The organism is Bacillus infantis NRRL B-14911 (assembly GCF_000473245.1).
GTDB lineage: Bacteria > Bacillota > Bacilli > Bacillales > Cytobacillaceae > Bacillus_AB > Bacillus_AB infantis.
Window position 1 is genome coordinate 4,237,400 of record NC_022524.1, and the last position, 57,671, is coordinate 4,295,070.

Annotated in this window: 49 protein-coding genes (2 of these 49 running past the window's edge); 2 read left to right on the plus strand and 47 right to left on the minus strand. The window is 44.3% G+C overall.

The window, feature by feature from the left end:
* The 4 genes from N288_RS21145 to N288_RS21160 form a co-directional block, all read right to left on the minus strand.
* Positions 1–1,921, minus strand: the 5' portion of a protein-coding gene (locus N288_RS21145; RefSeq protein ID WP_009792829.1) for a PTS fructose transporter subunit IIABC. The gene continues 20 nt to the left of window position 1, outside the view; 1,921 of the gene's 1,941 nt are visible here — the first part of the coding sequence; its start codon is at positions 1,919–1,921; its stop codon lies off the left edge, out of view.
* Positions 1,922–2,071: 150 nt separating this feature from the next.
* Positions 2,072–3,994 carry a BglG family transcription antiterminator gene (locus tag N288_RS21150; protein ID WP_022544445.1) on the minus strand — a complete coding sequence of 641 codons (1,923 nt, stop codon included), beginning with the start codon at positions 3,992–3,994 and terminating at the stop codon, positions 2,072–2,074.
* A gap of 252 nt (positions 3,995–4,246) precedes the next feature.
* Positions 4,247–5,194, minus strand: a complete 948-nt coding sequence (gene manA / locus N288_RS21155; protein ID WP_009792827.1) for a mannose-6-phosphate isomerase, class I — start codon at positions 5,192–5,194, stop codon at positions 4,247–4,249.
* A gap of 268 nt (positions 5,195–5,462) precedes the next feature.
* Positions 5,463–5,957: a hypothetical protein gene (locus N288_RS21160; RefSeq protein WP_232217704.1), complete on the minus strand. Its 495-nt coding sequence runs from the start codon at positions 5,955–5,957 to the stop codon at positions 5,463–5,465.
* A gap of 414 nt (positions 5,958–6,371) precedes the next feature.
* On the opposite strand from N288_RS21160, the gene N288_RS21165 reads away from it, so the two are divergent.
* On the plus strand, positions 6,372–7,682 hold the full coding sequence (locus tag N288_RS21165; RefSeq protein ID WP_009792825.1) for an HRDC domain-containing protein: 1,311 nt from the start codon (positions 6,372–6,374) through the stop codon (positions 7,680–7,682).
* Between the two features lie 173 nt (positions 7,683–7,855).
* Positions 7,856–8,740, plus strand: coding sequence for a GAF domain-containing protein (locus tag N288_RS21170; protein WP_009792824.1), 885 nt, complete (start codon positions 7,856–7,858; stop codon positions 8,738–8,740).
* 98 nt (positions 8,741–8,838) lie between these two features.
* Here N288_RS21170 and N288_RS21175 read toward each other — a convergent pair whose 3' ends face one another.
* The 43 genes from N288_RS21175 to N288_RS21390 all read right to left on the minus strand — a co-directional run.
* Positions 8,839–9,975 carry a S1C family serine protease gene (locus tag N288_RS21175; RefSeq protein WP_009792823.1) on the minus strand — a complete coding sequence of 379 codons (1,137 nt, stop codon included), beginning with the start codon at positions 9,973–9,975 and terminating at the stop codon, positions 8,839–8,841.
* A 12-nt stretch (positions 9,976–9,987) separates the two neighbouring features.
* A complete protein-coding gene (locus N288_RS21180; protein ID WP_009792822.1) occupies positions 9,988–11,259 on the minus strand; it encodes an FxLYD domain-containing protein in 1,272 nt (423 codons plus the stop codon).
* 185 nt (positions 11,260–11,444) lie between these two features.
* A complete protein-coding gene (locus N288_RS21185; RefSeq protein WP_009792821.1) occupies positions 11,445–12,632 on the minus strand; it encodes a DUF2812 domain-containing protein in 1,188 nt (395 codons plus the stop codon).
* Positions 12,625–12,945, minus strand: a complete 321-nt coding sequence (locus tag N288_RS21190) for a PadR family transcriptional regulator (protein WP_035402003.1) — start codon at positions 12,943–12,945, stop codon at positions 12,625–12,627. Before N288_RS21190 ends, N288_RS21185 begins: the two co-directional genes overlap by 8 nt.
* A gap of 263 nt (positions 12,946–13,208) precedes the next feature.
* A complete protein-coding gene (locus N288_RS21195) occupies positions 13,209–14,084 on the minus strand; it encodes an ROK family protein (RefSeq protein ID WP_009792819.1) in 876 nt (291 codons plus the stop codon).
* Positions 14,085–14,183: 99 nt separating this feature from the next.
* Positions 14,184–15,623, minus strand: coding sequence for a glycoside hydrolase family 1 protein (locus tag N288_RS21200; protein WP_009792818.1), 1,440 nt, complete (start codon positions 15,621–15,623; stop codon positions 14,184–14,186).
* A 23-nt stretch (positions 15,624–15,646) separates the two neighbouring features.
* The gene (locus N288_RS21205) at positions 15,647–17,182 is read right to left on the minus strand and encodes a response regulator transcription factor (RefSeq protein WP_022544447.1); all 1,536 of its coding nucleotides are present in this window, start codon (positions 17,180–17,182) and stop codon (positions 15,647–15,649) included.
* 1 nt (position 17,183) lies between these two features.
* Positions 17,184–18,944, minus strand: coding sequence for a sensor histidine kinase (locus tag N288_RS21210; protein ID WP_009792816.1), 1,761 nt, complete (start codon positions 18,942–18,944; stop codon positions 17,184–17,186).
* 31 nt (positions 18,945–18,975) lie between these two features.
* Positions 18,976–19,851, minus strand: coding sequence for a carbohydrate ABC transporter permease (locus tag N288_RS21215; RefSeq protein ID WP_009792815.1), 876 nt, complete (start codon positions 19,849–19,851; stop codon positions 18,976–18,978).
* Positions 19,852–19,866: 15 nt separating this feature from the next.
* A complete protein-coding gene (locus N288_RS21220) occupies positions 19,867–20,742 on the minus strand; it encodes a carbohydrate ABC transporter permease (RefSeq protein WP_009792814.1) in 876 nt (291 codons plus the stop codon).
* A 63-nt stretch (positions 20,743–20,805) separates the two neighbouring features.
* Positions 20,806–22,080, minus strand: coding sequence for an extracellular solute-binding protein (locus N288_RS21225; protein ID WP_009792813.1), 1,275 nt, complete (start codon positions 22,078–22,080; stop codon positions 20,806–20,808).
* Positions 22,081–23,008: 928 nt separating this feature from the next.
* A complete protein-coding gene (locus tag N288_RS21235) occupies positions 23,009–24,115 on the minus strand; it encodes an ROK family transcriptional regulator (RefSeq protein ID WP_022544450.1) in 1,107 nt (368 codons plus the stop codon).
* Positions 24,116–24,171: 56 nt separating this feature from the next.
* A complete protein-coding gene (locus N288_RS21240) occupies positions 24,172–24,924 on the minus strand; it encodes a sugar isomerase domain-containing protein (RefSeq protein ID WP_022544451.1) in 753 nt (250 codons plus the stop codon).
* A gap of 15 nt (positions 24,925–24,939) precedes the next feature.
* Positions 24,940–26,103: an N-acetylglucosamine-6-phosphate deacetylase gene (locus tag N288_RS21245; RefSeq protein ID WP_022544452.1), complete on the minus strand. Its 1,164-nt coding sequence runs from the start codon at positions 26,101–26,103 to the stop codon at positions 24,940–24,942.
* Complete coding sequence (locus tag N288_RS21250; RefSeq protein WP_009792808.1) at positions 26,093–26,869, minus strand: glucosamine-6-phosphate deaminase; 777 nt, start codon at positions 26,867–26,869, stop codon at positions 26,093–26,095. Before N288_RS21250 ends, N288_RS21245 begins: the two co-directional genes overlap by 11 nt.
* Positions 26,859–28,124: a neutral/alkaline non-lysosomal ceramidase N-terminal domain-containing protein gene (locus N288_RS21255; RefSeq protein ID WP_009792807.1), complete on the minus strand. Its 1,266-nt coding sequence runs from the start codon at positions 28,122–28,124 to the stop codon at positions 26,859–26,861. Before N288_RS21255 ends, N288_RS21250 begins: the two co-directional genes overlap by 11 nt.
* Before the next feature lie 28 nt (positions 28,125–28,152).
* Positions 28,153–29,388, minus strand: a complete 1,236-nt coding sequence (locus tag N288_RS21260; RefSeq protein ID WP_009792806.1) for an AGE family epimerase/isomerase — start codon at positions 29,386–29,388, stop codon at positions 28,153–28,155.
* A 14-nt stretch (positions 29,389–29,402) separates the two neighbouring features.
* A complete protein-coding gene (locus N288_RS21265) occupies positions 29,403–30,914 on the minus strand; it encodes a sodium:solute symporter family protein (RefSeq protein WP_022544453.1) in 1,512 nt (503 codons plus the stop codon).
* A 308-nt stretch (positions 30,915–31,222) separates the two neighbouring features.
* Entirely contained in the window at positions 31,223–31,672 is a 450-nt protein-coding gene (locus tag N288_RS21270; RefSeq protein ID WP_009792804.1) for a hypothetical protein, read from the minus strand.
* 63 nt (positions 31,673–31,735) lie between these two features.
* Positions 31,736–32,410 (minus strand): hypothetical protein, encoded by a 675-nt coding sequence (locus N288_RS21275; RefSeq protein ID WP_009792803.1) that lies wholly within the window; start codon positions 32,408–32,410, stop codon positions 31,736–31,738.
* A 21-nt stretch (positions 32,411–32,431) separates the two neighbouring features.
* Positions 32,432–32,773 carry a YobA family protein gene (locus N288_RS21280; protein WP_022544454.1) on the minus strand — a complete coding sequence of 114 codons (342 nt, stop codon included), beginning with the start codon at positions 32,771–32,773 and terminating at the stop codon, positions 32,432–32,434.
* Between the two features lie 62 nt (positions 32,774–32,835).
* A complete protein-coding gene (locus tag N288_RS21285) occupies positions 32,836–33,171 on the minus strand; it encodes a YobA family protein (protein ID WP_022544455.1) in 336 nt (111 codons plus the stop codon).
* Positions 33,172–33,401: 230 nt separating this feature from the next.
* Positions 33,402–34,364: a 2-hydroxyacid dehydrogenase gene (locus tag N288_RS21290; protein ID WP_009792800.1), complete on the minus strand. Its 963-nt coding sequence runs from the start codon at positions 34,362–34,364 to the stop codon at positions 33,402–33,404.
* A 167-nt stretch (positions 34,365–34,531) separates the two neighbouring features.
* The gene (locus N288_RS21295; protein WP_009792799.1) at positions 34,532–36,028 is read right to left on the minus strand and encodes an aldehyde dehydrogenase family protein; all 1,497 of its coding nucleotides are present in this window, start codon (positions 36,026–36,028) and stop codon (positions 34,532–34,534) included.
* Between the two features lie 21 nt (positions 36,029–36,049).
* Positions 36,050–37,243 (minus strand): iron-containing alcohol dehydrogenase, encoded by a 1,194-nt coding sequence (locus tag N288_RS21300; RefSeq protein ID WP_009792798.1) that lies wholly within the window; start codon positions 37,241–37,243, stop codon positions 36,050–36,052.
* Complete coding sequence (locus tag N288_RS21305; RefSeq protein ID WP_009792797.1) at positions 37,243–38,337, minus strand: Ldh family oxidoreductase; 1,095 nt, start codon at positions 38,335–38,337, stop codon at positions 37,243–37,245. Before N288_RS21305 ends, N288_RS21300 begins: the two co-directional genes overlap by 1 nt.
* Entirely contained in the window at positions 38,315–39,007 is a 693-nt protein-coding gene (locus N288_RS21310) for an RraA family protein (RefSeq protein WP_022544456.1), read from the minus strand. The genes N288_RS21305 and N288_RS21310 overlap by 23 nt, the downstream gene beginning before the upstream one ends.
* An 83-nt stretch (positions 39,008–39,090) precedes the next feature.
* Positions 39,091–40,113, minus strand: coding sequence for a LacI family DNA-binding transcriptional regulator (locus N288_RS21315; RefSeq protein ID WP_009792795.1), 1,023 nt, complete (start codon positions 40,111–40,113; stop codon positions 39,091–39,093).
* 83 nt (positions 40,114–40,196) lie between these two features.
* Complete coding sequence (locus N288_RS21320) at positions 40,197–41,096, minus strand: carbohydrate ABC transporter permease (RefSeq protein ID WP_022544457.1); 900 nt, start codon at positions 41,094–41,096, stop codon at positions 40,197–40,199.
* Between the two features lie 11 nt (positions 41,097–41,107).
* Complete coding sequence (locus N288_RS21325; protein WP_022544458.1) at positions 41,108–41,998, minus strand: carbohydrate ABC transporter permease; 891 nt, start codon at positions 41,996–41,998, stop codon at positions 41,108–41,110.
* Positions 41,999–42,091: 93 nt separating this feature from the next.
* Positions 42,092–43,393, minus strand: coding sequence for an ABC transporter substrate-binding protein (locus N288_RS21330; protein WP_022544459.1), 1,302 nt, complete (start codon positions 43,391–43,393; stop codon positions 42,092–42,094).
* 99 nt (positions 43,394–43,492) lie between these two features.
* Complete coding sequence (gene rpiB, locus N288_RS21335) at positions 43,493–43,960, minus strand: ribose 5-phosphate isomerase B (protein ID WP_009792791.1); 468 nt, start codon at positions 43,958–43,960, stop codon at positions 43,493–43,495.
* Between the two features lie 32 nt (positions 43,961–43,992).
* Positions 43,993–44,856, minus strand: a complete 864-nt coding sequence (locus N288_RS21340) for an NAD(P)-dependent oxidoreductase (protein ID WP_022544460.1) — start codon at positions 44,854–44,856, stop codon at positions 43,993–43,995.
* Positions 44,857–45,038: 182 nt separating this feature from the next.
* Positions 45,039–45,770 carry an RraA family protein gene (locus tag N288_RS21345; protein WP_009792789.1) on the minus strand — a complete coding sequence of 244 codons (732 nt, stop codon included), beginning with the start codon at positions 45,768–45,770 and terminating at the stop codon, positions 45,039–45,041.
* Between the two features lie 704 nt (positions 45,771–46,474).
* Entirely contained in the window at positions 46,475–47,158 is a 684-nt protein-coding gene (locus N288_RS21350; protein ID WP_009792788.1) for an N-acetylmannosamine-6-phosphate 2-epimerase, read from the minus strand.
* Complete coding sequence (locus N288_RS21355) at positions 47,142–48,677, minus strand: DUF4127 family protein (protein WP_009792787.1); 1,536 nt, start codon at positions 48,675–48,677, stop codon at positions 47,142–47,144. The genes N288_RS21350 and N288_RS21355 overlap by 17 nt, the downstream gene beginning before the upstream one ends.
* Positions 48,674–49,651, minus strand: a complete 978-nt coding sequence (locus tag N288_RS21360; RefSeq protein WP_069358506.1) for an acetylxylan esterase — start codon at positions 49,649–49,651, stop codon at positions 48,674–48,676. Before N288_RS21360 ends, N288_RS21355 begins: the two co-directional genes overlap by 4 nt.
* A 74-nt stretch (positions 49,652–49,725) precedes the next feature.
* Positions 49,726–51,405 (minus strand): ROK family protein, encoded by a 1,680-nt coding sequence (locus N288_RS24930; RefSeq protein ID WP_009792785.1) that lies wholly within the window; start codon positions 51,403–51,405, stop codon positions 49,726–49,728.
* Between the two features lie 12 nt (positions 51,406–51,417).
* On the minus strand, positions 51,418–53,997 hold the full coding sequence (locus N288_RS21370) for a glycoside hydrolase family 38 N-terminal domain-containing protein (protein ID WP_009792784.1): 2,580 nt from the start codon (positions 53,995–53,997) through the stop codon (positions 51,418–51,420).
* On the minus strand, positions 53,998–55,353 hold the full coding sequence (locus N288_RS21375; protein ID WP_009792783.1) for an FAD-dependent oxidoreductase: 1,356 nt from the start codon (positions 55,351–55,353) through the stop codon (positions 53,998–54,000). It lies immediately after the preceding gene.
* Between the two features lie 33 nt (positions 55,354–55,386).
* A complete protein-coding gene (locus N288_RS21380) occupies positions 55,387–56,211 on the minus strand; it encodes a carbohydrate ABC transporter permease (protein WP_009792782.1) in 825 nt (274 codons plus the stop codon).
* A gap of 17 nt (positions 56,212–56,228) precedes the next feature.
* Positions 56,229–57,167 (minus strand): carbohydrate ABC transporter permease, encoded by a 939-nt coding sequence (locus tag N288_RS21385; protein ID WP_009792781.1) that lies wholly within the window; start codon positions 57,165–57,167, stop codon positions 56,229–56,231.
* 229 nt (positions 57,168–57,396) lie between these two features.
* Positions 57,397–57,671, minus strand: the final stretch of a protein-coding gene (locus N288_RS21390) for an ABC transporter substrate-binding protein (protein ID WP_009792780.1). Its footprint extends 1,057 nt past the window's final position; only the last 275 of its 1,332 coding nucleotides appear in the window; its start codon lies off the right edge, out of view — the gene reads right to left on this strand; it ends in the stop codon at positions 57,397–57,399.

The window sequence follows — 57,671 nt, forward strand, 5'->3', positions numbered from 1 at the left end:
GCTGATACGCCTGCTCTTTAGACTCAGCTTTTAGCAGCTGTTCGCGGAATTCATCATCCATCAGTTTGCGCGACAGCATCTGCAGGATTTTCAGATGGGCATCGCCGGCTGCCTGTTCGGGCACGGCAATCATGAAGATCAGCTTGGCATCTGTGCCGTCAAGGCTGGACCAGTCCACACCTTCCCGCTTGATGCCAAAAGCAACGGCGGGGCGTTTGACTGCGTTTGATTTTCCGTGCGGAATGGCAATATTCATCCCCAATCCAGTAGAACTCTGTGCCTCACGGTTAAGGATTGCTTGCTTGTACGCTTCTTTCGAGCTTAGTACACCTGCTGCATCAAAGCGTTCAATCAGTTCATCAATGACATCATCACGCGCTTCACCTTCTAGGCTGATGTCAATCAGTTCAACGCTAGTAATGTCAGTCAGTTTCCGGATTTCTGCATTTTCCTGCTTTTCTACTGCAGCTTGTACAGATTCTTCAGGAACTGCGCTGCCTTCTGCGCCGGCAAGAGCTGGGACAGGGGCACCTTCAACATTCTTCTTCAGTGCAGTAACCATCAGGGCAGTCACGACAGCACCAGCAATAGCAGCAACAAAGAACATCAGGACATTGTCGACGGCTCCAAGGACAGCTACAATCGGTCCGCCGTGCGCTACGCGGTCTCCAACCTGGGAGATCATGGCGATAACCGACCCAACCATGGAACCAGTGACAATGCTGGGAATAACGCGCAGCGGATCCTGCGCTGCAAATGGAATCGCACCCTCTGTGATTCCAAAAAGACCCATCGTAAAGGAGGCTTTTCCTGCTTCCCTTTCAGTTTGCGTAAACTTTCGCTTGTTAACAAAAGTTGCCAGGCCGAGCCCGATTGGCGGGATACAGATGGCCACCGCAATCGGGCCCATGATTTCATAGTTTCCTTCCGCAATCATGGCAGAGCCGAACAGGAAGGCCACTTTGTTGAAGGGACCGCCCATGTCGACCGCAATCATAGCGCCAAGGATAAGTGCCAATACAATTGAGCTTCCTCCCTGCATGCTGCTGAGGAGATCGGTTAAGCTTTCGAATACTTGTGCAACTGGAGCACCAATAACATAGATGAACAATAAACCAACAATGACAGACGAGAGAATCGGGATAAAAATGATGGGCATAACAGGCTGTACGGCTTTAGGCACCTTGAGCTTCTTAATAGCCAGAGCCACATATCCTGCCAGGAACCCGGCAATGATGCCGCCGATGAATCCTGCACCTGCTTCACTTCCATAAAAGCTTCCGTTCGCAGCAATATAACCGCCGATCATACCCGGCACAAGCCCCGGACGGTCTGCAATGCTGACAGCAATGAAACCTGCTAGGATAGGAACCATGAACATAAAGGCAGTCGCACCAAGGCTTTCAACCTGCTTCCAGATGGAATCCTCAGGAATGACGATTCCCCCAAGTGTCTGTTCCCCGCCAAGTGTAAGTGCAAGGGCGATCAGAAGTCCTCCGACAACGATGAATGGAACCATATAAGAAACACCACTCATCAGATGCTTATAAATAGGGTTTTCCTTCTGTTTCTTGGCAGCGCCTTCATTTTTGGCCAGTTCCGGCTTATAAATTGGGGCGTCTCCAATCTGAATCCTTTTGATCAGCTCCTCCGGCTTGCGGATACCATCCTGAACGCCGGTGACAATCACTCTTTTTCCAGCAAAACGGTCTTTAGGAACCTCCTTGTCTGCTGCAATGATGATGCCGTCTGCTTCGGCAATATCCTGTTCAGTTAAAGCGTTCTCTACACCGATCGAACCTTGCGTCTCTACTTTCATTTCAACGCCGAGCACTTCGCCTGCCTTTTGCAGGTTCTCGGCAGCCATATACGTATGGGCAATGCCGACCGGGCAAGCTGTGACAGCCAATATCTTCGCCATATCTAAAACCTCCTGGTTAAAAAAATCTGTTGTAATCGCTTACCATTATAATAAACCCTCCCTCATGCCTATATTTTTCGGATTTTTACCGGAGACTCCGGTAAAAAGGAATTATTAAAAAAAGCAGCGGGCTTTCGCTCCGCTGCTTTTTTATTGTTGTTTAAGCATTTTTAAAAATTCTGCCGCATTTCCGGCTGACACCAGTTCATGGACAGCAGCAGGCGACTCGCTCAATGAAGCGATCTTCCCGATGATCCTCCGGATGTCACGCTGATTTTCTTTTGCAACGGCAAGCAGAAATACGAGTGAAACCTTTTCGGAGCCCCACTCGAGCGGCTGATCCAGTATTGCCGCTGCGATCGCCGTCCTGCTGATCATGGATGGATCTCCATGCGGGATGCTAATACCCCCGCCAATGGCAGTGGCCGAGTTCCTTTCACGGTTCACCGTGCTGTGAATGAACTCTTTTGCAGCATAGCCTTTTTGATAGAGGGCCATTGCCAGCATTTCAACAACCTCATACCGATGCTCTTTTTTTACATGGAGAAAAATCAGATCCTCTTCCATAAGATCAGCAAAAGACTCTTCCCGGCCTTCCGTCTTGCCAGTACGAAGATTGTCCACAAATTGGCTCAGCCTCTCCTTATCCTCCTGCCCAAATAGGGGAGAAATCTGGATATAGCCAGTCCCTGCTTTTTCAAGGGGGACGGTTGAAATGATAAAATCAGGATGATGTTTTTCCAGCGCTTCTGCCACTTCGGCCTTGCCGATGCAAGCGGCAATTTCAATGGCAGCATACTGCTGCTCAATCTTTGCTTCAAGCAGGTGTGACATACCGATGCCCATATGGCAGACAATGATGGCCCGCTTCTTTTCAATATTTCTTTTTCCTTCAAGCCTTTCAATCGAGGCCTGAAAATGAAGGACGATATAGGCTGCTTCATCCTCCGGGATGCTGATATGGAATCCTTCCCTGATATCGTCGAGCGCCAGGATGACCATGCTGAACATATAAGGATACATTCTTTTAATATTGGCGAGAAGCGGGTTGGTGATTGGAAAACCGTAATGAATACGGCTGATGACCGAGTGCATATGCACGGCTAGCCCGCTCGCAAGGATATGGTCATTCCCAAACGGAAACAATGTCAGCTTTTCCATTCTTTCGATGAGCAGCTGAACAACATGCTCTGCCTTCTCATCCTGGATCAATGCAGACTCAGCCTCTTCTGAACGTTTGGCACTGATAAAATGCCAGGTATAATACACAATTTCTGCTTCCGGGAAGGATAACTGGAAAGAATCTGCCAGCCTGGTGAAAAAAGCAGAGGCATACTCATATTCTTTCCGCAGTGCTATTTTTTCCATTTCGGCGGGCTCAACGAAAACAGGCGCCCTCTGCCTGGTTCTTTTGATCATAATGAGTGCATGGACCACAAGGCTGTCGAGTGCTTCATCCGTAAACCGGATTGATTCATTGTTCTGTATCTCTTTAAGCGCTTTGCGGACAATGTCAATTTCATACGGCTGGAAAAGGTCCAAAACTGGATTTTTGCCAATGCCGCCTGAAGGAATTAGCCCGGACAGATGAGCCAGAGCATTCCGCTTATTGAGTTCCGTCCCTTCAATAAGATGTCCAAGCCGCTGCCTGGAAACAAGCAATAAGTCAAACCGCTCGAGCCACTGGGCAATAACTTCAAGGTCCTTCTTGAGGGAAGCGTTAGGGACAAAATACCGTTCTGCCCAATATTTTAAAGTAATGGCATTCCCGCTTGTCAGAAGCTGAAAAGCCATCTCAAACAATCGCTCTTCCATTGTTTTTGAATCATCCGAGAAAAGGCTCTGCAGTATTTCTGAACGTGCGGCCTCATCAATCTCAATGAAGATGCCAACTCCCGGCTTGCGGATGAGGTTTGTTCCTTCATACTGACCGAGGTAATCCTCGATCCGGTCCAAATCATTCCTGACCGTCTTCTCCACACAGCCAAGCTGCCCGGACAAATCCTTTATCTGCAGAGCACCTTCCTCATGAAGAAGCAATATCCTCAGAAGCTCCTTTTGTCTATTTGTCATGCTGCCACCTGCCAACTATTGAATAATTAAAAGTGTAGCCTCACTGGGTCGGGGAATCAAGACTTTATGGGTGTGGAGGATGTCTTAGTTTTTGAGCGAAAAAAAAAACCTCTATAAGATTGGGCTGGGTGTAAGACACGATTTGGGCCATGGGACCTGTCCCCCTGGCTCTTCCGGGCGAAAAAAAGCCCCTATCAGGATAGGGGCATAGGGGCTGGGCATAGTTTGCTTCAAGGGATCTGTCCCTCTGGCTCATACATGGGACACAATAAGTTCGGCCTGGCCTTCGACTTCGTATTCTCCGAAGTCGGAAGGGAGAATGAAATGGTCTCCTCTGGTAAAAGCATATTCTTTTCCATCTGCCTTCAGGACGCCGCTGCCGTTCAGCACACTGCCCAAAAGGAATGGTTTGTCCTGTGCAAAGCTCGCCTTGCCATTGATGTTCCATTTGTAGACCGTAAAGTACTCTGCTTCAACGAACTTCGTGACCTCGGCTTCTCCTTGCTTTTTCACAGACGGCTCAACACGTGTGGACTGATGCGGGATAGCAGTGACCGCAATTGACTTATCAATATGCAGCTCACGTGTATTTCCTTCAGCGTCCTTCCGGTCATAGTCGTACACACGGTAGGTTGTGTCAGAGCTCTGCTGCGTCTCAAGAATCAGCGTGCCTTTGCAAAGCGCATGGATAGTCCCGCTCGGTACATAGAAAAAGTCGCCCGGCTTTACAGACACACGGCGCAGAAGCTCATTCCACTCGCCCTTTTCAACACGCTCTACAAACTCTTCCTTTGTCTGGGCCGTATGGCCGAAAATCAGCTCGGCATCCTCATCACAGTCAATGATGTACCAGCACTCCGTCTTGCCCAATTCGCCATTCTCATGCTCTTTCGCATAAGAATCATTCGGATGGACCTGAACCGATAAATCAGCATTCGCATCAAGGATTTTTGTCAGCAAAGGAAAAACCGGCGAAGAGTAGTTTCCGAACAGCTCGCGGTTGTTTTCCCACAGCTCCCCGATCGTCCTGCCGGCATACTCCCCATTCTTTACTGTGCTCTGCCCGTTCGGATGGCCGGAAATTGCCCAGCATTCTCCTGTATGGTCAGAAGGAATGGAGTAATCAAAAACATCCCTCAACGCCGTCCCGCCCCATATGCGCTCCTGAAAAACAGGCTCTAAAAATAAAGGTTCCTTCATGATGTAAAGCCTCCTATGTAAATGGTAGTAGATTCCTGTTCGATTGTAACTTGAAATGGGGATGTTCACAAGCGGGAGAAAAAGGACCACGGTTTCCCATTAGCCCTATATATTGAATAAGGGTAAATACATCTTCTTCATTTTTCCCCGTACTTCACTTCAACTAGTAAACTTTCATCTCAGCGTAAGAAAAAGGGACAGCAGCCCGCAGCCCCTTCGTGAAACAACTGTGTGAAACAAGAATTTTCGGGAGGTGCCTGTCACCTTTCTATGTACTAAGCTCCTCAAAAGTATCCCACTTCACTACTTCCTCATACTCCTCACCATCAATCATGTAAGTAACCTTCGCCGCCCTGCTTTCATCCTCCTTCATCTCATCAAGCAGAATTTTTGCAACAACCCTGCTCTCTCCCTGGACTTTAAATCCAGTAATATCTTTGATTTTCCCGATATTGCGGTCTCCCGAATATAACCCCATTTCTTTCAAAGGATCGGCACCGTAAAATACATAGGCAATCCCATCTTCATCAACAGTTACAGGCGCACCATCTTCTTTAACTAATTCAATAGAAGCAATGATTGCCGGCTCATCCCCTGTCCATTCAATTGGCAGAACCATATAGTAGCTTTCACCAGATTCCATTGAATCAGCATACAGATTACCGAACATAAATTCACCATCATCTTTGGTTTCCGGCTCACTGCAGGCAGTCAGGAACAAAGCCAGAAGTATAATTGCTATTACCCTTAGAGTTTTCATCATCAGCCTCCTCTTCGTGATCCCGCTTCCAAACACCTCTCTTTGCAAAAATAGATTCCTGTCATAAGTTCTAGGTTGCCGGTCCTTTACTTAACAGAAACCGCATGGCAGAAGGAACAAATCCTTATTAATCAAACGTTTGATTAATATATTTATAGCCTGTTTGCTTTCTAGAGAAACACACAAAGGTCGATGTCAAGATTGGTTTGAGCCCTTTCCCTAATGAATGAAACGCTAATCCCATGTACATTTTTTACCATATTGGTATAAAATCAAGTAAGAACATTTAAATTGAGAGTTTGTATCGGAAATATCATTATTATTGGGTGAAGTCTCTTATACTTCACCTCTTCGTGGAACAAATTGTGAAACAAGATTATTCGGGTGGTGCCTGTCACCTAGAAAGTAGGGTAAGTAATGTCTTTTCTTAAAAACGTCTTTAATGTCTTAACAGACAAGCGGGATATAAAAGAACCTGAAATTTATAAGCATTTCAATGAAAAATCTGTCACCATCTCACGTCTGACCGAGCTGGCAGAAAGCAATGATCCAAACATCGACCTGAAAAAAGTGGAAAACCACTTAAAGTTATTCACCATCGGCCAAACAGGAGAAAAAAACGTCCTGTTTGAACTCCAGCACTCTATGCTGCCGCTGGTCATCCTGCATGATGTATATCTGGAGTATGGTGATTATGCTGCTCAATTGGATTTTATTGTTATTACACATAAGTTCATAATGGTTTTAGAAGTGAAGAAGATGTTTGGCAATATACATATTACTGATAAAGGGGAATTCCAAAGAGTAATTACGAAGAACAACAGGATCATTAACAAAGAAGGGATGTACAGCCCGATCAACCAAGTCGAACGGCATATGGGAATCCTGGAAAAACTCCTGAAAGATGACGGTGCTATAAAAAATTGTCCCGTTACCTATGCTGTTACTTTTGCAAATTCCAAAACTATTTTGGATATCGCTAAGAATGCGCCGGCAAATATACAATCAAAGGTCATCCGCCATGACCAAATCAAAACTTTCATTCAAAATGAGCTGGAGAAAAAATCGCCTGTATTCATGACAGATCAACTCGTCTATGGGATCGCGGATACTATTCTGAAATACAGTAAAGAAAAGCAATTCAACAAAGAAGATTATTTGCTGCAAACATCTCTAGCGACTCAAAAGGAAATATCAAACGCTGCCTCTGTCCCAGCTGTAAATCAAAATGATAAGGATAGCATCTTAAAAAAATCTCTAACTGAATATCGTCTTAACCGTTCAAGAGAATTGAATATAAAACCTTACTATATTTACACTAATAAAATGCTGGATGAGCTCTTGGAGAAAAAGCCTATGACCATTGAGCATTTGTTAGAGATTGAAGGGTTTAGCCAGAAAAAAGCGGAGGACTACGGAAAGGATCTATTGGCGATCATTAGCGGACAATCGCCAGAATCACGCTTTCCGAAGAAGCAGCACACCAAACATATCCGGAATAACCCACCAAATGAAAAAGAAATCCGCTCTGCTTTAACCGCATTTAGAACGAGCCATTCAAAAAAGCTCAATGTAAAACCGTATTATATCTTTACTAACAATACACTAGAGGCAATTTTAATTAAGAGACCTGGTACTATGAGTGACCTTTTAAGCATAGAAGGCATAGGGCCAAAGAAAGCCGGGGAGTTTGGGCAGGAACTGCTGGATATAATAAAGGGAAATTAACAGGAGGGGAGCTGCTCCCCTCCTATTTATTTAGTTAAAATCTGCTTCTCCCAACGTGAAACAAATTGTGAAACAAGATTTTTCGGTAGGTACCTGTCACCATGTTTAACTATCTCAAAGTGTGGTAAAAACTGAGTTAAGGCTTATTTTAGAATTGAGGGGTACGAATACATATGAATTCAAATGCTTTTTCTTACAGCAAGTTCATGAATTTTGACGAAGCGGCGGACAGCATCCTACGAATGATGAGCAGGATTTTAAATATAAATACACTTTTCATTGCTAAAAATGATCAAAGGACAAATGAGATTGTTAAGGTTGTTAATCATGGGGATACTTTGCTGAGGGAAGGAGATACTCTTCCTTTTGAAGAGACTTTTTGCAAGCTGAGTGTGGATCATGGCGAAAAGGTCCTGTTCATTCCAGATATTACAAAAAGCGATTTATCAAACGCACTTAATGTGACCCGGAATTTAGGAAGCGGCAGCTTTGTAGGCCTTCCTATTTTTTATGAAGATGGAAGGAATTATGGGACCATCTGCGGACTGGATACGGAAACCTTTGAACTCACTGAAGAACATGTGGAGCTGTTTGAGACCATGAGCTCTCTGCTCTCCTATGTACTGGAGCTCGATGACGCGAACAGGCAGATTCAAACACTGTCAGCACCGCTCGTCCCGATCACTACAGGAGTGGCCATCCTTCCGATCATCGGCAATATCAATGAATTCCGGCTGGAAACCATCATAGAATTGGCCCTCACCAAGAGCGAGAGCCTGTCACTGGAGTATCTAATCATTGATCTGTCAGGGATTCTCCAAATCAACGATATGGTGAGCTCGTCCCTTTTAAAAGTTGCCAATATGCTGAGTCTGATTGGAGTAACCCCCATACTTACCGGTATCAGGCCGGACTTGGCGTTAAACGCAATCAGCACAAATATAGATTTGAAATCAGTAAAAACCGAGGCCAGCCTGGAAAGTGCTTTGAAGACGATTGGGTTTACACTGAGCAGAGATGAAGGGGCCGGCTCATCCTCCCGCTCCCTTTTTAGGTGAAATGTATTAATGCTCATAAAGCCAGAGGGGGACAGGAGCGTTGTCCCCTCCGGCCAGATGGGGCTGCTTTTAATCGAGGTTAAGACCCTTCCCATACATTACTCTATTCTCTCACCTTTACCTGAAATAAGTTTTAGCTGATCATTTTCGTAACCGATATTGTAGGTGAGTTTGTATTTGCTGTAGACGGTTCCTCCGTCTTTTCTCTCATCAGCAGAGATGATCGCGACTGCAGTTGCATTATCACCATCAGTGCTGGCGGTGATATCGTCAATAGAAACTGACTCTGTGTTCAAGTAACCCTCCCGAAATTTCTCATAGGTGATGGAGGATTGCCAGCTGCTTCCGATCAGGGAGTAGGCGGTAACATAGTCTCCCTGGTTAAGGCAGTCGTAAAAATATTCAACAAGGTATGATGCATAATCACCGATTGAGTATTCTTCCTCCTCATAGCTATACTGGTCTGTTGCAATGGCAACATCGGCGACATTGGTCATTGGGGACTTGGACCAGCCTTCAATAAGCGGCAGAATACTGTTAATTGGGATGCTGAATCCAATGCTGCCCTCGTCCATCCCGGCTGAGTTGATGCCCAGAACCTCCCCGGTCTTGCTGTCAATCAGAGGGCCTCCGCTATTGCCATGAGCAATCGGGGCAGATATTTGGTAAACATCCTCATATTTGAAAGGCTCCAGCACAAAATCCCGGTCCACGCCGCTGATAATTCCAGTGGTTACTGTGTTCTCCAGTCCAAGCGGGGTGCCAAGTGCCAGGACTTCATCCCCAACCTCGCCTTTACGGTCGCGGGCGATTTTAAGAGGGTCTGTCCCTACAAGACCCTGCACCCGGACAAGACCAACATCTGTCTCACTGCTTACGCCGATCACGACTCCGGAAAATTCACGTGAATCTGAGGTTTTCACCTTCACATTACTGGCATTCGCCACTACATGGGCGTTTGTCACAATGTCACCTTTGTCGTTATAGAGAAAGCCTGATCCTAATGAACCGTCCTCCAGTTCTATTTTTACAACCAGCTTTTGCGTTTGATGGATGATTCCTTTCAAGTCTTCCGGTGTCTCTGTCACCTTGGATGCAGCTGGATCCGCTTTAGCCACAAGGCCAGATGGGACCGTGAGTTTTTTGGGCATCGAATCTTTCAAATAATAATAGCCGTATATGCCGCCGCCCCAAATCAGAACAACGGAAGATATGCTGATAATCCATTTTTTCACATTTTCACCCTCTTAATTTAGATACCAGGTTATATTGTCTATATCTACAGTCGCATCTTGGTAGATTCCATAATAAATGTCATCAAAGGAGCCCGACTCTCCCGGCTCTAAATAATACGGATAGACAGTGACAGATCCATCAGTAATATAGCTGTTGTCTGCATCGTAAACTGAGTAGTAGATTGTCACAGAGCTGATGGAAGCCGTCGCAGTGTTCTTCACCTCGCCAGTTACATAGAGATCTCCATACTCATCAACTTCAGCTGTCACGCCTAGAACCTCTACTGCAGCAGTCCGGTTTTTTAAGTCCTCCTGCGCTGCAGCTTCCATGGCCTGTTCAATCCGCTGCTGCTCCGCCTGTTCAAAAGCTGATCTTTCCTGCTCGACCCTGTCCCTGAATGCCAAAAGCTTCTTGTCATTTGTGGCATACTCCAAACCTTTATCGATAATGGAAAAAGCGTCTGTGAACTGTTTTCCTTTTAATTTCCCTTCGGCATCATCTGTACTGATTTGGATGATTTTATTTAATATCTCTGTCTTGACCGGGGTAGCTTCTTTTTCCGGTAATGTAGCCAATATACTCAATTTTCCTGCCAGCTCATCCACTGTCTTTAGTCCGTTCAATTCCTTCTTTATTGTACCGACAGCAATCTGGACTTCTTTTTCTTCCACCTTAGCTTTAAAAGGCTCAAAAAGAGGGCTTTCTGAGTCGTTTATTTTGCTCTTTAAACTAGCCAGGCCTTTTGAAGCTGCATTAAACTCTGTTTTTTTAATTTTGCTGCTTGCTGTATCAAGGATTCCTTCTAGTTCTAAAGCCAAATTAACCAAATCAAGGTTACCCTTGAGAGCCGTATATTCAGGACGCTTGGAAATTCCTTCTTCCAGCAGCTTTTTAGAAGCTTCATAGTCTCCCTTCAAAGCCGTTTCCTCAGCCGACTTCATTATGCCCAGAACCTCCGCGTTAACTTCTTTTTCCTGAAAATAATAGTAGGAGAGTCCAATAGCGGCTATCAGGATGCTGACCAGAGGAAGGGCAAACGGAAGGGCACTCTTAAAGGTAGTACGCTTTCGTTCGGAGCGGGACTCTGCCCCATTTACAGGTGTATCCATATTAGCTTCATCTATAGGATATGTATGCTTTTTTGAGAGACTCTCATCAGCAGCCGCCTGCCCACTGCCGTTCCCATCCTTCATTTCTTCCTTCGGCCTGGCTACAGGAGCGCCGCATTTTGTACAAAACCGGGAGTCGGCTGCCAGCTTTTCTCCGCATTGATTACAGAACATCCAATATCACCCTTTCTGGTTAAATAGTACCAGATTTACACAGGATGATTCTACCACTTCTGAAAATAAATATTGAAGAACCCGGCACCTAAAAAAAGAAAGGGACAGTAAAATCTGTCCCCTCCGGCCCCTGCCGCAATCTTATGAAACATCGCTGTGAAACAAGATTTTTCGGGAGGTGCCTGTCACCTAATATTTTCTACAACAGCCTCTATCACCGAATCTACATCCGCTTTCCCATGATACCAAACATATATCACGGTTTTCCCCTTAGAAGCAAACACCTTTTTAATACCCTCTTCCTCATAAACAATCAATTCATCCAAAGCAGGATTCTTTTTTTGCACGAACTCCTCCACGCTATCTTCATACCTGTATCTTTTCACTAAATCAGAAAGTAGATTATCCGCGAGACCAGCTATGCTGAGCTGATAGACCTGTGTTTGAATAGAAGGTGAATATCTGCCGCTGCCATCATACCACTTCTCTCCAATGACTTCTCCGTTTTCATCTGTTTCATATTGAACGGGTGCCAATGGACTCCAGTCATAGGAAATGCGGTTGCCCCAATCCACATCGTCATCTACATATGAGGGCTCGCCCCGGCTCAAGTCCGGATTCTGTTCTATATCTGCCAATCTCACAATCGGCAGGTCTATGTTTCCTTCAGGCAATGTTTTTGTGTCCATCATAGAAAGCTGCGCGAATGATATAGCAGCAGTGGAACCGGCTGTTACTATAAAAAGCAAGGCAATCGCCGTATTCCGGCGGAAGCGCTTCTTCCACGGAGCATGGTGGTCAATCGGTTTTCCTTCGGCCAGTTTTTTCCGCAGCGACCGAATAGAAATCGCCGCCTGGAGAGAATTGTAGGCCGAATATCCGAGGATGATACTTAAAATTGTTTGTGTAAGCACATTGCCCTGAACCATCATCAAAGTTGGTGTTCCGTCAAGGAACCATATAGAAGCCAGCATCCCAAACGTCAACAGTATCATGATTGTGACGGTCCAGGCAGTCTGAGTATACTTTTCATCCAGTGCCTTTAATGTGTAGGACTGCTCCGCTGGATCTGTATGGATCTCTGGTGCATGAAGCTCAGCGGGTGAAGAAAACACATGGAAATAATTATAGGTAGTCACATAATCCCATCCGCTCTCGGAATACATTTCAACCTGTTCACTCGAAATCTTCTTACTGAACGAAACATCGATTCTGTATCTCATTTTCTTCGGCTCACCTTGGGCAAACTTAGCAAACCGGCTCCCCATCTTTTTAAGGTGAAGCCCTTCTGCTGCCATATCTGTGAACCAGCTTTCATGCTCCCCTATCCGCCAATAGTCATTGGGCCGGAGTTTGCGTACAATTTTACCCATTCCCCTCACCCTCCTCTAAAATCCTGCTGTCTTCAATCAGGGCTTTTAATCGGCCATACTCCACACGCAGGGCCTGTTCCCCATCAGTTGTAATTTTATAGGTCTTCCTTCTGCCATCGTTTTCAGCCAGGGAAATGAGTCCGTCCTTTTGCATCCTTGAAAGCACTCCGTAAAGTGTTCCCGGTCCCATATTCACCCGGCCGTGTGAAACTTCAGCGATGGCATGCATCAGCTGGTAGCCATGATTGGGACGCATGAGTGCAAGGAGTACGTAGTACATGGCTTCGGTCATTGGGCCTCCAGTGTACGCCATTGGCGGTTACCTTCTTTCATTGTTGGAGTTATTATGTTACTCGATATTATGTCATACGATATATCGTGTGACATAATAATATAAGATTGGAAGTTTCCTGTAAATAGGTTTGGAGGTTATAATAGGAAAATATATAAAAAAGCACTGCCGGTATTTTACCTGGCAGTGCTTTTCATGTCATATTCCAGTTCAAAGTTATATCTGTTTCCTCCGCTTGGTGTGTGAAACAATTGTGTGAAACAAGAAATTTCGGGAGGTGCCTGTCACCTTCTATACCCATAAACAGCCCCCAGCAAATTAGCATGCTGCCTAAATGTGCAGGCCTCTATATTCGGTTTGATCTTCGCAAGGCCGACCTTAGCAAGAATGGCATCAAGCTTAAGGTTGATATTGTCGATGAGATCTTTTCTGGCACTGATGCCCCCGCCAATCAAAATAACTTCAGGATCATAGATGTATTGAAGGTTATAGATGCCGACCGCTAGATAATGATAAAAATCATTTAGTGCTTTCAGACAAGTCTCATCCCCGTTTTCAGCCAGCTCAAAGATCTCCTCGCCGGTGAGAGTCTCGGGATCCACTTGTTTGAGGGCAGCTACCTTTTTGACCAGGGCCTTTGTGGACGCTATCCGGCTCCAGACATCATTGTCGCCTTTAATATCTGATGTTAAAAACATATAGCCGAATTCTCCGCCATGCAGATTAGCTCCCTTGTGCAGATTTCCATCCTTGAACACAGAGCCGCCGATCCCGGTGCCGATTACCATCACAAGGACATCCTTCCTGCCCTTGGCTGCCCCTTTCCATATTTCCGCATAGCCGGCGCAATTGGCATCATTGCCAAGGAATACCTGCTTTCCTGTTCTCTCGCTGATCTGGCTTTTCATATTCGGGCCATGGATAAACGGAATCGCACTGGAGCCATATATGATTCCCTCATCAGAAACAGCACCAGGGCTGCATACGGCAATTCCTTCACATTCCGGATGGGCTTCACTGATTTCTGCCATGGCTTCCAATAACCCATCCAGGGTTTTCGGTGTCTTGATCTTGCTGGTTTCCAAGATTTCCGCCTGCTCTGTGACAATGCCGTATTTCACATACGTGCCGCCAAGGTCAAAAGCTAAATACTTCTCCATTCCATCACGTCCATCCGGATAATATGACTTTCAGGCAAACTGGTAAAAAAAGTGATGCTTCACCGGCTTAGAAAGCAGTGAAACATCACCCTGAAACAACTATTTATTCAGCTCATCGTTATGGGCTTCAAATTCTCTTGTTTCAATGATCTGCTTATACCAGTAAGCCGATTTTTTCAGGCTTCGCTTTAGATTGTCTTCCAGATTGATTTCCACCAGTCCATAGCGGTTCTTGAAGGCGTTCATCGGCGACACGCAATCAGAAAGCGCCCATAGCATATAGCCTTTGCAATTGGCCCCTTCGTCCACAGCCTTCAGCAGCCACTTCAAATGTTCTGAAATAAATTCGATGCGGTAATCATCCTGGATTATGCCTTCTTCATTTTTAAAGCGCTGCTCATTTTCGACGCCCATGCCGTTTTCAGCAATGAACCATTCGATGTTTCCGTACTCTTCCTTCATTCTCACGGCCATATCAAACATGATCTTCGGATAAATTTCCCACCCGCGGTACGGGTTCATCTTTTTCCCGGGAAGGTCGAACTTCTCGTAATAATAGGCCGGATGGAACGGCATACGCTCATTCCAGGCAGAAGTCCTTGCCTGCACACGATGCGGGAAATATAGGTTCAAGCCGACATAATCGACAGTATTTTCCTTGATTGTCTGCAGCTCTTCCTCTGTATGGTCAAACGCAATCCCATGCTTCTGATTTAACTCCAGCAGCTCCTCTGGGTATACCCCTTTAATCGCCGGATCCAGGAACACACGGTTGAAGAAGAGATCGTACATTTTCGCTGCTTCCTGATCATGCGGCGCAGATGATCTGGCATACGTGACTTCGGGATTGAGGATGGTCCCAATCTTAGCCCCTGCCTTCTCTTTCAGGCCCTTTTCCTTAAACAATTGAACGATTCTGGCTGTTGCAAGCCCTTTATTATAGTTCCACTGCATCCATTTTTTCGTATTCTGTTCAAATGGCCAGCGAATCGCATCCAGGTACATCCTGGTCTGCGGAACAACCGGCTCATTGAAGACAAACCAGTGCTTTACACGGTCCCCATAGCGGTCAAACACTTTATCTGCATATGAAACAAACAGCTCCACCACATGCTTCGAGCCCCAGCCATCATATTTTTCAAACAATTGGCCCGGTACTTCATAATGCTCCAGACAGATCATCGGCTCTACACCGTTTGCCTGCAGCTCATCGATCACATCACCGATATAATCTGCATACTCTTCGTCAACTATCGCATTCTCATAATCTGTTAAAAAGCGGGACCAGTTGATAGATGTACGGAAATGGGTCAGCCCGATTTCCTTCATGGCCGCAATATCTTCTTTATAGCGGTTCCTGAAGTCAGTCGCTACAGCAGGGCCGTAGCCATTGTGCCAGACATTTTTATTATTTTTATACCAAAGGTCCATATATGAATCCTGTGAATCCTTTTTGCCTGACCAACCTTCTGTCTGCCATGCGGACACTGCCGCTCCGATGATGAAATCCTTCGGTATACTCACATTGATTTTTTCCATTCTCATTTCCTCCTTAAAATATATTAGGTGGATCTTAACTTTCGGTACTGCGTCGGCGTCATGCCTGAAAATTTGCGGAACACTTCTACAAAATACTTATACTCATGAAACCCTGCCTGTTCAGCAATTTCATTGATTTTAAAAGGTGTTTCCTCCAGCAGGGTTTTTGCTTCTTCCACACGCATATGGTTGACATACTCATTAAAGGACTTGCCTGTTTTCTGTTTGAATAAAGAGCTGAAATAATTGGGCGTGATATTGACCACATCAGCAACTTCCTGGGCTTTTATTTCTGACTTATAATAGGTCCTTATGTATTCCAGGGCCCTTTCAATCAGCCAATCTTTGTTATCAGCTGCTTTCAGATTGAACACATGGATCGCCCTTTCAATATCCTGGAGCAGCCACCCGCCGAACACAGCATAAGATTCTGCAATGAGCAGCTCTGCTCCCTGTTCAAACACCGATGGAAAATGGAAGGAATCTTTTTGCCCTAAACTCTTCAGCCTGCTCCTCAGCCCTCGGCTCATTCTCCTGCAGATTGAAATCGATTCTTCCAATAAAAACTGATTAGATTTCAGATAGTTCACTAAGAGATGGACATGTTCTTCAATCTGATTTTGGTCAACTCTTAAAATCGCTTGAATCAACTTCTCTTCCATTTGTTCGGGATATGGAGTGCTGCGGCTTTCTGCTTTTTCCAATTCGGAACAAAAGAAAATCTTTTCACTGTTTATAGGAAGATGCCGGACTCCCTCCCGCAGCGGCCCGATTGCCTGAGAAAGGCTGCCCAGCGGAACAGCATGGTCGCTTAGCAGGAAGACCCAGGAATCTTCACATACCAGCTTTCCGATCCGGTCCTTTGCCAGGCTGTCAGATTGCTCCACAAGACAAGTCAGCAGCAGATTTTCACTCATAAAGATTGAAACACTTCTAACATCAATTTCTGCAAAAGCATCATCGATAGATTTTTTCCAACGAGCTTTCTGTGCCTTTTCTTCTTCAGGATGTGCTGCCCCGGTGATCGCATCCTGTTTTTTCATGCTGATAAAAGCAAAGCATGGAGTGGTTTCAAGCAGGTCATTCCCTGCTGTCTCATCAGTCGGGTAATCAAACACATGATGGTAAATGAGATTCCGGAGCCTGATTTGTTCATGCTGTCTGCGTTCAGCTTGCCTTTGATGGATTTCTTTGGTTATCTTTTGGGCAACCTCAAGCAATTCATCAATGTTTACCGGCTTGAGCAGATAATCCTCCACACCTAACTGGATCGCTTTCTGCGCATATTTAAACTCATCATAGCCGCTGATCATGATGATCCTGGTTTGCGGATATCTCTCCTTTAGAAAAGCAGCCAGGTCCAGCCCATCTTTATTCGGCATTCGGATATCGGTGATCACAATATCGACGCCATTCAGTTCTTTTACCTTGTTCATCGCTTCCTCGCCATCATGCGCAAGGCCGGCGACTTCAATCTGATGTTCTTCCCAAGGAATGGTATACGCCAGCCCCCGGCAAATCATAGGTTCATCATCTACAATCAGCATTTTGAAGGTCATATTATTCTTCACCCGACTTATCAGAAATTGCTTCTATGTCGCTTTCGCACAAGACTGGCAGTTTCACTCGAATCCAGGCGCCTTCACGGCTGGCTTCTTGTTCAATCCCGAAGCTTCCGCCAAAAGCGATCTCAATCCGTTCTTTAAGATTACTTAAGGCATAGCCGGTTTGATTGTTTTCCGCAGCTTCCTCCTGCTCCGGAAATCCCCATCCGTTATCAATCACATCAATCCAAACCTCTTGCTCCCGCCTGTAGCAGCGGATCGTGATCTTGCCTTTCCGGGGCAGATTCCTGAACCCATGCGCGATGCTATTCTCCACAATCGGCTGCAGAATTTGTTTCATGAGATACGCGTCTTTGATTTCATAATCATAGTAGATTGCAAATTGCAGACGATGCTCTCCCATCCTGCTTCGCTGCAGCTCCAGATAGTTTTGCAGGTATATCATTTCTTTTTCAACAGAGACCCACATCTTGCCCATATTCAGATTCATGCGGAAAATTCTCGATAGTTTCTCGATTAGCCCGCCTGTTTCATATGCCTTTTCCATCCTTGCAGTCCAGCGGATCAAATCCAGAGTGTTATATAAAAAATGAGGATCGATTTGATTCTGCAGGGCCTTAAGCTCCGATTCTTTTTGTTTGATCTTTAGACGGTACTCTATGTCGATATACTTTTGAATCTTTGATACCATCTGATTGAATCTCATCCCCAATATTCCGATTTCATCCTGAGACCCAACCTTTACCTTCGCGCTGAAATTCCCTTTTTCTAATTGTTCCGTTTGGCCCGTCAGCTCCACAATTGGTTTTACCAGCCTTAAATAAAAGCCGATAAACGCAATCCCGCCGAGCAGGGCAAGTAATAGGATCATGAAAAGAATAAGATTCCTGACATTGTACAGGTTACCGACCACGATATCCTGGTTCACCATCGCCACCGACAGCCAGTTTGTATTCTTTACTTCCCTTTTTACAATTAGGAATACGTTTCCATCTTTCTTATAACGGACTGTATGCTCATCGCTTTTCAGGATGGCATCCAATAGCTCCCTGTCCGGAAACCTCTTACCGACAATGGAAGGATCTTTGTGAAGGATCACATCCCCTTGATTAGATAAGATAAAATAGTCCCCTTGCTGAGAAGGATCTACTTCTACCCTTCGAAATACCTTCTTCGTATCCAGACGGATCTTAGCCAAACCAATCGGTTCAGATATATTCCGCAAATCATTGATCACCCTGGTCATCAGAACCACTGAATGCTTGCCGCCCCAGTCACTTTCCACTTCATAAGAACCGCTCCAGCTTGGAGAGCCATTGGCCTCAATCGCTTTTTCGACGAACGGTTCTTCTTGAACACCGCTGACCGGGTTTCCCGTCTGAAAGCTGCGGTCACCACGGCTGGTCAGTTCAATCGAATCAATATAGTCATAGCTCATAAGCTGAAAAGTAAAATAGCCCCGAATTTCTTCCTCTGCCAGTCTGATTTCCTGGACCCTATACTTTGGCAGCTTAAAAAAGCTCCGGAAATCCTGATCATAAATCATATAAGAGGACATGCTTTCAACGTCCCGGATAATCGAATTCAATGTTTCCTGGTTTTTCTCGAACCGCGAAAGAATATTCTCCTCCGCTTGTTTTTTAAAAGCATCGGTTGCCTGATAATAAATCAGGACGCCTAAAAATATGGTTGGCAAAGAGATCAAAATGAAGAACACGGTTACAAATTTTCTTTTTAAATTCCAGTTACGGGGCATATTGATCACCTTTGCCTTGCTGCTTTAGTTCTTAGCCTTTTACGGCACCTGCTGTCATTCCATTGACAATTTCTTTTTCTAGCAATAGATAGAAAGCGAGAATCGGAATCATGGACATGGTCAATCCAGCCATTTGTGCGCCGTAATTCGTCGTAAATTGTCCCGCAAAGCTTGCCAGACCAAGTGGAAGTGTCTGCAATGCCGGGTCATTGATTAAAACGAGGGCGAATGAGAATTCATTCCAATTATAAATGAAATTCAGGATGACGACCGTTGCTAAGGCCGGACGCGACATCGGCAGGATAATCGACCAGAAAATACGGAAAATCCCGCAGCCATCCATAATGGCTGATTCCTCAATATCCTTTGGAAAAGCCTTCATAAAGCTTGTCAAAATAAAAATCGTAATCGGCAGATGAAAGGCGATATACGGAAAAATCAGTGTAATCGGCATATTCAAAAGCCCTAAATTCCTCATTAATATAAACATCGGCACAAGTGTCGCATGAATCGGAATCAGCATTCCGAATATAAAGAAGACATAGGCCGCTTTATTCAGCTTAAAATGGAATCTTGATAGAAAATAAGAGGCGATTGCACCTATCAGGACCGTTAATAGTGTCGCCGTTATTGTAACAAATAAACTATTGGTGAATAAGGTCCCCAGATTGGCGGTTTCCCATGCGCTGAGGTAATTTTCAAAAACAAATGTGCTTGGGAGACCGAATTGATTGGTCGCAAATTCTTTTTCTGATTTGAATGAATTAATGGCCATCCAAATGATTGGATAGGCATTGACAATGGCGAAGATGATGAGAACAGCGTATATAATCGGCCTTTTCCACTTCAGCTTCTTCCGCTTTGGTTCAGCATCTATCGTCGGCGGTTTAGACATAACCGGCTGCATAATGTGTACCCTCCCTTATATCATCTTACGTCCAAGAAGTTTTGTCACCGTGTAAATCAAAATGAGGCTGAAGAAGAATATAACGACGGAAACTGCACTGCCGTATCCATACTGAAGCTTGCTGAACGTTTCATTGAACATGTACAGTGCCATAACGTCCGTTGAATGCGCCGGGCCGCCATGTGTCATGACATAAATCAAATCAAATGTTTTCAAACTTCCGGAGATGGCAAGAATGACCGCTACAATGATCGTATCCCAAATCATCGGAATCGTAATTTTCCAGGTTGTTGTCCATTCAGAAGCACCATCGATTTTCGCCGCTTCCAGCACTTCCTGCGGTACATTCTGCAAGGCAGCAAGGAAGATGATCAGATACAGGCCGACGAACTGCCAGATAACGACCACCAAAACAGCAATCATGGAAAATTTGGTATCGCCCAGCCAGTTTTGTGCCAGGAAGTCCAGCCCGACTGCCCGAAGCAATTCATTGATCAATCCCTGTTCAGAGTTGAAAATAAGGCTCCAGGTTAAAGAGATGACAACCGTTGACAAAACGACGGGAAGAAAACCGATCGTACGGAAAATTTTCAAGCCCTTGATTTTCCGGTTTAACAGTAAAGCAATAAATAAGGCAATGGGAACCTGCCCAAATACAGAAGCCAAAACGACGTAAATATTATTTTTTACTGAATTCCAGAAAAGGGAATCCTGGAATAACTGAACAAAATTATCAAGACCGACAAACTTCATGGCCGAGAACCCGTTCCACTCCATCAGGGAATAGTAAAAGGACTGCAGGATCGGCAGAATCGCAAAAACTAAGTAAATGAGCAATGCCGGCGCCAGACCGGCCGCAATCGCTATTTTCGTACCTTTTGTAGGTTGCATGAATCTCACCCCTTGATGTTGACAGGCTGCTAATCAAATTAACAGCCTGCCCAGGTTATATGATTATTTTTCTGCCTCTTTTTGCATCTCGGCAGCAAGCTCTTCAGGAGTCTTCTCTCCCAGAGTGATAGATTGCAGGCCATTGTTGATCATATCCGTCAATTCCGGTGTTAAGGTCGCATCATAAACCGGTGACAATCCGCCCTGTGCCAGCTTGTTGGCAGTTTGGAAGATTTCAGGGATATCGTCGCCCATTTCCAGGTCGGCAGGAACAACGATATTCGCTTCCAGCAATTGCTGATACATATCTTCACTATAGAAGAACTTCAGGAATTCAAAAGCAGCTTCCTTTTCTTCGCCGCTTAATTTACTGTTCAAGGCAATTCCGCCTCCAGCTACACCAGCTATCTTCTCCTGATCCCCTTCTGCTCCCTCAAAGGTAGGGAAAGGAGCGACACCAATGTTATCCACATTTTCCGCACTGTCTAAAATCGGCCCGATTGCCCAAGATCCAGCAAAGTGCATCGCAGTCTTTCCGGAGATAAAGTTGTTGCGGGCCTGAGCTTCATCCAATGTATTCATGTCTGCATTAAAAGCATTCATCTTGGTTAACTCATCAATAACTTCTAAACTTTTGATAAATTGCTCATCTTCAAAAGAACCATCACCATTCAGCACATTCGGCAAGAAGTCACTCCCAGTGAAGCGGTCCGCAATCGTTGAAATGTATACTGACTGCAGCGGCCAGATCCCTTTATTGCCAAGGGCGATCGGTGTAATATCTTCACCGTTCAATGCTTCAATCAATGATTTCAGCTCTTCATACGTTTTTGGGAACTCCTCGAAGCCCGCCTGTGACACAAGCTCTTTGTTATAGTAAATCAAGCTCGTTTCACTGATGTTTCCAGGAATCGCATAGTGCTCCCCATCAACGGCATAATCCTTCATGATACCCTCAGGAATCGTACCTTCCCAGTTATCAACAATCTCGTTCAGCGAAAGAAGCGCATTTCCTTCAACCAGCGGAGCAATTCGGGCACCAGGCCATACACGGAACATATCCGGCAATTGGTTGCCTGCAGCCTGTGTCCTTAATTTGGTTTCATACTGATCATGCGGAATCGCCTCAATCACGACTTCAATATCATCATGCTCTTCATTGAATTTCTCTACCATATTTTTATATGCTGCGTTTTCCGGGCGATCCTCTGTCCAGTCATTCCATAACGTCAATTCAACAGCATCGCCATTCGAACCCGCTTTTTCATCTCCCCCGCTGCAGCCAACCAGTCCTGCAGCAACCACTAAACCAGAAAGAATAAGTCCCATCTTCTTCATCTATCTTTCCTCCCTCAAAAGAATGTAAGCAGTTACATTTATAATTGTAACTGCTTACATTTTTAAAAAATATCCGGTAATTCTATAAAAATATCCAGAAAATTTAAATTTGTGTGGTTTTCGGATGATAAAAATGGAAAGTTCAGATAAATAATGAAACGAAATAGAGGGAGGCTCGTCTTATTTATAAAGAAGACGAGGAGGAAAATCAAAATTGTACTTTACATTTATAACCCTTATTTTACATGCATTCCTTATATTTTTTATATTAGCCATCACACTTCCATTTGCTGCGCAGCCAGTTCATAATTTGTCTCCAAACTTGTATATAAACTTATTTAGGTACCATGTTAAGTTATTTGCCATCTCCACTAGTTTAATCATAGCTTTTCCACTGACTCACCTTACAATAAGAAAGAATGTTAATTCCAAAAGGAAAATGATCATCTTTTTGGTTCAATCACTGTCATTGCTGTTCTTAGTTTTAATCTATTTTCTTAACAGAAACTATTTAAATGATCTAATGATCCGCCCCAATTTTGAGTAAGGGGAAATCTTTTCATCAAAGGGAAAAGACTAATTCAATAACCGCAATACCAGCTTAACCCAGCCAACCAAGCTCATCCAAAGCGGAACACTCAACAATATTCCCCAATACAGCCCTCTCACAAAGTTTCCTTCTTCATTATTCATAAACAGCACTCCCATCATGAATACTGTTAGAAGTATGATCAAATCTGATGGGGTCTAAACAAACGGGTGCTGCTTATATAATGGAAAAAACCACAACTATTAGGTTGTGGTTATTACTCTATGCAGCTATCATATAAAATTTAGGAAAGTTTGATTGGTATTGGAAACCAATGCTTCTCGTGAAATATTTGTGTGAAACAAGATTATTCGGGAGGTGCCTGTCACCTCTATCAATCTACCCCTCAAATTGATGAATAACAGCCGTAGCTGCACCCACTGTTTGAGAAAATGCTTCCTTATTAAAGTAGATATGTGTCTGGAAGCTGGGTATTCTTAGGGCGTTGTGATCAAGGTAATTCCTGATAGTGGATTGAAAGACTTCGTACTGATTGTACGGGCTGTCTATCACAATCTTCCCTGGGTTTATAAGATTAAGGATGCTTATCAGGGAAACACCTAATAAAGTTCCGTATTGCTGAAGCTTCTGTTCTGTTTCTCTCTCTCTTGCATCCCTGGATATATCACCAAGACTGGACTGCCATTCATAGAATACCTTTCTGCTGATCATCTTCTCAAGGCATCCCTTTTGGCCGCATCCGCAGAGAGGCCCATTGGGATCCACAGAAATATGGCCAATCTCCCCGGAGGTGAAGCTTTCTCCGTTCCAGATGCTACCGTCAATGATAAATGCACCGCCAATCCCGTCACCAATCCGGATATAGAAAAAACTGCTGGCATCGATATCTTCGTCATATACACTTGAGCAGAGGGAGGCCATTTTAACATTATTTTGAATGACCAAAGATACCTGAATAGAGTCCTTTAACTTATCTGAGATGTTTACATTTTTCCACTGAAGATTCGTAGATTCATAGACGATGCCTTCTTGTGAATTCACTATCCCTGGCACACCGATTCCAATGCCCAGCACATTGGTAAACTCATTGATCAGGCTTTCTGCAATGCAGATTATTTTTTCACAGACAGCAGTGATGTCCCTGCCTTCCACTTCTATAAAGCCGCTTTTAAGCGTTTCCAGATAATAATTTGTAACAACATATTCAATCCCATTATGGTGGATGGCCATTCCAATTGCATGGTAAGCATCCGCATTCATTTCAATCAGTATTTTAGGCCGCCCGGCTTTTTGCAGGTCCTTTACACCCACTTCGCGGATGATTCCCGCATTTATGTACTGATCCACGATAATAGACACGGTGTTTTTGCTTACCCCCATCCATTTCGCAAGATCTTTCCGGGACGTTTGCTTATATTTGCGCAGAAGCGATAGTATTTTCTTTTGATTTTGTTCGCGTAGTATACCTGGCCCTTTGGTTAACATGGCTGAATCCTCTTTTCTACTCACTGCCGTTTCCAACCATTATATCAAGCACAAGCTTATAATTTCTTAATTTTGTGCTTAAAACGTGAAATAAACTGCTGGTTCCATTCATCTCCTCCCGTTGCGTTTCCGCTCTTCCAGATGGGAGGCTGAATACCTTGCTCAACCAGTAATGCAATGGCCTCCATGCTTACAGAATTAAGAATATAGGCATTTACAAAAGTGGATATTGCTCCTACCTTCTGTTCGAGACCCTCTATTTCAATTACCGCGTCGCCCACCTCTATTTTGGAATCAATGGAGATATCCACTATGTCATGCAGATTCTGCTTGGACGGATGTCTTGCAATATGATCTGCAGGAGTGGAGGCAGCATGCTTCACTGAAGATACTCCGATAGTCTTCACGCCCAGCCTTTTTGCTTCCAGTGCAGCATCGATCGTCGCTGCGTTGATTCCATATGCGTTTACGATGATCAAAAGATCACCTGATTCCAGGCCATAATCCTGGAGGACCACTTTTCCATAGCCCGGAGTACGCTCAATCGCCATCGATCGCAGAGCCCCGCTGCTCAACAAGGTGCCTTCATCCAAAATAGCACTAACATGCATCAGCCCGCCGGCACGAAAGAACAACTCCTGTGATCCCAGATTGGAATGGCCCCCAGGCCCATATACGTACACGATTCTGTCTTCTTTTATATGGTCTGCCACGGCCCTTGCCGCCAGATTGATATCATCACTCTCTGTTGCGATAATTTCTTCCAGATAGCTTTTAATCTGACCAAAGTATTCTAGTGCATAATTCATCACGAAACACTCCATTCATTGATTTATGGGACCCGGATCCCCCATTTTTATTGCCTTAATTAACTCCATACGGCCGTTTTCTTTGCGAAACAAGAGGAGATCTGCCGGTGCACCTGCCTGCAGACCGTCTTTCTGCGGAAGGTTCAGCAGCTTTGCAGGCAGGATAGAAGCTTTTTCAATGGCTTTTTCCAAAGCTGTTATGCCCATGGATGTTAGAGTATTGACTCCCCAAAGTATGCTTTGGGCAGAGCCCGCCAGCAGTTTCGGTTCATTCTTCAAATGCAGCTTTCCTTGTTCCGTTAAGGTAACTTCCCCTCCCACGGGAGCTGTATAATCACCCGGGGGGAGACCGGCTAATGCCACGCTGTCACTAATGATCAGCATTTTGTCTTCCTTTACCTTCTCAATCACTTTTAAAACCGAAGATGGCAAATGGTAGCCATCACAAATGACTGTTGCTGCAAGTGAATCCTCCGCCAGCTGATCCCATAGATAGTTTGGATGCCTCGGGAGCATCACATGGGCGCCGTTGCCGAGGTGCGTTGATAGTGCTGCTCCCGCTTTAACCGCCTCCCTGATCTGTTCCCCATCGGCCGCTGTGTGGCCGATAGACACCAGCACTTGATGTGCTGCTGCCTTCTTGATAAAGTCCGCCGCATCCGGCCATTCAGGTGACAGTGTAATCATTTTGATCAGCCCATTGACTGATTCATTCAGTGCCTGGAAAAACTCAAAGTCGGGAGGCTGAATATATTGTTTGCTGTGTGCCCCTCTTGGGCCATCCTCCCCTGATAGGAACGGTCCTTCCAAATGGATTCCCGGTATCATGCTTCTCACCAGTTCATCTTGCTCCCGTGCAAGTGAAATGGTAGACGTGAGCGATGCAATTTGATTAAAAGAGTTTGTAATAATCGTAGGAAAAAAGGAAGTAGCCCCTTCCTCCAAAAGAAACAAGCAGGCCTTCCTTACATCATCCACGGTGAGTTCAATGCTATTAAAATCAACACCCCTGTAGCCATTCACCTGGAGGTCTACAAATCCGGGAGCTATATAAAGCTCAGAATCCTCCAACGCAGCCAAGGGTTCCATTGATTCGATGAAGCCATCTTTGATGATGATTCTTACTGGCTTATTATCCTTATAGTGCATGCCCTCCAGCGTATAATAATTATCTTCCATCCTGTTCATCTCCAAAGGAATCCTTATCCAAATATAATTTTGCCTGAGCATGCGTTCTCAAAATAGTGGCAGGACATGCCGTACTGATTGGGCCATTAAGGGTCTGCCGAACGGCTTCCGCTTTTGTTCTGCCAGGAACAGCACAATACATGGATCCTGCTGCCAGCAAGGCCGGGATTGTCAGCGTAAAAGCGTATAACGGCACATCCTCCAGGCTGGAAAAACAGCCATCATTTACTTGCTGCTGCCTGCATGCATCCTCCAGTTCCACTTTTTTAATCATGTGTTCATCTTCAAAATCAGCAACCGGGGGATCGTTGAAAGCAATGTGCCCGTTTTCCCCAATTCCAAGACAAACAATATCAATTGGAGCTTCCTGTAATAGGCGTGTGTACCGCTCCACCTCTTCCTTATCGGAACTGTTGATGAGATGAACCTGCTTGAATGAAACTTTGTCAAACAGCCTCTCCTTCAAAAAGTTTTGGAAAAGCTGTGGCGCATCATTTGGAAGGCCAATGTATTCATCCATATGAAAGGCTGTCATATCCTCCCACCTGATTCTGCTGTCCTGTATTAAATAATCCAGAACCTCATTCTGGGATGGCGCTGCGGCAAAAACCATCCGGATTTCACCCTGTTCCTTTTGAAGCTTTACAATCTGCCCTGCGATATCAGCAGCTGCAGCCCTGCCCATGTCATCCCGGTTTTTAAACACATAATAGGTCAGCTTGTCTTTCTGTCCTTCTTTAATTGCTTTAACTGTCAATTCTCTCACCTACTAAACTATTTTTTATGGCCAGCACGATTGTCTCTTCCATCCCTTCCTGAAAAGGCGCGGGCAGTCCGAAATAATAGATAAAATCCTCCGATTCATATCCGCCTTCCCGGATCTGTGCAGCAGTCGGGATATACCCGGACATCCCGTTGCTGTATCCTATTGCAAGCGACCCGGGAGAGAGGCCCCTTACATACTGCCCATACTGCTGGACCATCTCTCCACTGAAACAGACAAGACTTAAATCATTTCCAAGATTTAATACCTGTATCTCCAACTTGGCCGATCTTCCAGCGCTCCAGTGCTTATGCACATGATCCTTCCATAAACATTGGACTCTCGCATCCATCTCTGCTGCAGCTTGATAACCTTCCTGGAAGAAAAGGGGCACACTCATCACCTTCGCTTCCATGAAATTCATCTCCAGCTTTTCACCCGCCTGTTCCCTCAAAGCCTGAAGAACTGGCGCAGCAAGCTGGGCTCCCAGCCGTTCCATATCAGATGTTTCTCCTCTATAAAACTCTTTATCTTTTACTAATGCCGGTCTTACCTCTCCACAGCAGCCCTGCAAAAAGCCGATGACTGCATTGCTGTATTGCTCTTGAATTATGGCACAGCCATAACCCGGAAATTCAGCTGAAAGAATATTGGCATCCGTTGAGGTAGGATGGCAGGCATAGTGAAGCAGCACCCCTTTTACTTCCTGGTTCTTTTTTTCAAAAGAAATAATGGAAACTGTTTGATCAACAATCCCATCGTAATTAGGCCTCATCACGATTCTCTTGCCCTCGGAGTATCTGCGGTTTACCCCCATCTCACACGTTGTATATCTCCGGGCCGCAGTGACTATTTCTTTATCACTTTTTGCGGCTCTTACACTTTCAATAATCATTTCTTCCAATGAGCCGAGATATTGAGGATCCGCTTCACCAAGAAGGCTTGTAAAAGCAGCACTGGTCTGCGGACCAGAGTGATTGTGGGTGGCATGAAAGCAGATATATTCCGGATCAATGCTAAATTTATCGCTCAAGGTGCCTCTCCACTTTTGAACATATTCTGTATCCCACCAGATCACATCCCCTATGAAGAGGACTGATTTTTCTGCTCCGATTTCAAAATAAAAGGTTTTTAAGAAAAGAGGAGAATGGACACTCTCTGCCTTGCCTTTTCGATGGGCAAACCCCGCCAGCTGCACTGGCATCTCCGGGGTTATATCAATCTGATGAACTCCCAGCCAAAGTGACATGCCGTATTCTCCTTTCTGTTCACCATCACTAAAACAACTTCATAATCAGTATAAAATTCCTTATCACATGGAATGGATCCTTCACCGGAAGCGCAACTACTTTGTTTAATGGCTTGCCTTGCCGATCCCTGATTTGAATCCATTCTCCAATCTGTTTATCAGGGTTTGGAAAGGTCTTGAACGTGTAGCCGGCCACCCGCTGATACCATTCTTTAAACACCTCTTTCTTGGTATGCTGGTAGAGAAGGAGCAGCGTATACAGCGCTTCAGAATGCGGCCACCAAAGCTTGGTGTCCCAGGTATCGCGAATGAGGGCACAGTAGGGTTCATCATCATTCTCCCGCCCGCTTGGCTTGCCGCCATTTTTATCTACAAAACGCAATAACCCGCCATATTCCTCATCCCAGCCAGCTTCAATCGCTTTTAAGGCAACTTTGGAAAGTGCTTCGAGGACCGCCCCGCGCTCACTTTCTTTCCATTCGTGCAAGCTATGGAGATGAAACCAAATTGATTCGAGCGTATGGCCAGGATTCAGATGATTTTCCAATAACGTACCGCCGCTCCCTTCCCTTTGCGGTTTCAGCTCAACGCACCTGCCATCTTCAGCAATGAATTCTCTCAATATATATCTGCTCAATTCACCAGACGTCTTTACACCAAGACTCTCTATGGAAAAAGAATACTGGTCTGCTGTTTTCTCTATTTCCTGCGCGACATTTAATAGAATCATATTGATTGAATGGGATAAATAGCCTTCAGGAATAGGATAGGGCTCTGTTTTCACCTTTCCCTCCAGCACTCTCGTGTTTACAGTCTTATAAACCGATACTGCCAGGGAAAAAGCATCAGCATTATTAAATATTTCGGCATATTTATTTACTCCGAGAACAAAGAAGCAATCTGCATATATACTAATATCCTTTTGCCCCTCAATTTCCCCTCCATCCTCAGTGACAGCATAAAGCACATGGTTTTCCCTGGTGAGTGTATGCTTCTTCAGAAAGGCATACGTTTTTTCCGCCATGTCCTTTAATGATGCTGATTCAAGGGGCAATCTTCCTGCCTCGGCCAGCTGATACAGCTCAGAGCAGAGCCAAAGGAAGCGCCCCTGTGACCAGGTATATTTGACTCTGTTGACGAGCTGTGAGCCGTCGTTGGTGTAGCAGGTAAAAACGCCGCCATGCTTCTGGTCAAAGGCATTTTCCCAGAACGGCCAGAAGTTCTCCACAATCTCCTTCTGATAAAATTCATTTATTTCATTCATTAAATTCTCCTCTTTTATAATGCTGTATTGATGTTTTTTGTATCGCTGGCAAGCTCTTCGTCACTTTTGCTTATGGCAGTCAGCATATCCTCCACATCCGGTGAAACTGCTTTGCTGTTCAAAAAGCCCATTCCGATATAAACAAGTGCAGAAGAAAACACCGGGGCACCCAGTTCTACATAAAGCGGCCAATCCACCCAATATTTGGTGACTGCAAACATGATAAAGCCTGCAATGATGGATGAAATTGCTGCTGCGGAACCGCTTCGTTTGAAGGCTGGCAGAAGCCCAAGCAGCATTGGGATAGAGACAGGTCCGACCAAGGCTGCGAACCAGGAGATCAGCAGACCGAGAACTCCGCCGAAGTTATCTGAAAAGATAGCGATAATAAGGGTAGCGAAAGTAAAGATGAATGTAGTAATCCGGGCAATCTTCAAGGTGGCCTGCTGGTTAAGCCCTTTGAATTTCCGGGACATAACGGGAAGTATATCTCTAGTGATTACAGATGAAATAGTGTTGGCGTCTGAGGATGTCATCGACATGGTTGCGGCAAATAATGATGCCAGCACTAGACCAACTAAGCCGGCTGGAAGAAGCTCCTGTGTCAAAAGGGCATATGATTTGGTTGGATCTTCAAGATTCGGCAGGATAAGCGGTGCAGCCCACATCGGAAAGAACAGAATCAATGGGAACAAAAGGTAAAGCCAGCCAGATAATAGGGCAGATTTCTTTGCTTCTTTCCCGGATGGAGAAGAGATGTATCTTGCTGCAAGGTTCCAAGTACCACCGTTGTAGCTTAAGAAAACAATGAAGACGAAGACTAGCACATAACCAATTGAGTAGGGTTCATTGAATGGCTGGCTATTCGCCGGCGGGAGCTGGTCCCAAATCCCGAAAATTGAACTAACACCACCCATTTTGCTTAATACTATAAAGAACATGACAAATGCTGCCACAATTTGAATAAGGAATTGAACAAAGTCTGTCCACAGATCGGCCCATATGCCGCCAATCGTAATATAAACCAAGGAAACCAATCCCGACAGCAAGATTCCGTACATGATCGGAACCCCAGTAAATACGTTCAACAGTATCCCAATCGCAGCCCATTTGGCTCCAACATCAAACAGTTTTAACAGTACACCGCTCCATGCGATCAATTGCTGAGTCGGCACATTATAGCGCATAGCAAGATACTCCGTTGGCGATTCAATGTCCAGCTTCGTTCTCAGCTTAGACCAGCGAGGCGCCATAATGTAAGCGCCTACAATTACAGATACGAAGATCGGCAGCGCCCACCACACATACAAACTGAACCCATGAGTATAAGCAAGCCCTGCATAGGCCACAAATACAGCCCCGCTATAGCCGCCCACATGATGGGAAATCCCGCCCAGCCACCAGGGAAGATTCCCGCCGGCAACAAAATAATCCTTCGACCCTTGAACCTTTTTAAAAGTGGTGAATCCAATAACAACCATCAATAAGAAAAATGCAATAATGACTCCCCAATCTAATCCGCTCATCCTCATGCTCCCCCTTTTTTAGATCTTAACGCTTTACAAAATTCTATTGAATCTCACTAATTCACTCTGTAATCCTCCCCCCTTTATTTAGTAATAATATATGACTAATACAATTAGAAAATAACATAAGTTCATCTGTTTGTAAAATTAATTTCTGAATTTTTAAAAATAAATTGTCACTTATCCCTTCCATTTTCAAAATAGAAAAAAAGGTAAAGCAACTAGTGCTTCACCTTAGAAATCGTATCATTATTAAATTAGCTCACTGTGAAACATCTTGAGTAACAAGATTACTCGGGAGGTGCCTGTCACCTAATTTTGTAATAAAAGATTTTTTTATTAGTAGCTTCTAATTTAACTTCCTCATTGGTTCTTTCAAACTCAGAAAGTATGTAATCAATGCTTTGCCGCTGAGCATTCGTTACATCTTTATGAGATGTTAATTGCCAGTACTGCGGGAATAACTGAAGAATATCATGATATCTATCTGTATCATCCATCTTCAACGCACGATAATTCATTGTTAAAAGCTCAAAAGTGGTAATAACGTTTTCTTTACTTAGTTCGAAGACCTCTTTTGACTGTTTCCCATGTCGATAACCTTCAGTAATTTCACTGTCTTTTTTTACTTGTTCAAAAAAAGTCCTGAAAGCTGCTTCTTCTAATTCTTTTTCTTTATAATCGTTTTCGACTTTAAAGAACCAGATGAAAAAAACACAGATTGCCAGTAATATAGAAATCATAAGCTTTTTGTTCAACTATATAATCCCCTTACGCTGTTTCCCAAACTAACATTTAACAATCGCGTATTAGTCCCCAACTTATTCCCACTCATAATTCTCGACCAGCTCAGCCATCTTCGGAACTATTTTTTGAAGTGAATCTATTCCTGAAAAGTGTTCATTATTTGAAATTACTGTAATGTAATTGCCATCATGACCTACCCAAAATACTGTGGAATCCCCGGTTAAAGTGACAATAGGTACATTGGCTGACCATGTAAGTTTGACAAGTCTGGTGATGTTATTTTTGGTCCTTTTCACAGGATAAGGCGACTCGTGCTCCCTTTCCTCCAGGCTGAACACATCCTGTTTGATCGACCATAATGACAGGTTCAGCATATTTCCGTTTCCATGCAAATAAGGATAATAGGCTTTGAATTGCTGCGGGGTGCGAATCACTGCTTTTACAAAGAAGGTATCTTTGTATTCGCCCTTCGCACAATTGAACGCTATATCCTGCTCCCTGTACAGACCTTCAAATTCTGCCTGCTGAAAATCAAAGATTTCCACAAGTGAATAAACAGGATAATAATCCGGATTCTCCATCCAGCTGCAAAAAAATACTTCATAATGATTTGCAAGACCACTTTCGGCATAATAGGGAAATTCCACGATATGCCTGAAATCTCCTCGTATCTCAAAAGGATAAGTGGCTTCCGCCTTCGGTTCTATCATTACTTTTCCGGGAGGAAACCAGCTGACTTCTATTTTCATTTTTTTCACCTTACTTTTGCTTTATTCTTCCAATACCTCAATCCGCTCTGCCCCTGTCTTAGGAGGAAGCGATTCCTGAGCCTTGCCGTTGTAGGTTATGGCAACTTTTTGCCCAATCTCTAAATTCTTTAATTGTCTTTTACTTACATAAAAAAACATGCCTTGTTCGTAAGCTATCTCCATTATTTCTTCTTGTGTTCCATTCTCAAGCACTTCATCTGAAATGTTACTAATGACCAGAATCATATTAGGCTCAGAAAACTTTTGGGCAACATAACCTTCAAAGACAGGCTTTTTCGAACATGAAGACATTACCATACAGCAAAGGATCAGCATCATCACGAGCACTCTACTATTTTTCATTACTTTCCTCCCCCCACATGTTGAGGATCAAAGAACGATGGTCTACGCTAGGCTGGCCGTCCTCACTTCACAATTTTTACCTTTATGGCTCCTGCTTGTCCTGGGGCTGATGTTGCTTTATTTCCATTGTAGTAAACTATTACTTTCTGACCTGCTTTGAGCTTATCCCGAAGTTTGCTATCAAGGCTGGTAATTTTAAAATATGTTCCTTCACCACCAAAAGTTTCTGCAAGTTCCTCAAACTCTTCCTCTTCTATCTCTTTTTCATTGGCCGGTACAACCCAAATTTCAGAATCACTTTTGCTTATAATGTAACCTTCTTCCTGAACCGCACCTAAAGTACAGGCAGACAACAATAGGAGGCAGCAAAACTTTAATAATGTTCTGATGGTTGTCATTCCTTCCTCAAAAAATGGATAGTTTCAACTTTACCGTTTATTTACAATTATATTTGAAATGGATTGATTATAGAAGAGGTAAATGACCACTATGTGTGGAACAATCTGTGAAACAAGATTAATCGGGGGGTGCCTGTCACCAATATAAAAAAGAGTGAAGCTTCTTTCACTTCACTCTCTGTGAAACTATTAACGTGGAACAAGATTATTCGGGTGGTGCCTGTCACCGCTTAAACGATGACACTATTGGGTGTTAAGCCCTTTACCCCAAGCAGCAAATTGTCTACTGCTAATTCAGCCATTTTCATACGGGTTTTTACTGTAGCACTGCCTATATGCGGCAGTGCTACAACATTTGGTAAAGCCATAAGTGGATGAGTGTTATCAATCGGCTCTTGCTCAAAGACATCGAGTCCTGCAGCCCATATCTCTCCATTGGTTAACGCCTTATATAAAGCATCCTCGTTAACAATTCCGCCGCGTGCAGTATTTATTAGTATCGAGGTACTCTTCATTAATTTTAATTCTCTCTCACTAATCAGATTCTTTGTTTCAGGTGTATAGGGAGTTAATATGCATACAAAATCAGCTATTTGTAATAAATGATCCAATTCCTCAAACTTTATATCATGTTCTTCTTCTAAATGAGTTTTTCTTGTACGGTTATAATAGATACAGTTCATGCTAAACCCTTTAGCTCTTTTTATTAGTGCTTCACCAATTCTGCCCATTCCAATGATCCCCAATGTTGCTCCATAAACATCCTGCCCTGTAAGCTGGAATGGTGACCAGGTTTTCCATTTACCCATCTTAAGAAATTCATTTGACTCAATAATTCTTCTTGAGGCAGCCATTAAAAGTGCGAACGTTAAATCTGCAGTTGTGTCAGTTAAGATACCTGGGGTATTTGTAACTGTAATTCTTTTGTTTTTTGCTGCTTCAATATCTATATTGTTGTAACCTACAGCCATATTGCTAATCACTTTTAGTTGACTTGCCTTTTCAATAATAGACTCATCAATGTCTTCAGTTAAAAAACAAAGAAGGCCGTCAACCTCAGCAACTTCTGCTTCTAATATATCCCGGGGAACTGGGATATCTTCTTCGCTCCATACTTTTACATCACACTCAGATTTGATTTTAGCCATAAAATCATCAGGTATTTTCCTAGTAATATAAACTTTGGGTTTCAATATGAACCTCCTTTCTATTGTAATTTAACTCAAATTTTAATACACAGAAGCTTCACAACTGATTCAGTACGCTCTGTGTTTAGCTGAAAGGAACCTTTCAATGAATCTGATGCAATCATAACAACTATCAGGACTGGCTTTCTTCTCTACCTGCAGTGAAGCATTAGTTAGTATTGGTAATAAACTGCCTTCAGGTCTGTGAAGAAATCAATATTTGATTTTCCAATTGAATATGCACCAAAGCCAGAGTGTTTCCATCCGCCAAATGGCATATGTGCCGCACTGGCTGTTCCATGGTTTACATGAACCATCCCAACCTCTGATTCTTGGACAAATTGATGCGCCGCTGAGAATTGGCTGGTAAACACTGATGCTGCTAATCCATAACTAACAGAGTTAGCTATATCAAGGGCATCTTCTTGATCCTCAGCTTCCATTACACATAAGACCGGACCGAATATTTCCTCGCCTGCTACCCTCATTTGAGGAGTAACAGAATCCAGTAAGGCAGGCTGCATATATGCTCCGTCTGCAAATTGGCCAGTATTTAACACTTCACCACCATAAAGGAGTTTTGCACCTTCTCTAATGCCAGCTGAAAGATACTCTTGTACTGATTCAAGATGCTGTTGATTAATAAGCGGGCCCATAGATATATCACTCTGCCATGAAGGGCCAACTTTAATGTTTTGCAATTCTTTTAGCAGTGCCTCTGTAAGCTCTTGTTTTTTATCCTTTACCACAATTACCCTGCTTAATGAAGTACATCTTTGACCACTGCAAGCAAATGCTGCTGGCACAATTTGTTTTGCAATATCCTCAGCATTATCAAAATCCAGAACTACTGCTGGATTTTTACCGCCTAATTCAAGCTGGGTTTTCACCAGCCTTCTGGCTGCTCTTTCGTTTATTTGGATTCCTAAATCAGTGGAACCGGTAAAGCTGATTCCTTTTACGAGGGGATGATTGATAAGCGGGGTCCCTACTTTAGATCCGCTGCCCGAGATGAAGTTAACAACTCCTTTCGGCACCCCGGATTTTTCGAGCAGCTGCATTAGCTTAACCGAAGTCCAAGGTGTTGCCGAAGCCGGCTTATAGACTACCGTACAGCCATAAGCCAAAGCAGGAGCAATTTTTCTCACTGGAGTAACAACCGGGAAATTCCAGGGGGCAATTGCTGCCACAACACCTATTGGCTGTCTCATTGTTGAACTTGTAACATTGGCTCTTTCTCCCGGCAGCGTGTCACCCTCGATGCGTGATGCTTCTCCGGCACAAAAGCGCGCTTCTTTTGCAGCACGGAGTACCTCTCCTTTTGACTCTGCCAAAGCTTTTCCCTGCTCTGCAGAAAGCATATAACTTAATTCCTCCGCATTTTGCTCAAGTAAATCAGCGAATCGAAAAATAATGGCTCCTCTTTCCGGACCGGGAACCTTTGACCAGCTTTTAAATGCGTGATGTGCTGCTTCTACTGCCTGGTCGACATCTACTTCTGTAGAATTTTGAAAATATCCCAGTACCTGATGTTTATTTGCAGCGTTATATAGTGGAAATGTACTGCCGCTGAAGGTCTCTTTCCACTCGCCGTCAATAAAGTTTCCATATGATTTTTCAATATGAGTGTCCAGCCATTCCAACATGTCTTTGTTTGTTGTACTGATCATCTATTTCAGCTCCTTAGTAAATTAACCAATCACTGCTTCTTCTTTGTTAAGTGCTACCATAGCTCCACGACAAATATTCTTCAAATCCTCTTTTGTCGGTTTTACAGGATTGACCGGTACATTCCCAGATTGCATGGCTTCATCCACTATAAAATCTAAATGTTCTTCCTCGAGACCGTAATCTGATAATGTTTTTGTAATTCCAATATCTTTATTTAACTGCCGGATTGCAATAACAGCACGCTCCGCAGCTTCTCTCGTTGTTAAATGGTCTATTTTCTCTCCAAAAATACCAGCAATTTCAGCAAACTTTTTTGTATTGCCAATTAGATTGAATTGCATCACCTCTGGCAATAGAATCGCATTTATTACCCCATGAGGTATTTTAAAGTGGGCACCTAATGGCATTGCAAGAGCATGAGCAAGCCCCAGTCGGGTTGAACTGAATGCCATTGCAGCAATCGTGCTGGCCATTAACATATCATGTCGTGCATCAATGTTTTCACCTTGGATAACAGCTAATCTAAGACTCTTTGATATCAGCTTCATTGATTGTACAGATAATCCTTCAGATATTGGCTGGGTTGCTTTATTAACATAGGATTCCAGTGCATGTGTAAGTGCATCCATACCTGTTGCAGCTGTTATGTGCGGTGGCAATGATAAAGTTAACTCAGGATCACATAATGCTAAATTTGGACAAACATACATGCTGCCAACACTTAATTTTGCCTGTGCAGATGTATCGGATAAAACTGCAAATCTTGTCATTTCGCTTCCAGTCCCGGATGTAGTTGGGATTGCAATTACAGGTGCACCAGGTTCGGTAACTTTATCTAATCCCACATAATCTCTTATGTTCCCAGCGTTCCTTAACATAAGGCCAATAGATTTTGCTGTATCTAAAGCGCTGCCTCCACCAACGCCAACAACAATATCGCATCCTGTCTGCCTTGCGATTTCTAATCCCTTATCAACTGATTCGATAGATGCCTCTACCCCTACTTCAGTAAATCTGATAAATGGTATCTCCGCATCTGCAAGAGGCTGTTCAACTCGACGTACAATTCCTGCCTGGAGTACGCCCGGATCTCCTACCACCAGTACTTTTTTACCTCCTAGAGCTTTTACATGTCTATGAAGTTCATTAACATAGCCTCTGCCAAACTCGATGACTGTTGGAATCTCATAACGAAAAGAAGTTAAAGTTAACATTATTTAAGCGCCTCCTTATGTTGATCTGCCTCTGAAATTATTGCATTCATCAAATTTACACTATACTGGTCACCAATTAGCCTTAATTCTTCCACAACTTTACTTGGCAGCTCAATTCCATTTTTCTTTCGTTCCTTCACTTTAAATGACTCGATTTCTCCTGGAATATAAATCTTATCTACTCCAATTGCCCTTGGTTCAGCTTTAATTTCTCTCAAATACATGTCAATCCGCTTCTTAAATGTTTCAATTGGCATAAAACTATTAATATCGATGGCAAGAAAGAAATGTCCGACATTTTGTGGATCATTCCAGTTTTCATACATATTATTCACATACCTTCCAAATCCAGCACCCGTTAAAACTCCGGCCAGAATATCTATAAACATAGAAATCCCATACCCTTTAGGTCCACCCAGAGGCAATACAGATCCTTCTAATGCATCCTGTGCATTTGTGGTTGGATTCCCATGTTTGTCTATTGCCCATCCCAAAGGTATGTCTTCTCCTTTTTGAGCTGCAACAATAATCTTGCCTCTTGCCACTACACTTGTAGCCATATCTAAAATAAATGCCTCCTCTTCGCCAGCAGGAACCCCTATGGCTAAAGGGTTGGTTCCAATAAAAGGCCTGACCCCTCCTGTTGGTGGCATTGTTTGTGATGCATTTGATAAGACCAATAGAATCATATCTTTTTCAATAGCTTTAGATACGTAGAAAGCACCTGTTCCAAAATGGTTTGAACCTTTAACTCCTACGATTGCAGCTCCTTTTTCTTTCGCTTTATGTAAAGCAAGATCAAGAGCTTTGCTGCCGACAATGGCACCCAATTGATTATGGCCATTCACTAATGCAGTAGCATCAGTTTCTTCCTCAATAGAAATTTCAGCAAAAGGATTCATCATGTTTTTTTCAATTCTCTTTATATATATATCTGTTCGAACGACACCGTGCGAGTCTATTCCCCGCAGATCGGCTTGAATTAACGACTCAGCTACAGTCTCAGCATCTTCCCTCTTAACACCTGCCTTTATAAAAACATCCGAGCAGAATTTCTGAAGTTTTTCCCAATCAAATTTTTGAGATACTCTCAAGTTCACATCCCCTTTTCTGTAATGTTTCATCTATCCAGCTTCGGTCAATCGTTCCATTTTCTATCGATTCGAAAATTTCAGATTCTTTTACTTCCTGTGCTTTTACTTTATATAACAATTCTTCAGCATTTTCCTGCGGGATAACAGCGATTCCATCCTCGTCCCCAATAATCAAATCCCCTGGATTCACACACATTCCATCAATTGATATGGGTACATTTATTTCCCCTGGACCATCTTTATATGGGCCTCGATGGGTAACGCCGACAGCGTAAACAGGAAAATCCCCTTCTGCAAATGCTTTCGTATCGCGAATGGCCCCATCAATGATAAATCCGGTAATTCCATTGCGTTTTGCAATGCGGAGCATAATCTCACCAACAATTGCGTTCGTTGTATCCCCGCCTGCGTCAACCACAATTACGTCACCAGGCTCAGCAAGATCAATGGCTTTATGGACCAGTAAATTATCGCCGGGCCGTGTCTTAACAGTAACAGCTGTTCCTATCAGCTTCCCTTTTTTATGATAAGGCCGAAGCTTTGCCCCAATGGCATGCATACGATTCAAATTGTCGCTAATATGAGGGGTTACAACACTTCTATATTGTTCGATTATCTCTTTACTCACCCTATTTTTAATAGGCAGCACACGAAATCCAATATTGTTCATTATGGACCCTCCTCAGTTTAGTAGAATGCCCGGGCTAATTAGTTCCGGATTTTATTTCTTATTACCGTTTTATAACTTTTACATTAATAAGATTTATCAGCACCACAAGACTTCCTTATGATTAAATTAGGTTCTAACGATACAACTTTTTCAGCCATCTGGTCTTCTTTCCCTTCAATTAGATAAATCAACTTTTTAGCTGCTATAGTGCCCATTTCATACGATGGCTGATTAACCGTAGTAAGCGGGGGATTTAAATGCTTTGCCCAAACTGTTTCATCATAACCAATAAGCCCCAAATCTTGAGGAACCATAATCTGCTGGCTTTTTATACCTTCCAGGATACTCAGTGTCATCATGTTATTTGTCGAAAAAATTGCATCTGGACGATCAGGAGAATTAAGTAAACGTTTTACTGCTTCCTCTACTTCTCCAGCTTCTTCCCCAACTATTTGAATAAGAGACTGGTTTACTTTAATACCATTTTTTATAAGGGCTTGCTTATATCCTTCTAACCGCTCAAGCCTTGGACTTATTTCGGCTGGAGGGTATAAAAATATGGCGATTTTCCTTCTCCCTGTCTGGATGAGATGTTCAATCGCTACCCTGGCACCTTTAATGTTATCCACTGTAACCATATGAACATCTTGATCATATAGTTTTCGATTCATTAAAATAAATGGAAATTTGTTATCTGTTAATTTTTTATAAAGCAATTTATTTTTCAGGGTGGGGTTAATGATTAAGCCATCAAGCTGGTGCATCTGAAGCGAACGGATATGTTCCTCCTCCAGTTGCCCATCTTCATTTGAGTTACAAATCATCAGGTTATACCCGTAGCTTCTGCAAGTATCTTCAACCCCTTCTAATACACTGGACCAGAATTGATTCTGAAGTTTTGATAATATAATGCCTATGACATTTGTTTTAGTTGACTTTAAGCTTCTTGCAAGTGCATTGGGTTTATAATCAAGTTCTTCTATTACCTTCAATACTTTATTCACTGTCTCTTGTGTGTTTTGTTCGTGATTGCCATTAATAATTCTGGAAACTGTTGATTTGGAAACACTAGCTTTTTTTGCTACATCTGAAATTGTAACCTTCATGGTATTTACCTCATTTCCGCTGATCAGAAATACATTTTAAAGTATTAATACACGTATTTATAATTCATACGTTAGTAATGATCTTATCCTTTCACTCCGCCAGCTGTTATTCCTTCAATCAAATACTTTTGGAAGAAAATGAAGATAATAAACAGCGGAATAAGAGATAGTGTTGACATTGCAAACAATGCCCCCCATGAATTTTGGCCCATTGCATCCAAGAACATTCTCAGTCCTAATGCAACAGTGTATAATTTAATATCACTTAAATAGAGAAGCTGACTAAAGAAATCATTCCATGTCCATATGAACGTAAAGATAACTGTTGTTATAACTGCAGGTAATGCAAGAGGCATGATCAAAGTGTAAAACATTCGAATCGGGCCACAGCCATCCATTTTTGCAGCTTCATCCAACTCCTTTGGAATAGAGCGGATAAATTGAACCATCAGGAAAATAAAGAATCCGTCAACAGCTAAGAACTTAGGTAAAATTAACGGGATATAGGTGTTGATCCATTCCAGCTTGTTGAACATGATATATTGGGGGATTACTGTAACATGAAATGGAAGCATCATGGTAACCAGCATTACTCCGAATAGAACCTTTTTAAACTTGAAATCAAGTCTTGCGAAGGCGTATGCAGCCATTGAACAAGAAAAAACTGTACCAATCGTACAAAAGATAACTAAGATAAAAGTGTTTAAAAAGAATCTTCCAAAAGAAACCCCTGATAATCCCGTCCATCCTTCTATATAGTTATCGAAATTAAAGTTTGTAGGTAAAAAAGAAACTCCTTTAAAAATTTCTGTTGGTTCTTTAAACGAACTGCTGACCATCCACAAAAGGGGGTATAACATGACTAAGCCAATTGCTATTATAATGACATGCAATAGCAGTTTCTTTGGCTGAAACTTCTTTTTGCTAATTTGGTTAAATTCTGCGGCACTCTGAATCGATTCAGCTGCTCTGCTCGTCTCCATCCCATTCACCTCTATTCTTGGTAATACACCCATTTTTTAGATGAAATAAATACAATTGCTGTCACAACTGAAATACAGGCTAACAAAAACCACGCCATTGCAGATGCATAGCCCATCTGAAATTGAGTAAAGCCCTTCTGATAGAGATACAGTGTGTAGAATAATGTTGAATCAAGCGGCCCGCCTTTGCCTCCACTTACGATATATGCAGGAGTAAACGCCTGGAACGCACTAATTATTTGCATAACAAGATTAAAGAAGATGATTGGTGTGATTAATGGGAGTGTAATACTAAAGAACTGTTTTACTGGCCCGGCACCATCAATGAGAGAAGATTCGTATAGTTCAACAGGCACTTGCTTTAATCCTGCCAAAAATATAACCATCGGTGCTCCGAATTGCCAAATAGTCAAAATAATCAGCGTGTAAAGTGCTGTATCAGGAGAAGATATCCAGTTCTGCCCCTCAATGCCAACCAGTGCTAAAACCTTATTTATTAATCCTTCGCCGCCGAATAACTGCCTCCATAGCAATGCAATAGCAACACTGCCGCCAAATAATGATGGAACATAATAAATCGCCCGGTAAACCTGCAGTCCTTTTAAACCACGATTCAATAGTACTGCAACACCTAATGCAAACGCTAATTGTAATGGAACCCCTAAAAATACATAGATCAATGTTACCTTCACACTTTTTAGCCACTTAGCATCATTAAACATTTCGATGTAATTCGATAAACCAATCCATTCGGGCGCTGTGAACATATCATAACTAGTAAATGAAAAATATAGTGATGCAGCCATTGGTATAACACTTAATCCTATTAACCCAATCAGCCAAGGTGTTAAAAAAAAATATCCTACCCAATTCTTCTGCCAGCTGCGTTTCAGCGATTGCATACAAACCCCCTCTTTCATGAATGAGGGGCGACCTATTCTTTGATCTTCTAATAGATCTATCAATCCAGGCAGCCCGCTCATTTTTTTCTAGGTTTATTTCAAGATACTTTCAGCTAATTCAATAAAATCCTCTGCTGCCTGTTCAACTGTTTTTTCCCCGAAGCTAATGGCACTGGCATTATCTGCAAATGCCTGTTCAACCTCATTTACACCAAGAGGAGCATATGCTGCAGGTCTTGCATACTTGACAGTCTCCTGAATATAGTCAACCGCTCTTTGCTGTGCCGGTTCTAATAATGGTTTTACGAAATCCTGCATTTCTGTCGAACCTGGAGCACCTTGCTCTACTTTAAATAGCTCCAAGGCTTTTTCTTCATTTACAAAGAAATCAATAAACTTTGCCGCTTCATCAGGATGTTTTGATTTCTCTGTGATGCTCAGGTAGGCACCTTCGATATATTCTCCTGATTCACCGCCAGCTTTTTGCGGCATTCTTACTATCCTAATTTCACCTTCATCAAATTGCTCCTGATAAAGGTGAATTTGGTTAGCAGGAATCTGCTGTAAGCCTGTTTTACCTGAGACAAATAGGTTTTGCTCAAGTGGGGCACTTTCATATTCAGTCATTGTTTCAGCATCGGGAATCAAATTTTCTTTTCTCAGCTTATCCCACATTGACCACCATTCAACAACTTCCTCTTTACCGAAAGCGATTTTTCCTTCATCGTTAAATAGATCTTTTCCGCTTTGACGCAGGAAATACCGGAATACTGGCTGAAGCTGGCCTCCGCTCATATTAGCAGCTCCCCAGATCTCTCCGTTTGATGCTTCATGGATTTCTGCCACTTTATCAACGAAATCATCATACGTCCAATTTGCGTCTGGATAATCAATTCCCAGTTTGTCAAATAAAGCAGTATTATAAGCCCAGCCTGGCATAGTGACACCCTTGGCTACCATAAACAAATCCTCTCCGACTTTGCCGCTATCAATAGTAGTCTGAGGGAAGTTCTCTAAATTTATCTTTCCAGAATCCACTTGGTCCTTTAAGTTTAGCAGTGCATTTCTTCGGGCATAATCAGAAACATAGAATTGGTGCATGCTTACAACATCCGGTGCATTTCCGCCGGCAACTTGAGTAGCTAATCGATCCCAATAATCATTCCAGCCGCCGAATTCACGTTTCACCGTAATATTGGGATTTTCTTTTTCAAAGCGATCTACAATTGCATTGTAAATTTCATTGCGCTTTGTATCTCCCCACCAAGAGAAGCGGATTTCTACCTTTTCACCAGAATTACTGCCGTCTGATGATGATTTTTCTCCGCCTGAACAGCCGGATAAAACCAGAAAAGCAGATACAACCAAAAATAACAACGCTTTCATTTTAACCATTTTCATTCCCCCATTAGTAATTGGGTTGCCCCGAATGTTGATCATGTTATATTTGCAGGCTATTATTAAATTTTTATGACTCAATGAATCTTGCTCTACTTAATCTGCATTGAATTCACGGCTGGATCTCAGCTCAAGTTGTTCCAGTTTCTCTACTCTTCGCAATAAATGTTCTTCCGGGCTGAAAATAGCATTCACAAAAGACTTTATCAAATCCTCAGCAAGCCACGGGCCGATGATTTGTGCTCCTATACACATGACATTTACATTGTCATGTTCAACAGACTGGTGGGCTGAATGAATATCATGGCAAACCGCGGCCCGTATACCATTTATCTTATTAGATGCTATTGCTGCCCCCACACCTGTACCACAAAATAAGATACCTCTTTCTGATTTTCCAGAACGGACAGCATCACAGACCTCTCTTGAAATGTCCGGAAAATCCACTGTTTCGCCGGAATAACAGCCATAATCCACAACATCACAACCAATGGTTTTAAAAAAAGGCAATAATGCATTTTTCATTTCAAAACCACAATGATCGCTTCCAATTGCAATATGCATCCTATATCTCCTATCAGATTAAAATATCCTCTTCAGGATGAAAGTGAGGATCTGCCAACTGCTGAGAAATCTTTATCACCAGCGTCTTTTTCGGACTGTTTAAATAGATCAAGTACATAATTTGCGAGCGGCAGCTGCTTGCCGTTCCCTTCATTTACAGCAATTTGGATATCTTTTTTCATAAGATTCAGCTTAAAGCCCGGCGTGAAATCTCTTCTTATAAGACCATCCATTTTATTTTCCAGCATCCATGAATTTCCTGAACTGCTGCCAACAACCGCCTTAAGCTTATCCATATCAATTTCAAGCTTCTCTGCCAGCGCAACAGCCTCTGCGGCGGCAGCCATGTGAATGCCTGCTAACATTTGATTTATTGCCTTAATCGCTTTTCCGTCTCCCACTGAACCAACCAAATAAATATTTGTAGCCATTGATTCTAGTACCGGCCTTAATCTTTCAAGAACGTCAGCATCCCCGCCAGCCATGACTGTTAATGTGCCATTTTCTGCACCGGCTGTACCGCCGCTTACTGGACCATCCAAAACAGGTATTCCTTTTTGCTGATAAGCAGCGTGGACCTTTTTCATCATTTCCGGAGATCCTGATGTCATTTCAATCAAAAACTGACCGGGATTAAGCACATTAAGGACCTCTTCTGATAATAAAACACTTTCCATTTCCTTATCCGCAGGCAAAATACTGATTATAACTTCAGAATTCGATACAACATCAGCAGCGGAAGAATGTTCAACTGCACCCATAGAAGTTAATTCTTCTACAGGCTTACGATTGTTATGTGCAGTTATATGGAGATCATAACCATTTTTTTGAAGATTTTTAGCCATTGGAAGACCCATTGCTCCAAGCCCAATAAATCCAACACGTTTATTTTTCACTTTTCATTCCCCTCTCAGAAGATTGAATTTTCAAATATTAAAGGATGTACCTCTGTTGTTTTTTTTATAAAAACACTTTATGATATTTGTATAGTATAGTTTTGAAGCCGATTTAAAAAAGTTGTTTTCATACCACTTTTTTAATCGGCCCTTTTTATATAATGCCTGATAAAGATTACTGATTAACCTTCATCTGAAACTGTTTCATCTAGTTCCCAGCCAAGGTTTTTATAATGCTTCCCTCTGCTCTTTTTATCATTCGATAGCTCCTGATGAGCATATTTCGCAACTTCTTTAGCTAACTTTTGAGGAACCGCCACAATACCATCACCATCTGCAACTATTACATCCCCCGGGTAAATTGCAACTCCGCCGATAGCTACCGGAATATCCTTTGAATCAAAGCGGATGCGTGTTTGATTCATTCCTTGTGAAGTAAATTCAGACCAAACCGGAATCCCTTGCAGAATACATTCATCTGTATCCCTTATTCCTCCCCCGTTCAAGAGATAACCTTCTACACCTCTTGCTTTAAAGTCCAGAGTATTATCAGAACCAAGAAGGCCTACATCAACACCACTCATATCCAGGACAACAAAGTCGCCTTCCTCAATATCTTCCTTCCAAGGGTAATTACCCACTTCATTGTAGTACCAGCCAACCCATTTTGAATATTCCTCTCCAGTAACTCTTGGATTTGGACCTTCAAAAGGTAAATAGCGGGCAGTGCGGGCAATTCCAACAGCTCTTGTACGGAATAATGGTTTGAATTTATGATTCACCGTTCCATAACCTTGCATCCCTACCCAATCTAATCCATCACGAACATCACAGACTCGTAAATCTTTATACAGCTCCAGGATTTCTGCACGATCAATTGTTTTTTCATTTCTTACTGTTTGATCTGTTGACATTTAGTTCTCTCCCTTTGTTTTAATATTTTTAAAGCTGCCATTTTCTTTAGCAACGTGTTACTTTGTTCGAAAGAGAATTCACCTCCTTAAAAGAAAGCGCTTTAAAAATTTACTTTTTTAATAAATGCTTGCGCATTTATTAGCTTACTGGCAGAGTTGAAAGTTCTTTAGAAGGCATATAAACGGAAGGAAGAATGGGGCTGAACGATTTTGGAAATCGTTTTTGGAAACCGTTTTTGGAAACCGTTACCCTACAATCTAAACAATACATATCAAGCAGAATTTAGTCAATTAATTTTTTTAATTTTCAAAACAATATAAATAGTTTTATTTTTCAAATAAAGTATTCCTCTATACTTTGTTTAGATCTTTGATTTTGCTTTCCTTTTATAGCAAAAAGTCTAAAGCTATTATAATGAGATTTAATTATTACAATATATTAATATTTTTTTTGAAAAAATATTGATCATCCTACAGAAAACGATAAAAAAATCTGACGAAGCTTCGTCAGATTTTTTGCTGCTAATTAAACATTGATTAAGTTTTTTACACCGTCTCAGCTAATTCACAACCCAGTTTCCTTCATAGTCAAGTGGTTCCAGACACCACCAGAAGAAAAAAAGAGTAAAGTTTCTCACTCTCTGTGAAACTATTAATGTGAAACAAGATTTTTCGGGAGGTGCCTGTCACCGCTATGGTGCCTGTCACCTTTTTTCCATCCCCACAACAAACCGCTCCGTAATCTGCTGCGGCCTCGTAATCGCTCCCCCCACCACAACCGAGTGCGCCCCATACCGCAATACTTCCCCAGCCATTTCCGGTGTAAGGATATTCCCCTCAGCAATCACCGGCACGTTAACGGCTGCAAGAACGTCTCTTAAAAATTGAAAGTCATTGTGGTAAAGCTTTTTTCCTGCTGTTTCCTCAGTGTATCCGTGCATGGTGGTTCCGACGCAGTCAAAGCCGAGTTCTTCTGCGCGGATACAGTCTTCAACGGTGGCGCAGTCTGCCATCCATTTTTGTTCAGGGAAGCGGGCTTTTGCTTCCTGCATGAATGCGTTGAGCTCTAGTCCCCCCGGGCGAAGACGGCTGGTGGCATCAACAGCAATAAGGTCAACTCCCGCTTCGGCGAGCTCTTCGACTTCCTTTAATGTAGGAGTGATATAGACACTGGACCCTTCATATTCCCGCTTGATGATCCCAATGATGGGCAAATCCACATACTCCTTGATCGCCTTAATATCCTCTATCCCGTTCGCACGGATGCCCAATGCGCCGCCTCTTTTGGCAGCATCGGCCATGCGCTTCATGATTTCCGGCCCATGCAGCGGTTCATCCTCCAGTGCCTGGCACGAGACGACCAGTCCGCCTTTAATTTTCTCCAGCATCCTTCTCACTCCTTGTAAAAGATAGTCCGCATTCGAACATCCGGTTCCATGGCGCAAAGGTTGTGACCTTTGCAAGCTCTCTGTCTTTGAAGCTATGCAGAATCAGCTTTTTAAAGCGGCCGGCCATTCTCCGGTCGCGCTCTGCATTCACATGGTGGGCTGATTCTTTTAAGTTAAAATAGTCCAGGTCCTGCTGCAGGAGAAAATCCGAGACCATTTCCATCCGGACCTCTGCCTGGTAGAAATAATCATCAAGCAGATGATAGATGATATTCTCCCTGATCGTTTCGGGATCTCCATCAAGTCCTATGACTCCCTGGCAGATCGTTGTACCAAGTGTATTGCAGTTCGTGTTCCAGCCTTTATAGGAAAGAAGCTTATCCAGCACTTCTTCTTCATCAAGCAGGACAATCAGCTCGCGGTCCCCGCCATTTGCATAAGCGGAATCTGCAATGATGACTTTTTTTCCATCCTCTATAAACCTCTTAATTCTATCCACAAACGTGAGCATATTCCGGAAGCTTGTGTAGGTGATATCTTTTTTGTCCTGTTCCCATGACTCCTGCATCACCCGTCCCGGCGTATTGATGGCCAGGATCAGGTCTGCTTCCTCCGGCTGCTCTGTCAGCTGGCAGCCTGCCGCCATTACATGGGCCTTCAGGCTCTCGGCAAAAGGACGGTCCTCATACAGAGGGATCAGCTGCGGGCCAAGCGTACTGCTCCAGAAAGGATAGATTTTGAGCTTTTGCCCTTTCAGCTCGTTGTAGATTCTCGCAAGCAGCGTAGCTCCCACTTCATCTGCGCCCGGATACATCTGGACTTTCTGATAAAGGCGGAGCTCTTCCCGCCTGGAAACAACAGCTTTCTGATCCAGCGCTGTATAGCCGTATTCCGCGCTGTCATCCTGCGGGATGGAGAGAAAGTCAATGACTCCTTCTGCAGCAAGCTCGATCATTTTAAGATTCATAGATAAGTTGAAGCGGCGGCGTTTTTCATAATCTTGTATGTATTCTCCCGGCAGCTTTCTGCTGATTTCTTCGAGCTGCTTTTTTTCATCATCTGTGAGCGTTTCCCTGTCCTGCTTATCCAACAGCCAGGCACGGAGGAAAATTTCGCGGCCCCAGTGCTCATAATAATCCGGCTCTTCGTCACCGGAGCTGTATTTGGGGGTCCTCATGATCAGATTGGACGCAAAGACCGGGAGTGCGGGATGGTCTGCTTTTAAAGACCGCAGCCTTTCCATCCACACATCAGCTTCTTTTTCCTCTAAAAAATGAAGCCTTGAAGGAAGCAGTCCTCCATATACGAGCATATCGATGCTTAAAATGAGGGCATCGGCATCCTTTACTGCTTCCTGAAGCCAGGCCCATAATGTCTCTGTATCGGCAGGCTGCCGTTTGCTGCCCAGCAGGTCCATTTCCGGTGCTGCTAATTCGATCTCTTTTGATGACTTGGCAATCATCTCGATAAAGCCTATATTGCAGGGGCGTTCATCGATAGGAAGATAGACGATTTTCATGGCCGGCACCTCTTTTCTCTATTTTTTAGCCTTGAAGATATAAACTTCAGCTTTTCCTCTTCATGGACAGCCGGTACTTCATGGGCGTATTCCGGATAGGCCCGTATTTCTTTTGGCCCGCCGAGATGGTTGAACAGTGCAAATGCACTGGACGGGGGACAAACGATGTCTTCCAGACCGGCTGAAAGAAGGACTGGACATTCAACCATGCTGGCCATGTTCATGCAGTCCACATAGCTGAGCGTCTGATATACCTGCTCTTCCGTTTGATGAAGAGGATCATGAACTTTGAAGTAGTGGGAAATCTCCTGATACGGTCCATCCGAGGAAAGCTCCACGGAACGCTTGAAATGGGTGAGAAAAGGGATGTCGGCGAGTGCAAGCAGGATGTCATCCTGCAGGGCGGCTGCGGCAATCGCCAGTGCACCTCCCTGGCTTCCGCCTTCCACAAACACACTTCTCTTCCTCGACAGTTCCCTGACAGCATCAATGCTGCGGAAGCAGTCCATATATACCAGGCTGTAATAATATTGATCGGGATCCATCACGCCGAGTGTCATCCAGCCTCCCGGACCTCCATTCCCATAATGATTTCTATCTGGAGACAAGAGATTTTGTCCCCGCACCTCCACCATCAGTACAGGAATCCCCTGAATCACGTGCTTGAAGCTGTAATGCGGCTGCAGCGTGTTCCAGTTATAGCCGTGAAAAATCACTGCCGCAGGAGTGTCCGCTCCCGGAGTTTCTGGAGTAACATACACCCCATGGATGCGGGAATTCCGGAACCCGTCAAAATAAATATCATATACTCTCACTCCCGGAACCGGATAAACCCGCTCCATTACTTCTATATTCAGCGGATATTGACTGTTCTCCTCAATCCGCTTTTTCCAGAATGACTCAAAATCATCCTGCCTGGTCTGGGCAGGCTTGTAATGCTGCAGCTCCTCAAGGGGCATATCAAAAAGGTTCATCTCCCCACTCCTCTCCAAAAAAACAGGAGCAGGAACCGTCCTCATGGCCGTTACCTCTCCTGCTCAGGTTTAGATTAAATGATTTCCTTCCGTTCCTTCTGCTTCAGGCCGGCCTGGAGCTCCTTCAGGATGATGTCAACCAGATAAAGGGCCGAGACCTCTTCGATCGAGCTGCTGTCACCGGCGATGTCCCCTGCAGATGGAATCAGCAGGCGCAAGTCTGAGGCATGAGCCAGGGGAGAGTCCTGCTGGCTTGTAATCCCGATCGTTTTGCAGCCGGCTTTTTTGGCCGTCTCCAGCATGCCGATGACCTCCTGGGCATAGCCGGTCGTGTTCAGTCCAACAACAGCTGTTTTTCTTGTAAGGGTTTGGACACTCATTTCCATTTGATAAGGTGTCAAAAAAGCATCGGCACGAATTCCGAGCTTTAACAGCTTAAACTTAAGCTGCTCGGCAACATGGGACATTTCATTGATTCCATAGAGATAGACCTGCTCTGATCCTGCGACCAGTTTGTTTAGCTGTTCCATATCATTCGTGATGTGAAGGGCATCAAACTTTTTCAGCATGCTGGAGTAGGTTTCTTTTACCTCCGTAAGGCCCGGCATATCAGATTGCTCATGCAGCCTTGTGCTGACAGAGGCTTCCTTGGCCATCAGGCGGAGTTTATTATAAGAGCCAAACTCCAGCTTCTGGCAGAAGCGGGTAATCGTCGCTTCTGATACATTGATCTGCTTGGATAGCTCGGAAATCGTCTTGTTTGGGACCGATTCTACATTTGAAATAATATATTTGGCAATCAGCTCTTCCCGCTTGGTGAGCTTATGCTTATTCGATTCAATCATCGTGGTGATGCTTTTCAAGGGCTGAAGGGTTTCCTGCAGCAGGAAATGGCGCAGGGCCCCGATCATCCCGGCATCATTCAGGTTCCGGGCAATCTCAATTTTCGTCTGGCTGAGGATCGGCTCGATAATATCCTTTTTCAGATGCTTCTTGATAATCGGATACAGATAGTCCTTCTGAACGGTGATTCCCCCGCCTATGATGATCATCTCCGGATTCATCATATAGGCGATTGTGGCAATCCCTTTAGAAAGATAATAGGCCAGCCGCTCGATTTCCTCTTTGCACACCTCATCCCCTGCCTGGGCTTTTTCAAAAATCAGCTTGCCATCGAGTTCACTTTCTTCCAATCCTATTCGCTTTGCCACATTTCGGATCAGCGTCCTCGTTGATGCAAGCTCCTGGAACTGGTCACCTTCAATCGGGATATAGCCGATTTCACCGCCGCTGAAGCTGTGGCCCGTGTGCAGCTTGTTATCGAGAATATAGCTTCCCCCGATGCCGGTTCCGACCGTCAGGCAGAAAAGGCTTTTGGCATCCTTGCCTGTACCGATCCAGGATTCAGCAAGGCCGGCACAGTTGACGTCATTCTCAACCTCGACCGGCAGGCCGAACCAGCTTTCCAGCTCCTGCTTCACTTTCATTCCCGTATACTCAGGAATCAGGTCTGAAGCATACAGAATCTCACCTTTTTTGGAATCAACCTGCCCGGCAGAGCTGATGCAGATCCCGCTGATATCATGCTGAGCCATCAGATTCTTTCCGAATGCCTTCACTTTTTCTATGATGGCGGTTCCGCCCAAAAATGCCTCAGTCGGGGATTCGAACTTTTCCATGAAGGTTCCATCCTCGGCTAATACGCCGTATTTGAGCAAGGTCCCGCCTATATCAAATGCAATAAACTTTCTCATATCGATCACCTTCTATTTCATGGGATGGAGTAGGAGGCCTTGCGGATGGGCCTTTCTTTTTACGCGAATGGTCTTGATTTGCTTCGGCTGCAAGGAGAGAGTCAATTCGCGTTCCGCTGTGAATTCAGTGACCGTTTCCCCTGTAAAATCAACCTCTGACACTTCCGTTGGCAGAAAGCCAAAAATAAGTGCTGTACTGGCTTCTTCATCAGAAGGATTAAAAAGCCGGATATCGAATGAATTTGCTTCTTTTAACATAATCGATGAAAAGGCAATACCATCGGAAGATAGCCTAAAGAGGGTTTGTTCCTCTTTCTCCACGCACGACTGCTGGACGAGCAATGGCTGCCGCATCACTTTGGCATGGTTCAGGGAATGATGCTCCCTGCCGAGGACAAGAGCGTACTCAAATTCATACGTCCCAATGCATTGCGCACCTGGCGTTTCGAACCCCGGCCCCGCTCCGTTTCCGCGTGTCCTGAGATCGCGCCTTGAAAGCCAGCCGACACTCCGGATCATGGTGAGGAAAAGCATATCATTCCCTTTAAAACCATCCACCTCATATTCCTGCAGGCCCCGGTGCATCAGCTGATGATCGTTCGCCATGGCGGAAGAATACGTTGGATACTGATTCATCACGGCTTCCTTATTTTTGGGCATATCAAAGTTTTTCTCGCGAAGCGTTTCTCTTTTTATAAGATCAAAGGCTGTGTCCCCATAGCTGTAATCCGTTCTGCCTGCCGCAAAGCCGACACGCAGCTTCTGGTCTCTTGCCTTGTTTTCGACTGTTGTTTTAAAACTAATCGTTCTTCTGCCTTTATGAAGTGTGATAATGGTGGTCATCATGTTCACGACCGTATCCGCACTAGCCCCTGTCCTGCTATCATTCAGGGAAGCAGGCAGCGTCATTTCGTACTCAAGGACAGCAGACTGGAAGGTATCTCCCTTGGTGATTTCCCTGACCCGGGCAAGAACAGCTCTGCTTTCCACATCATTCACTGGCGGAGAGTAGTTATAGGTATCCCCCGCATCCAGGGAAGACAGGAACTGGTGCTGATCATAATGGACCGTGCCTGTTTCCAGGTCTGTGATGATCAGTCCGTGCCGGTCCCATTCCACTTTGTAATAGTCGTTCTCAATGCTATCCGCTTGAACCTCTTGAGCTGTAAAAGCCTCATTTTCCGCCAGCTCAACCTTCACTCTCCTGATCTCTGCCCCGTCAAACGGCATCTCAAAAGCAACCTCGTAAACGACATATTCCCCATAATGCGGCTCTGCCAGGATGTCATGCAGAAACTCCTCACGCTGCTCCCTGCTTATGATGTCAAAAGCAATTGCAGCATCATCTTGATAGAGCTCGATGGATCCACGGTCCAGCTGAGCGGGCACTCTGACCGCTGCCCTGACTGGATATATATCGGCAATAGGTGTGTTGTTGATAAGATAGAGATACGGATTCTCTTTCCTGCTGTCCAAAAACTCGAAAGGATACAAGCCGTTCAAGGTATCCCGCGAGAACTGACGGATGCCGCCCAGTACCTTTTTGGACCGTGTCTCCATTTCATCATGGACTTCATCCACACTGCAGCCGCAGATGCTGTCATGAGGCTGGTTCTGCAGAATCAGCTTCCACACATATTCCATGAAATGTTCTGACCGGCTGCTGGCGTTCGTCCAGACGTTCAGTGCTTCCATCACCCCGATGGCCTGGTCCTCGCACATCTGGTTCTGGTTCTTCAAATAAGTCCTCGTTGACAGGACGCCCGGTAAAATAAAGATTTTGGAAGGATCACGCTGCTCGCCAAGGATTTTACCCTGTGGCTCTTCTCCTTTATAGGACTCTATGAATTCAGACATCAAGGACTGCTTGAACTTGATCCCGGGATTCTGCTCTTCGAGTCCCTTAATCCGCTCCTGTAGATCCGTAGCCGTGAATGTATGGTCCGCTCCGTTCATCACCAGCGCTTTGCCAAAGGTGAGGTAGGGCGAGCTGCCTTCCAGATAGGTTTTTGTTTCTTCCACGTAGGCATCATGCTTGAGGAAGGTTTGGTAGTATCCTTCAAACAAGGGGAGGACAAAGGTGAATACCTTGCTGCTGTCCGGCCCTTCCCATGTATTTTCGAAATGGTCTGAAACAGCTCCGCGGAAAATAAGCGCCGTGCTGATGCCGGACTGCTTGAGAATCTGCGGCATCTGGCTGATATGCCCGAAGGTATCAGGCAGATAGCCGATATCGCAGGATGAGCCGGCAGCCTTCGCCATCTTCGTCCCGATCTCCAGGTTCTTAATCATGGACTCTCCGGAAACGAGGAATTCGTCCGCAAGCAAATACCAGGGGCCAGCTTCAATTTTTCCATCATTTATATAAGAAAGAAGCTTTTGATATTCCTCTTCCCCGACTACTTCACGATAATCGTCCAGGACAATCGTCTGACCGTCGAGGAAGAAGTTTTCGATTTTCCCTTCCTCAAGCAGGGTTTGGATATAGCGCAATCCGTTCCTCAGCTTGTAGCGGAACTCTTCAAAAGTTTCATACCATTCCCGGTCCCAGTGGGTGTGATTCAAGATATGTACTTCTCTGACGTTTTCCATTCACTGTCCCTCCGCTGGATAAAGCTTCTTTTTCAGGATGCTGCCATCAAGCTTGTTCAGGTCTGTCTTTTCCCTGATGGAAACGGCACAGGCGAGCCCGGCGGCCTGGCCCATATCCCTCACGGTCGGCTGGATCCTTAGAGAAGCCTGCATCAGAAACGTACTGGAAATATGGCGGCCGACCGCAATCAGATTATCCACCTCAAAGGTGATCAGCGAACGGTAGGGAATTTCATAATACTCTCCCTTTGAAAGCTTTGCTTCCTCAATATTTTCAGTAGTGACACTATGCACATCAATATACCAGTCTCCGCGGGCAATTCCGTCCTCGAAACGGGCACGGTTCACATAATCCTTTTCTGTCATCGTATATTGGCCGGCAATCCGCCAAGATTCCCTGATGCCAAGCTGGGTGGCTTCTTTCAGCAGGAACGCATGCTCAAAGCCCGGCATATACTTTGGTAAAAATTTCACAAGCCTCCTGATCATTTCCCTGCCTTTGGTCACCGCTTTTGATCTCAGCACCGGATCGGTCGTCTGATGGATGCCCGGGACATGCGGACAGTTAAAAGACATCGCTGTAGGCTTCCCCGGCTGGGTGAAAGCCTGGAAATAGCGGAGGTCCTCCTCCTGTAAATCCCCATTCACGAGGCCTTTTCTAAAAAGAGGCTCCAGCTTATGTCCCTTGCCAGGCACCATGGCGATTTCAAAAAAGTCAGGGTCTTCAATCCTGCAGAACGCTTCTCCCTGGGAAAGGACATATTTCCTGAGAGCTGCCACATCAATCCCGCCCATTTCAAACCGGAAGGAAATCTGCTGGTTCTCGCCATTTTTGTTCCCGGAATAGGCAGGCACGCCTGCCGAGCGGGAAAGAATAGCATCGGCTGTTGCATCAATAAACGTCTTTGCTTTGACTGCGGCCAGCCCGCTTGATGTATTGAGAACCACAAAAGTGATTCGTTTTTCTTCCTTCATGCAGTCCACATAGCTGCTGTCATAAAGAATCTCGCCGCCTCGCTCGGTGATGAGCTGCTCAAGGACAAAGCTGAGCGCCTCAACATTGAACCAGCTGCAGGTGGTGGTTCCATCACTAGTCCTGATATTTTCCTGATGAAGCCTGCTGATGATCAGGCTGTTGATTTTCTGTGCTTTTACGTAGGTTGGCATCATGGGAGAAACAAGGGAATTGGTTTGGGTGCCGCCAAGAGAAATCGTTTTTTCCACAATAAGAGTGGACAGTCCTTCCTCGAGCGCCGACAAGGCCGCAGCGGCTCCCCCGGTTCCCCCGCCGATAACGGCGCAGTCAATCTCATAAATGACCGGCAGCTCCCTGCCATAAAAAGATACAGTTTCCATCTGCTAAAAGCCTCCTTGTGGATCCGTGCCGGATCAGCCTTTGACTGCTCCGTCCGTTGCGCCTGAAATGAAATACTTTTGCAGCCAGATAAAAATCAGCAGCGTCGGGATCGTGGTCAGGATGGAGGCCGCGCTGATCAGCTTCAGATTGGCTCCGTCAAAATTCTGGGACAGCTGCGCGAGCCCGATCGATAAGGTGTACATCGTGCTGTCTGTAGAATTGAGAAGCGGCCATAAATAATCTCCCCATGTCCCCATAAAGGTGAAAATCGCCAGGGTGACAAGGGTCGGCTTGACGAGCGGCAGGACGACCAGGTACCAAACCTTGAACCGGTTGGCTCCGTCCAGGTAGGCGGATTCTTCCAGATCCTTCGGGATGCGCAGATACGCCTGCCTCATCAGGAAGATGCCAAAAGCGGTTGATACCTGCAGGACAATCAGCCCGGCATGGGTATTGCGGAGGCCAAGCTCTCCTGCCAGCTGGAATAAAGGCGCCATATAAAGCTGGAAGGGCACCATCATGGTCGAAATAATCAGCGCGAGCACCACACTTCTTCCCCTGAAATCCATCCGGGCGAGCGGATAGGCTGCCAGGCTGCAGAAAAGAAGATTAAAGGGAATCGCAAGTCCTGTCACGATGACGGTGTTTAGAAAATAGGTGCCGAAATTCGCTTTATCAAAGGCGGTAATAAAATTTTCAAAGGTTGGATTTTCGGGCAGGAAAGATCCGTAGATGCCCTCGCCCGGTGATTTTGCCGCAATGAACAAGGTGATGAGGAACGGCCCGACGGTCACGATTGTGATGAGGACCATCGTTATATAGGCGACAGCTTTTTTTCTAAATTGGTTTGAATTCATTCTGCGTTCCCCCTCTATTAAGCTCTCAAATCATCTTCCCGCTTGCTGGTCAGCTTCATCTGCAGAAGCGATGCCCCAATGGCCATCACGAGCAACACCAGTCCGGCGGCGGATGCTATGCTGACGTCCAGGCTGTTGAACTTGGCATAGATATACATGACCAGGGTCGTGGTTGCTCCGGCAGGCCCGCCCCCGGTAGTCAGCGCGATCTCTTCAAACACCTTCATGCCGGCGATGATCGTCATGACCGATACGAGTGTGATGGAAGGAGTCAGCATCGGCACGGTAATCCTGGTGAACTGCTGCCAGACAGAGGCGCCGTCAATACTCGCCGATTCATACACATCCTTTGGAATCGACTGCAGCCCGGCCAGATAGATGATCATATAATAGCCGAGGCCTTTCCAGATTGTGATGGCGGCAACAGCTGTAAGGGCAGTCGAGGACTGGACAAGCAGATTGGTCGGAGAGTCGAACAGGCCGATCTTAGCTAATAGTTCGGCAATCACGCCATTCTGCGAATACAGCATTTTCCACATCAAAGCGGCAACAACCATCGGGGTAATGACCGGCAGATAATATAAAACCCTAAAAACACCGGCGGCCCTGATCTTCTGGTTCACAAGGACTGCTAAAATCATTGGTAAAAAGACATTCAGCGGAAGCACAATCACCAAAAAGACTAGCGTATTGACGAAGGCGTTCCAGAAATCACTGTCTGTGTATATCTCTTTAAAATTGGCCAATCCAACAAATTCACCTGTACCCGCAATGATTTTATAGTCCAGGAAGCTCCATTTGAAAGCTTCAATGATCGGGTAGGCAAGAAAGGTGCCCAGAATCACGATCGACGGAAGCAGGAACAGCCATGGAGTCAGCGGCAGCTTGAACTTCTTGCGCTTTTTAGGTACGGATTTGATTTCAAGGTTTTGAAGTACTGCAGGTTCTCTGTTCATTTTGAACTCCCCTTTAAAAGAAACTCGGCGGCTTGCTCTCTATTGCTGAACAAATCCTTTTTATGACAATTATAGAATAACCGGGCATGTTCTGCGGCAGAAACATGAGAGACTAGCACTTTTTTATCAAAAGGCTAGTCTCTTGTCTGCAAAATTCATATAAGCATTGGCATAGTGAAGGTGAATGTTTCTTAAACGCTTCGCTATTTTCCCAGAATCTTAGCCTAGATTAGAATGTCACTTTCTCGCCGGATTTTTCGAATGCTTTATTCCATTCTTCTTCCAGCTGCTTCAATGCTTCCTCTGGAGTGATGTCTCCCTGGAGGTTTTTCGTGAAGATCGTCTTGGTTGCTTCACGAAGGTCTGCACTGTTTTCAGTTGGCGGGATCAGGACTTCCGCGCGGCTAAGGGATTTGGAGGCTTCAAGCATGCCAAGGCCCTTTGGAGAATCGCCAGGGTTTGCAAAATAATCGTCTTCCAGTGATGCCTTTGCGGATGGAAGGA

Excerpts from the sequence above, each read along its gene's own strand:
- N288_RS21150 (WP_022544445.1), bottom strand. The coding sequence starts at position 3,994 with ATGACAAATAGACAAAAGGAGCTTCTGAGGATATTGCTTCTTCATGAG.
- manA (WP_009792827.1), bottom strand. The coding sequence starts at position 5,194 with ATGAAGGAACCTTTATTTTTAGAGCCTGTTTTTCAGGAGCGCATATGG.
- N288_RS21160 (WP_232217704.1), bottom strand. The coding sequence starts at position 5,957 with ATGATGAAAACTCTAAGGGTAATAGCAATTATACTTCTGGCTTTGTTC.
- N288_RS21165 (WP_009792825.1), top strand. The coding sequence starts at position 6,372 with ATGTCTTTTCTTAAAAACGTCTTTAATGTCTTAACAGACAAGCGGGAT.
- N288_RS21170 (WP_009792824.1), top strand. The coding sequence starts at position 7,856 with ATGAATTCAAATGCTTTTTCTTACAGCAAGTTCATGAATTTTGACGAA.
- N288_RS21180 (WP_009792822.1), bottom strand. The coding sequence starts at position 11,259 with ATGTTCTGTAATCAATGCGGAGAAAAGCTGGCAGCCGACTCCCGGTTT.
- N288_RS21185 (WP_009792821.1), bottom strand. The coding sequence starts at position 12,632 with ATGGGTAAAATTGTACGCAAACTCCGGCCCAATGACTATTGGCGGATA.
- N288_RS21190 (WP_035402003.1), bottom strand. The coding sequence starts at position 12,945 with ATGGCGTACACTGGAGGCCCAATGACCGAAGCCATGTACTACGTACTC.
- N288_RS21195 (WP_009792819.1), bottom strand. The coding sequence starts at position 14,084 with ATGGAGAAGTATTTAGCTTTTGACCTTGGCGGCACGTATGTGAAATAC.
- N288_RS21200 (WP_009792818.1), bottom strand. The coding sequence starts at position 15,623 with ATGGAAAAAATCAATGTGAGTATACCGAAGGATTTCATCATCGGAGCG.
- N288_RS21205 (WP_022544447.1), bottom strand. The coding sequence starts at position 17,182 with ATGACCTTCAAAATGCTGATTGTAGATGATGAACCTATGATTTGCCGG.
- N288_RS21210 (WP_009792816.1), bottom strand. The coding sequence starts at position 18,944 with ATGCCCCGTAACTGGAATTTAAAAAGAAAATTTGTAACCGTGTTCTTC.
- N288_RS21215 (WP_009792815.1), bottom strand. The coding sequence starts at position 19,851 with ATGCAGCCGGTTATGTCTAAACCGCCGACGATAGATGCTGAACCAAAG.
- N288_RS21220 (WP_009792814.1), bottom strand. The coding sequence starts at position 20,742 with ATGCAACCTACAAAAGGTACGAAAATAGCGATTGCGGCCGGTCTGGCG.
- N288_RS21225 (WP_009792813.1), bottom strand. The coding sequence starts at position 22,080 with ATGAAGAAGATGGGACTTATTCTTTCTGGTTTAGTGGTTGCTGCAGGA.
- N288_RS21235 (WP_022544450.1), bottom strand. The coding sequence starts at position 24,115 with ATGTTAACCAAAGGGCCAGGTATACTACGCGAACAAAATCAAAAGAAA.
- N288_RS21240 (WP_022544451.1), bottom strand. The coding sequence starts at position 24,924 with ATGAATTATGCACTAGAATACTTTGGTCAGATTAAAAGCTATCTGGAA.
- N288_RS21245 (WP_022544452.1), bottom strand. The coding sequence starts at position 26,103 with ATGGAAGATAATTATTATACGCTGGAGGGCATGCACTATAAGGATAAT.
- N288_RS21255 (WP_009792807.1), bottom strand. The coding sequence starts at position 28,124 with ATGTCACTTTGGCTGGGAGTTCATCAGATTGATATAACCCCGGAGATG.
- N288_RS21260 (WP_009792806.1), bottom strand. The coding sequence starts at position 29,388 with ATGAATGAAATAAATGAATTTTATCAGAAGGAGATTGTGGAGAACTTC.
- N288_RS21265 (WP_022544453.1), bottom strand. The coding sequence starts at position 30,914 with ATGAGCGGATTAGATTGGGGAGTCATTATTGCATTTTTCTTATTGATG.
- N288_RS21275 (WP_009792803.1), bottom strand. The coding sequence starts at position 32,410 with ATGAAAATAGAAGTCAGCTGGTTTCCTCCCGGAAAAGTAATGATAGAA.
- N288_RS21280 (WP_022544454.1), bottom strand. The coding sequence starts at position 32,773 with ATGAAAAATAGTAGAGTGCTCGTGATGATGCTGATCCTTTGCTGTATG.
- N288_RS21285 (WP_022544455.1), bottom strand. The coding sequence starts at position 33,171 with ATGACAACCATCAGAACATTATTAAAGTTTTGCTGCCTCCTATTGTTG.
- N288_RS21295 (WP_009792799.1), bottom strand. The coding sequence starts at position 36,028 with ATGATCAGTACAACAAACAAAGACATGTTGGAATGGCTGGACACTCAT.
- N288_RS21300 (WP_009792798.1), bottom strand. The coding sequence starts at position 37,243 with ATGTTAACTTTAACTTCTTTTCGTTATGAGATTCCAACAGTCATCGAG.
- N288_RS21310 (WP_022544456.1), bottom strand. The coding sequence starts at position 39,007 with ATGAACAATATTGGATTTCGTGTGCTGCCTATTAAAAATAGGGTGAGT.
- N288_RS21315 (WP_009792795.1), bottom strand. The coding sequence starts at position 40,113 with ATGAAGGTTACAATTTCAGATGTAGCAAAAAAAGCTAGTGTTTCCAAA.
- N288_RS21320 (WP_022544457.1), bottom strand. The coding sequence starts at position 41,096 with ATGGAGACGAGCAGAGCAGCTGAATCGATTCAGAGTGCCGCAGAATTT.
- N288_RS21325 (WP_022544458.1), bottom strand. The coding sequence starts at position 41,998 with ATGCAATCGCTGAAACGCAGCTGGCAGAAGAATTGGGTAGGATATTTT.
- N288_RS21330 (WP_022544459.1), bottom strand. The coding sequence starts at position 43,393 with ATGGTTAAAATGAAAGCGTTGTTATTTTTGGTTGTATCTGCTTTTCTG.
- rpiB (WP_009792791.1), bottom strand. The coding sequence starts at position 43,960 with ATGCATATTGCAATTGGAAGCGATCATTGTGGTTTTGAAATGAAAAAT.
- N288_RS21345 (WP_009792789.1), bottom strand. The coding sequence starts at position 45,770 with ATGTCAACAGATCAAACAGTAAGAAATGAAAAAACAATTGATCGTGCA.
- N288_RS21350 (WP_009792788.1), bottom strand. The coding sequence starts at position 47,158 with ATGCTGGAGAAAATTAAAGGCGGACTGGTCGTCTCGTGCCAGGCACTG.
- N288_RS21355 (WP_009792787.1), bottom strand. The coding sequence starts at position 48,677 with ATGAAAATCGTCTATCTTCCTATCGATGAACGCCCCTGCAATATAGGC.
- N288_RS21360 (WP_069358506.1), bottom strand. The coding sequence starts at position 49,651 with ATGAACCTTTTTGATATGCCCCTTGAGGAGCTGCAGCATTACAAGCCT.
- N288_RS24930 (WP_009792785.1), bottom strand. The coding sequence starts at position 51,405 with ATGAGAAAGTTTATTGCATTTGATATAGGCGGGACCTTGCTCAAATAC.
- N288_RS21370 (WP_009792784.1), bottom strand. The coding sequence starts at position 53,997 with ATGGAAAACGTCAGAGAAGTACATATCTTGAATCACACCCACTGGGAC.
- N288_RS21375 (WP_009792783.1), bottom strand. The coding sequence starts at position 55,353 with ATGGAAACTGTATCTTTTTATGGCAGGGAGCTGCCGGTCATTTATGAG.
- N288_RS21380 (WP_009792782.1), bottom strand. The coding sequence starts at position 56,211 with ATGAATTCAAACCAATTTAGAAAAAAAGCTGTCGCCTATATAACGATG.
- N288_RS21385 (WP_009792781.1), bottom strand. The coding sequence starts at position 57,167 with ATGAACAGAGAACCTGCAGTACTTCAAAACCTTGAAATCAAATCCGTA.